55 protein-coding genes and 7 pseudogenes (1 of these 62 only partly in view) are annotated in these 56443 nt (G+C 68.1%); 33 read left to right on the top strand and 29 right to left on the bottom strand.

Going from position 1 to position 56443, the window contains the following annotated elements; genetic code table 11:
• The 3 genes from BLW14_RS31315 to BLW14_RS31325 all read right to left on the bottom strand — a co-directional run.
• Positions 1-131, bottom strand: partial view of an MFS transporter gene (locus tag BLW14_RS31315; protein ID WP_371128100.1) — the 5' end (the start) only. The gene continues 1192 nt to the left of window position 1, outside the view; 131 of the gene's 1323 nt are visible here — the first part of the coding sequence; the start codon lies at positions 129-131; its stop codon lies beyond the left edge, outside the window.
• Positions 132-202: 71 nt separating this feature from the next.
• The gene (locus tag BLW14_RS31320) at positions 203-664 is read right to left on the bottom strand and encodes a nuclear transport factor 2 family protein (protein WP_093710916.1); all 462 of its coding nucleotides are present in this window, start codon (positions 662-664) and stop codon (positions 203-205) included.
• 41 nt (positions 665-705) lie between these two features.
• Entirely contained in the window at positions 706-1596 is an 891-nt protein-coding gene (locus tag BLW14_RS31325; protein ID WP_093710449.1) for an alpha/beta hydrolase, read from the bottom strand.
• Positions 1597-2280: 684 nt separating this feature from the next.
• Between BLW14_RS31325 and BLW14_RS31330 the strand changes: the two genes are divergently transcribed.
• From BLW14_RS31330 to BLW14_RS31350, 5 genes and pseudogenes are all read left to right on the top strand, one after another.
• Positions 2281-3192: a LysR family transcriptional regulator gene (locus BLW14_RS31330; RefSeq protein ID WP_093710450.1), complete on the top strand. Its 912-nt coding sequence runs from the start codon at positions 2281-2283 to the stop codon at positions 3190-3192.
• Between the two features lie 334 nt (positions 3193-3526).
• On the top strand, positions 3527-4132 hold the full coding sequence (locus BLW14_RS31335) for an ArsR/SmtB family transcription factor (RefSeq protein WP_093710451.1): 606 nt from the start codon (positions 3527-3529) through the stop codon (positions 4130-4132).
• Positions 4129-5442: an MFS transporter gene (locus BLW14_RS31340; protein ID WP_093710452.1), complete on the top strand. Its 1314-nt coding sequence runs from the start codon at positions 4129-4131 to the stop codon at positions 5440-5442. Before BLW14_RS31335 ends, BLW14_RS31340 begins: the two co-directional genes overlap by 4 nt.
• A 28-nt stretch (positions 5443-5470) precedes the next feature.
• On the top strand, positions 5471-6028 hold the full coding sequence (locus tag BLW14_RS31345) for a GNAT family N-acetyltransferase (protein WP_093710453.1): 558 nt from the start codon (positions 5471-5473) through the stop codon (positions 6026-6028).
• Between the two features lie 494 nt (positions 6029-6522).
• Positions 6523-7366 (top strand): annotated as a pseudogene (locus BLW14_RS31350) (IS5 family transposase).
• A 31-nt stretch (positions 7367-7397) separates the two neighbouring features.
• On the opposite strand, the gene BLW14_RS31355 reads toward BLW14_RS31350, so the two are convergent.
• Both BLW14_RS31355 and BLW14_RS31360 read right to left on the bottom strand, forming a co-directional pair.
• On the bottom strand, positions 7398-8057 hold the full coding sequence (locus BLW14_RS31355) for a DUF6924 domain-containing protein (protein ID WP_093710454.1): 660 nt from the start codon (positions 8055-8057) through the stop codon (positions 7398-7400).
• Positions 8058-8117: 60 nt separating this feature from the next.
• On the bottom strand, positions 8118-8627 hold the full coding sequence (locus BLW14_RS31360; RefSeq protein ID WP_093710455.1) for a hypothetical protein: 510 nt from the start codon (positions 8625-8627) through the stop codon (positions 8118-8120).
• A 494-nt stretch (positions 8628-9121) separates the two neighbouring features.
• Here BLW14_RS31360 and BLW14_RS31365 point away from each other — a divergent pair, with 494 nt between their 5' ends.
• From BLW14_RS31365 to BLW14_RS31375, 3 genes and pseudogenes are all read left to right on the top strand, one after another.
• A complete protein-coding gene (locus BLW14_RS31365) occupies positions 9122-9385 on the top strand; it encodes a hypothetical protein (RefSeq protein WP_093710456.1) in 264 nt (87 codons plus the stop codon).
• Between the two features lie 38 nt (positions 9386-9423).
• The gene (locus BLW14_RS31370) at positions 9424-9963 is read left to right on the top strand and encodes a winged helix-turn-helix domain-containing protein (protein ID WP_093710917.1); all 540 of its coding nucleotides are present in this window, start codon (positions 9424-9426) and stop codon (positions 9961-9963) included.
• Positions 9960-10492: pseudogene (locus tag BLW14_RS31375) on the top strand (transposase). Before BLW14_RS31370 ends, BLW14_RS31375 begins: the two are co-directional and overlap by 4 nt.
• A gap of 100 nt (positions 10493-10592) precedes the next feature.
• Here BLW14_RS31375 and BLW14_RS31380 read toward each other — a convergent pair.
• Positions 10593-11414, bottom strand: coding sequence for an alpha/beta fold hydrolase (locus tag BLW14_RS31380; RefSeq protein WP_093710457.1), 822 nt, complete (start codon positions 11412-11414; stop codon positions 10593-10595).
• A gap of 122 nt (positions 11415-11536) precedes the next feature.
• Here BLW14_RS31380 and BLW14_RS31385 point away from each other — a divergent pair, with 122 nt between their 5' ends.
• Both BLW14_RS31385 and BLW14_RS31390 read left to right on the top strand, forming a co-directional pair.
• Positions 11537-11761 carry a hypothetical protein gene (locus tag BLW14_RS31385; protein WP_093710458.1) on the top strand — a complete coding sequence of 75 codons (225 nt, stop codon included), beginning with the start codon at positions 11537-11539 and terminating at the stop codon, positions 11759-11761.
• Positions 11755-12349: pseudogene (locus tag BLW14_RS31390) on the top strand (tyrosine-type recombinase/integrase); the annotation flags it as partial. The gene BLW14_RS31385 and the pseudogene BLW14_RS31390, both read left to right, overlap by 7 nt.
• Positions 12350-12483: 134 nt before the next feature.
• Here BLW14_RS31390 and BLW14_RS31395 read toward each other — a convergent pair.
• The gene (locus tag BLW14_RS31395) at positions 12484-13245 is read right to left on the bottom strand and encodes an SDR family oxidoreductase (RefSeq protein WP_093710459.1); all 762 of its coding nucleotides are present in this window, start codon (positions 13243-13245) and stop codon (positions 12484-12486) included.
• Between the two features lie 189 nt (positions 13246-13434).
• Here BLW14_RS31395 and BLW14_RS31400 point away from each other — a divergent pair, with 189 nt between their 5' ends.
• From BLW14_RS31400 to BLW14_RS31420, 6 genes are all read left to right on the top strand, one after another.
• The gene (locus BLW14_RS31400; RefSeq protein ID WP_093710460.1) at positions 13435-14307 is read left to right on the top strand and encodes a helix-turn-helix transcriptional regulator; all 873 of its coding nucleotides are present in this window, start codon (positions 13435-13437) and stop codon (positions 14305-14307) included.
• Positions 14308-14387: 80 nt separating this feature from the next.
• The gene (locus BLW14_RS31405) at positions 14388-14627 is read left to right on the top strand and encodes a hypothetical protein (protein WP_093710461.1); all 240 of its coding nucleotides are present in this window, start codon (positions 14388-14390) and stop codon (positions 14625-14627) included.
• Between the two features lie 31 nt (positions 14628-14658).
• Complete coding sequence (locus BLW14_RS34300) at positions 14659-14922, top strand: hypothetical protein (protein ID WP_143052028.1); 264 nt, start codon at positions 14659-14661, stop codon at positions 14920-14922.
• 315 nt (positions 14923-15237) lie between these two features.
• Positions 15238-17052: a hypothetical protein gene (locus BLW14_RS31410; RefSeq protein WP_093710462.1), complete on the top strand. Its 1815-nt coding sequence runs from the start codon at positions 15238-15240 to the stop codon at positions 17050-17052.
• Between the two features lie 9 nt (positions 17053-17061).
• On the top strand, positions 17062-17967 hold the full coding sequence (locus BLW14_RS31415; RefSeq protein ID WP_093710463.1) for a hypothetical protein: 906 nt from the start codon (positions 17062-17064) through the stop codon (positions 17965-17967).
• A 43-nt stretch (positions 17968-18010) separates the two neighbouring features.
• Positions 18011-18508, top strand: a complete 498-nt coding sequence (locus BLW14_RS31420; protein ID WP_093710464.1) for a tetratricopeptide repeat protein — start codon at positions 18011-18013, stop codon at positions 18506-18508.
• 163 nt (positions 18509-18671) lie between these two features.
• On the opposite strand, the pseudogene BLW14_RS31430 reads toward BLW14_RS31420, so the two are convergent.
• Positions 18672-19425 (bottom strand): annotated as a pseudogene (locus tag BLW14_RS31430) (IS701 family transposase); the annotation flags it as partial.
• Between the two features lie 291 nt (positions 19426-19716).
• The gene (locus BLW14_RS31435; protein WP_256332940.1) at positions 19717-20682 is read right to left on the bottom strand and encodes a DMT family transporter; all 966 of its coding nucleotides are present in this window, start codon (positions 20680-20682) and stop codon (positions 19717-19719) included.
• A 49-nt stretch (positions 20683-20731) separates the two neighbouring features.
• Here BLW14_RS31435 and BLW14_RS31440 point away from each other — a divergent pair, with 49 nt between their 5' ends.
• Positions 20732-21646, top strand: coding sequence for a LysR family transcriptional regulator (locus tag BLW14_RS31440; protein WP_093710466.1), 915 nt, complete (start codon positions 20732-20734; stop codon positions 21644-21646).
• Positions 21647-21869: 223 nt separating this feature from the next.
• Here BLW14_RS31440 and BLW14_RS31445 read toward each other — a convergent pair whose 3' ends face one another.
• The 3 genes from BLW14_RS31445 to BLW14_RS31455 form a co-directional block, all read right to left on the bottom strand.
• Complete coding sequence (locus BLW14_RS31445; protein ID WP_093710467.1) at positions 21870-22415, bottom strand: ATP/GTP-binding protein; 546 nt, start codon at positions 22413-22415, stop codon at positions 21870-21872.
• A 527-nt stretch (positions 22416-22942) separates the two neighbouring features.
• Positions 22943-23302, bottom strand: coding sequence for a hypothetical protein (locus tag BLW14_RS31450; RefSeq protein ID WP_256332941.1), 360 nt, complete (start codon positions 23300-23302; stop codon positions 22943-22945).
• A 173-nt stretch (positions 23303-23475) separates the two neighbouring features.
• Positions 23476-24293 (bottom strand): IS5 family transposase gene (locus BLW14_RS31455; protein ID WP_093710919.1). Its coding sequence is split into 2 segments (ribosomal slippage): positions 23476-23951 and positions 23951-24293, totalling 819 coding nucleotides; the frame shifts between segments, so codons are not numbered across the junction.
• Between the two features lie 79 nt (positions 24294-24372).
• Between BLW14_RS31455 and BLW14_RS31460 the strand changes: the two genes are divergently transcribed.
• Entirely contained in the window at positions 24373-24783 is a 411-nt protein-coding gene (locus BLW14_RS31460; protein WP_093710468.1) for a Rid family hydrolase, read from the top strand.
• 119 nt (positions 24784-24902) lie between these two features.
• On the opposite strand, the gene BLW14_RS31465 is transcribed toward BLW14_RS31460, so the two are convergent.
• Positions 24903-25364 carry a MarR family winged helix-turn-helix transcriptional regulator gene (locus BLW14_RS31465; protein WP_093710469.1) on the bottom strand — a complete coding sequence of 154 codons (462 nt, stop codon included), beginning with the start codon at positions 25362-25364 and terminating at the stop codon, positions 24903-24905.
• A 153-nt stretch (positions 25365-25517) separates the two neighbouring features.
• Between BLW14_RS31465 and BLW14_RS31470 the strand changes: the two genes are divergently transcribed.
• The 3 genes from BLW14_RS31470 to BLW14_RS31480 all read left to right on the top strand — a co-directional run bounded on the left by BLW14_RS31470 (position 25518) and on the right by BLW14_RS31480 (position 27480).
• Positions 25518-26327 (top strand): alpha/beta fold hydrolase, encoded by an 810-nt coding sequence (locus tag BLW14_RS31470; RefSeq protein ID WP_093710470.1) that lies wholly within the window; start codon positions 25518-25520, stop codon positions 26325-26327.
• 579 nt (positions 26328-26906) lie between these two features.
• On the top strand, positions 26907-27086 hold the full coding sequence (locus tag BLW14_RS31475) for a hypothetical protein (protein ID WP_093710471.1): 180 nt from the start codon (positions 26907-26909) through the stop codon (positions 27084-27086).
• Between the two features lie 85 nt (positions 27087-27171).
• Positions 27172-27480: a hypothetical protein gene (locus tag BLW14_RS31480; protein WP_093710472.1), complete on the top strand. Its 309-nt coding sequence runs from the start codon at positions 27172-27174 to the stop codon at positions 27478-27480.
• 205 nt (positions 27481-27685) lie between these two features.
• Here the strand turns inward: BLW14_RS31480 and BLW14_RS31485 are convergent, their stop codons facing one another.
• Positions 27686-29254 (bottom strand): hypothetical protein, encoded by a 1569-nt coding sequence (locus BLW14_RS31485; protein WP_093710473.1) that lies wholly within the window; start codon positions 29252-29254, stop codon positions 27686-27688.
• Positions 29255-29770: 516 nt separating this feature from the next.
• On the opposite strand from BLW14_RS31485, the gene BLW14_RS31490 reads away from it, so the two are divergent.
• A complete protein-coding gene (locus BLW14_RS31490; protein WP_093710474.1) occupies positions 29771-30097 on the top strand; it encodes an STAS domain-containing protein in 327 nt (108 codons plus the stop codon).
• Between the two features lie 314 nt (positions 30098-30411).
• Here BLW14_RS31490 and BLW14_RS31500 read toward each other — a convergent pair whose 3' ends face one another.
• The 3 genes from BLW14_RS31500 to BLW14_RS31510 all read right to left on the bottom strand — a co-directional run bounded on the left by BLW14_RS31500 (position 30412) and on the right by BLW14_RS31510 (position 36067).
• On the bottom strand, positions 30412-31011 hold the full coding sequence (locus BLW14_RS31500) for a YdcF family protein (RefSeq protein WP_093710475.1): 600 nt from the start codon (positions 31009-31011) through the stop codon (positions 30412-30414).
• 353 nt (positions 31012-31364) lie between these two features.
• Positions 31365-33560, bottom strand: a complete 2196-nt coding sequence (locus BLW14_RS31505) for an OmpL47-type beta-barrel domain-containing protein (protein WP_093710476.1) — start codon at positions 33558-33560, stop codon at positions 31365-31367.
• 14 nt (positions 33561-33574) lie between these two features.
• A complete protein-coding gene (locus BLW14_RS31510; protein WP_256332944.1) occupies positions 33575-36067 on the bottom strand; it encodes a ThuA domain-containing protein in 2493 nt (830 codons plus the stop codon).
• 198 nt (positions 36068-36265) lie between these two features.
• Between BLW14_RS31510 and BLW14_RS31515 the strand changes: the two genes are divergently transcribed.
• Together BLW14_RS31515 and BLW14_RS31520 are read left to right on the top strand one after the other, a co-directional pair.
• A complete protein-coding gene (locus tag BLW14_RS31515) occupies positions 36266-37261 on the top strand; it encodes a multicopper oxidase domain-containing protein (RefSeq protein WP_093710477.1) in 996 nt (331 codons plus the stop codon).
• Between the two features lie 591 nt (positions 37262-37852).
• Entirely contained in the window at positions 37853-38137 is a 285-nt protein-coding gene (locus tag BLW14_RS31520) for a DUF7336 domain-containing protein (RefSeq protein ID WP_093710478.1), read from the top strand.
• Between the two features lie 324 nt (positions 38138-38461).
• Here BLW14_RS31520 and BLW14_RS31525 read toward each other — a convergent pair whose 3' ends face one another.
• Positions 38462-38707: a hypothetical protein gene (locus BLW14_RS31525; protein ID WP_093710479.1), complete on the bottom strand. Its 246-nt coding sequence runs from the start codon at positions 38705-38707 to the stop codon at positions 38462-38464.
• A gap of 287 nt (positions 38708-38994) precedes the next feature.
• Positions 38995-40341: a cytochrome P450 gene (locus tag BLW14_RS31530; RefSeq protein ID WP_093710921.1), complete on the bottom strand. Its 1347-nt coding sequence runs from the start codon at positions 40339-40341 to the stop codon at positions 38995-38997.
• 316 nt (positions 40342-40657) lie between these two features.
• Between BLW14_RS31530 and BLW14_RS34690 the strand changes: the two genes are divergently transcribed.
• On the top strand, positions 40658-40801 hold the full coding sequence (locus BLW14_RS34690) for a hypothetical protein (RefSeq protein WP_177154165.1): 144 nt from the start codon (positions 40658-40660) through the stop codon (positions 40799-40801).
• 804 nt (positions 40802-41605) lie between these two features.
• Positions 41606-43159 (top strand): alpha-L-arabinofuranosidase B, encoded by a 1554-nt coding sequence (locus BLW14_RS31545; RefSeq protein WP_093710481.1) that lies wholly within the window; start codon positions 41606-41608, stop codon positions 43157-43159.
• A gap of 355 nt (positions 43160-43514) precedes the next feature.
• On the opposite strand, the pseudogene BLW14_RS35435 reads toward BLW14_RS31545, so the two are convergent.
• A pseudogene (locus BLW14_RS35435) lies at positions 43515-43717 on the bottom strand (IS5/IS1182 family transposase); the annotation flags it as partial.
• 337 nt (positions 43718-44054) lie between these two features.
• Positions 44055-44519 (bottom strand): suppressor of fused domain protein, encoded by a 465-nt coding sequence (locus BLW14_RS31555; protein WP_218137692.1) that lies wholly within the window; start codon positions 44517-44519, stop codon positions 44055-44057.
• 663 nt (positions 44520-45182) lie between these two features.
• Here BLW14_RS31555 and BLW14_RS31560 point away from each other — a divergent pair.
• From BLW14_RS31560 to BLW14_RS31570, 3 genes are all read left to right on the top strand, one after another.
• Positions 45183-45452: a GlsB/YeaQ/YmgE family stress response membrane protein gene (locus BLW14_RS31560; protein ID WP_093710482.1), complete on the top strand. Its 270-nt coding sequence runs from the start codon at positions 45183-45185 to the stop codon at positions 45450-45452.
• A 245-nt stretch (positions 45453-45697) separates the two neighbouring features.
• Positions 45698-46216 carry a hypothetical protein gene (locus BLW14_RS31565; RefSeq protein WP_093710483.1) on the top strand — a complete coding sequence of 173 codons (519 nt, stop codon included), beginning with the start codon at positions 45698-45700 and terminating at the stop codon, positions 46214-46216.
• Positions 46217-46575: 359 nt separating this feature from the next.
• Positions 46576-47151, top strand: a complete 576-nt coding sequence (locus tag BLW14_RS31570) for a hypothetical protein (RefSeq protein ID WP_093710484.1) — start codon at positions 46576-46578, stop codon at positions 47149-47151.
• Positions 47152-48374: 1223 nt separating this feature from the next.
• Here the strand turns inward: BLW14_RS31570 and BLW14_RS31580 are convergent.
• Both BLW14_RS31580 and BLW14_RS31585 read right to left on the bottom strand, forming a co-directional pair.
• Positions 48375-49343 (bottom strand): aminoglycoside phosphotransferase family protein, encoded by a 969-nt coding sequence (locus BLW14_RS31580; RefSeq protein ID WP_093710486.1) that lies wholly within the window; start codon positions 49341-49343, stop codon positions 48375-48377.
• A 244-nt stretch (positions 49344-49587) separates the two neighbouring features.
• Positions 49588-50133: pseudogene (locus BLW14_RS31585) on the bottom strand (IS5 family transposase); the annotation flags it as partial.
• On the opposite strand from BLW14_RS31585, the gene BLW14_RS34820 reads away from it, so the two are divergent.
• A complete protein-coding gene (locus tag BLW14_RS34820) occupies positions 50122-50271 on the top strand; it encodes a hypothetical protein (RefSeq protein WP_218137711.1) in 150 nt (49 codons plus the stop codon). The pseudogene BLW14_RS31585 and the gene BLW14_RS34820 overlap by 12 nt on opposite strands.
• Before the next feature lie 17 nt (positions 50272-50288).
• Here the strand turns inward: BLW14_RS34820 and BLW14_RS31590 are convergent, their stop codons facing one another.
• Positions 50289-50771, bottom strand: a complete 483-nt coding sequence (locus tag BLW14_RS31590; protein ID WP_093710922.1) for a DUF5959 family protein — start codon at positions 50769-50771, stop codon at positions 50289-50291.
• 207 nt (positions 50772-50978) lie between these two features.
• Positions 50979-51743 (bottom strand): hypothetical protein, encoded by a 765-nt coding sequence (locus tag BLW14_RS31595; RefSeq protein ID WP_177154166.1) that lies wholly within the window; start codon positions 51741-51743, stop codon positions 50979-50981.
• A 291-nt stretch (positions 51744-52034) separates the two neighbouring features.
• Here BLW14_RS31595 and BLW14_RS31600 point away from each other — a divergent pair, with 291 nt between their 5' ends.
• On the top strand, positions 52035-52208 hold the full coding sequence (locus BLW14_RS31600) for a M15 family metallopeptidase domain-containing protein (RefSeq protein ID WP_256332945.1): 174 nt from the start codon (positions 52035-52037) through the stop codon (positions 52206-52208).
• A 199-nt stretch (positions 52209-52407) separates the two neighbouring features.
• On the opposite strand, the pseudogene BLW14_RS31605 reads toward BLW14_RS31600, so the two are convergent.
• The 3 genes and pseudogenes from BLW14_RS31605 to BLW14_RS31610 all read right to left on the bottom strand — a co-directional run.
• A pseudogene (locus tag BLW14_RS31605) lies at positions 52408-52773 on the bottom strand (transposase family protein); the annotation flags it as partial.
• A gap of 28 nt (positions 52774-52801) precedes the next feature.
• Complete coding sequence (locus tag BLW14_RS34695; protein ID WP_177154167.1) at positions 52802-53146, bottom strand: hypothetical protein; 345 nt, start codon at positions 53144-53146, stop codon at positions 52802-52804.
• On the bottom strand, positions 53128-54528 hold the full coding sequence (locus tag BLW14_RS31610) for an IS256 family transposase (RefSeq protein WP_177154168.1): 1401 nt from the start codon (positions 54526-54528) through the stop codon (positions 53128-53130). The genes BLW14_RS34695 and BLW14_RS31610 overlap by 19 nt, the downstream gene beginning before the upstream one ends.
• 169 nt (positions 54529-54697) lie before the next feature.
• On the opposite strand from BLW14_RS31610, the gene BLW14_RS31615 reads away from it, so the two are divergent.
• Complete coding sequence (locus tag BLW14_RS31615) at positions 54698-55486, top strand: maleylpyruvate isomerase family mycothiol-dependent enzyme (protein ID WP_093710489.1); 789 nt, start codon at positions 54698-54700, stop codon at positions 55484-55486.
• 43 nt (positions 55487-55529) lie between these two features.
• On the opposite strand, the gene BLW14_RS31620 is transcribed toward BLW14_RS31615, so the two are convergent.
• Positions 55530-55745: a hypothetical protein gene (locus tag BLW14_RS31620; RefSeq protein ID WP_371128101.1), complete on the bottom strand. Its 216-nt coding sequence runs from the start codon at positions 55743-55745 to the stop codon at positions 55530-55532.
• Between the two features lie 161 nt (positions 55746-55906).
• On the opposite strand from BLW14_RS31620, the gene BLW14_RS31625 reads away from it, so the two are divergent.
• Positions 55907-56440 (top strand): DinB family protein, encoded by a 534-nt coding sequence (locus tag BLW14_RS31625; RefSeq protein WP_093710490.1) that lies wholly within the window; start codon positions 55907-55909, stop codon positions 56438-56440.
• Positions 56441-56443 lie beyond the last annotated feature (3 nt).

Raw genomic sequence — 56443 nt, forward strand, 5'->3', positions numbered from 1 at the left:
GCGGCGAACATCAGCGTGTAGCCGTCCACCACCCACTGCAGCCCGGACATCCCGACATCGAGGTTGTCCCCGATGTCGGGCAGGGCCACCGTGACGATCAACGCGTCCAGGGAGATCAGGAAGAAGCCCATCAGGGCGGCACCCAGTACGGCGGGTGAACCGCCCCTGGTGCTTGCGGGCGCGGACTGCGTACAGGTGGTCATCAGCCGGCCACCCGCACGGGCAATGCCTGGTTGCCGTCGCCCCAGGTCGCGGCCATGACCACGGCGTCGATCAGCCAGTGGTCGCCGCTGCGGGTCAGCTGCCAGCGGTAGTCGCCGCCGAGCGTCCACAGCGACGCGCCGTGGGCCGCTGCGAGACGGTGGGTGGCCTGGAAGGAAGCAGTGCACACAGCCCGGTCACCGGCGAGATCGACGAGCTGGTTGGCGAGCAGATGCTGGGTGGAGTCGTAGGCCGACAGCGTGGCCGCCCACGCACCGGTGATCTCCTTGGGCGTGAGGCGGACCGGCTTACCACCGTTCAGACTTGTGTAGTCGAGCACGACCGTGTCCGCGAAGAGCGCGTCCAACTTTTCCCATTCCCGGCGGTCGGCATACACGGCCATCCGAGTGCAGGTCTCGGCTACGGCGTACTTGTCAACGAGGGACTCAGCGGTTTCGGGCACGGTGGTCATCCTGTCCTTGCGTGTCGAGCGGGCGGCGTTGTTCACAGCGTGCGGGCGAAGTGTTCGGCAGCGGCATCGGCGGCCAGGCGGACCTGGGGTGACTGGTCGTAGAAGTCGAACTGGATGCCGTCCGTCCACAGGAATTCCGCCGGCCCAGTGAGCGCGGCATGGAAGCGGCGGGCGCCGTCGGGGATGGCGGCGTCCTCGCTGTGTACGAGCAGCGTGGGTGCGGTCACGCGTGGGGCGAGGGCGATGGCGTCGTGGTCGAGCCACTCGGTCCAGGCCATCACGGCGTACCGGTTGGGCCACTGCGGAATCCCGCCCCGCTCCGGGTTGAGGTAGAAGTCGATGTCGAAGGGCATGGCCGCATCCGGGGTGCTGCCGCTGACCACCGGCACGTAGGTGACCTCACCGGTCTCTTCGTACCGCCGCCGTGCCTCGGCCGCCGCTTCCTTCTTCGTCGCGATGCCCTCCGGGCCGCCGTAGTTCTCCTCGCAGATACGGCGGTCATGCAGCCACGGAGCGATGAGCGCCAGCGACCGCACCCGGGCGTCCTGCGCGGCGAAGGCGCTGGCGTACATCGCACCGGCGCAGACACCGAGTACCCCAAGAGGACCGTCGGCGATGGCCGGGTGGTCGGCGAGGAAGTCGGCCGCGGCGCACAGATCACCGGCCTTCAACGCCGGCGACTCGTAGTCACGCGGCGCGCCCTCGGACTCGCCGTAACCGGTGAAATCGAACGACAGCGCCGCATAACCACGAGCGGCCAACTCCTGTGCGTAGCGGTCGGCCATCTGCTCCTTGACCGAGGTCCAGGTACCGGCGACCAGCACGCCTGCGGCCGCAGCGGCCGCATCGACGTCGGGCAAATAGAGATTGCCTGCGAGCTTGCCCTGGGCACCGACGAAGCTCACCTGTTCACGTACAGACACGTATCACTCCTGTTGAGCGGGGAGAGGGAATGCCGCCACGCTGGCACCCGGGAGCCCTTGGGAACAACACCGCATATGTAAAAGGAGGTTGAGCTGGACTAAACCTCCCGGCAAATCCGCCTGCGCGGAAGCGCGGTGAAGCACATTGCGCCACGGTCCGCACGTTCAGCCCTGGCCGATCAGGTGCTGGGGCAGACCTGCCCAGGGGTCAGGTGGTCAGTGTCCACTCGTACATCGCCGCCTCCAGCAGCGCTCAGTCCCGGGGCCCGGGGGAGGGCGACGCGCGTCGGCTGAAGCCGCACGTCCGGGGTAACCGCTTCAACGTGCTTGCTCTGACCGCCTACCGCTCGGCGCAACGACCGTTTGGGCATTCGTGGTTGCCATTCTCGTCGTGCTGGTGGCCGGTTGGTACATTCAGCGCCGACGGTAGTCGCAACGCCTCCAGACCTATCTCCCCGGCGTAGTAGGCCGGCCTCCATGGACGGCAAGGGTGGGAGCCTGAGCGGATCACTGCCCTCACGGACCGGTGACAAAGCGACTTACCCAGCGCCCCGGCGTATGGCGGCGGCCCGATGCATTGACCGGACGCGTCGCGGTCGAGGGTGCCGGTAGCCTCCGTCAAGAAGTGGTGCGGCAGCGAGTCGGCAGGGCGACGGTGCAGGCCGCGGCGACGAGGGGGGCTGTGTGGAGCGGTACGAGATCGAGACTTTCCTCGCTCTGGCCGATGAGCTGCACTTTGCACGGACCGCCGAGCGGCTGGGCGTCACTCCCGGTCGGGTCAGCCAGACGATCAAGGCGCTGGAGCGGCGGATTGGTGGCGCGCTGTTCGAGCGCAGCAGTCGTCATGTCCGGCTGACGCCGGTTGGCGAACAGTTCCGCGATGATCTGGCACCTGCCCATCAGCGGATGCTGTGCGCCTTGGCCGACGCGAGGGCGGCCTACGGGAGCCTCGGTGAGGTGCTGCGTATCGGCTTCACGGCCCCGTGGTCCGGGGAACTCGTCCTGCGGTCCGCCGAGACGTTCCTCGCCCGGTATCCGCGCTGCACCGTCGAGCCCCACGAGGTCGCCTACCACCTGGTCGTGACGGCCTTGTGGGAGCGGCAGATCGACGTGGCGGTCGCGGTGCCGCCCGTCGACTTGACCGGCATCACCGTGGGGCCGGTTCTCTCCCGTGAACGTCTGGCGCTCGTCGTGCCCGCTTCGCATCCCCTGGCACGGCGGGAAACCGTGTCCCTTGAGGACCTGGCCCTCCTGCCGCTGGTCACCGCCTGTGGGATGCCCCGGTTGTGGGGCGACCGGCTGTTTCCGTCTCGTACACCTCTGGGACTGCCTGTTGAGCACGGCCTGACCGCGGGCGGCTGGCAGGGTGTGCTCCTGCTCGTCGCGGCGGGCAGAGGCGCCACCGTCGCCCCTCTCCGATCGGAGCCCTACCAGGCACGTGCCGGCCTCGCCTACGTGCCGTTCGAGGACGCAGATCCGGTCGAGTACGCGCTGATGTGGCGGACAGACAACCGCTCAGCCGGGCTGCGCGCCCTCGCCCGGACCGTCGCCGACACAAGTGATGGTCAGCTGATGCGCCGGCTCGACTCGATCTGAACCAAGGTCTTTGCCCGGGCGCCGACCGCGACACTTCGCAGGACAGCCACCGCGCGCCATAGCTGAGGACTGAGCGGATGTCAGGTCGTTGGCGGACGGGTCGGCGTCCCCTGCCCCTGGCCTTGGTCGCCGGGCGAGTGGGGACGTCGTCAGCCGCCGCGTCTCAGCTTCCGTGAGGGTCCTGTACGAGAGGACGACCGCCGGAAGCGTGCCCGTGATCTTCCGTCCGCTCCTCCGAGTCCCGCCCACCAGGCGACACTGATGCCCAGCACAGGCAGAGTCTTCTCTGCAGAGAGCCATATGCAGAGAAGACTCTGCAATCTATGCTGTTGGCATGTCCGACGAACCGGAACGCGCCTCACACCCCGCCAAGCCCACCCGGCGCATCGACGCGCGCAGCCTGCGGGGACTGGCCCATCCGCTGCGGATGAACATCTTTGAGCTGCTCAGCCTGGACGGTCCGGCTACCGCCACCAGGCTCGCTGAACGCCTCGGGGAGAACACCGGCACCGTCAGTTGGCACTTGCGCCACCTCGCCGAGCACGGCTTCATCGAGGAGGAGACCGGACGGGGCTCGAAACGCGAGCGCTGGTGGAGAAGGGCCGACGTCTCCAATGAGCTGAACACCGCCGATTTCCGCGACGATCCCGACACCCGGGGCGCGCTGTCGGTCTACCTGCACGAGCTGCTGCAGCAGCACTTCAACCGGGTCGTGAACTACATCGGCGAGGACTGGGACGACACATGGCGGAGCGCCGGCACCGTATCGGACTGGAGTGACCTGCGGATGACCCCGAAACAGCTGGAGGCACTCAACGCGGAGCTGATGGCCGTTATCGCCCGCCATACCCCTGCTCCGGACGCCGAGCCCGCCCCGGACGCGCTCCCCGTCGTCGTCCAGCTCCAGTCCTTCCCGCGCAAGCAGCGTGGCTCCGCATGAGCCACGGCATACGCGGCGGCCTCCTGCGTCGCCACCACGATTTCCGACTGCTGTGGTGCGGCGAGACCGCCGGCAAGTTCGGCGCGTCCGTCACCGGGGTGGCGATGCCGCTTGTCGCCGTCTCCACCCTGCACGCCAATACGTTCGAGGTCGGCCTGTTGGGCGCCGCAGCCTGGGCCCCCTGGCTGATCATCGGGCTCCCGGTCGGTGTCTGGGTGGACCGGCTGCGCCGCCGACCGATCATGCTGGCCACCGCCGCAGTCTCCCTCGTACTCTTCGCAGGCATCCCGGTCGCCGCATGGTCCGGCCGGCTGAGTACCGGGTTGTTGCTGGCCGTCGCCCTCCTGGCAGGCACGGCAGCGGTGTTCTTCCAGACCGCCTACACCGCCTATCTCCCCACCCTTCTGGAACCCGACGACCAGCCCGAGGGCAACGCCAAACTGCACGGCAGCGCATCCGCCGCGCAGATTGCCGGGCTCGGCTCCGGCGGTCTGATCGCAGAGCTGGCAGGTGCGGCGAACGGGATGTTCGCCAACGCCGCGACCTTCCTCGTCTCCCTCCTGTGCCTGGCAGGCATCCGACATCGCGAGCCGCGCACCACCAGGACCGGACAGCGCCGGACCTCACTGGTCGGTGAGGTCCGCGAGGGCCTGCGGTTGATCGCCTACGACGCCTGGTTCCGTACGTTCACCCTCTTCGGAGCCGCCTCCAACATGGCCCTCATGGGATACCAGTCGATCCAAGTGGTCTTCCTGGTCCGCAGCGTGGGCCTGACCCCGGGGGCGGTCGGCGTACTCGTCGCGGCGACCAGCGCAGGAGGCGTAGCCGGGGCCTTCGCCGCGCGCCGGATCGCTCACCGGATCGGCACCGCCCGCGCGACCTTGCTGTTCGAGCTGGGACTTCCCTCACTCGGTCTGCTCATCCCGTTGACCACCGGCGGAGCCGGGATCGTGTTTTTTGTGACAGGTGGCTTCGGCGTCAGCGCGGGCGTCGTCGCCGGCAACATCATCAAGGTGAGCTTCCAGCAACGCTACTGCCCGCCGGATCTCCTCGGCCGTCTCACCGCGAGCACAGCATTTCTCAGCTACGGAGCGATTCCCATCGGAGCACTGCTCGGCGGCGTGCTCGGAACCGCGCTCGGCCTCCGTACCGCCATGGCCATCACCACAGCGGGGATCCCGCTCGCCGCACTGATCCTGCTCTTCTCCCCGATCCGGCACTCCCGAGACCTGCCCATCTCCCACCAGCCAAAGAGCAATTTCAAACAGTTGCTGACCTCCGAGGGCGAACCGGTTCGACCTCTTCGCTAGCTCTTCGTCGCGGGGATAGGGTCCGGGCATGTATCCGATCTGTCGCACCAGCGCCCGCCTCGGTCTGCGTGAACTCTCCCACGAGGACGTCGATGCGGTGCTGGCCATCTACGGCAGCGTCGCAGCCACCGAGCACATGTCCTTCGCCCCGCGCACGCGCGATCAGGTCGAACAGATCGTGTCGGAATTCGTCGCTTCGGCACAGCAGACGCCTCGTAACCTGTACGCGCTGGGGGTGGTCCAGCAAGACTCGGGTGAGGTGATCGGGTTCGGCCGCCTCGCCATTGATCCTCATCAGCCGCGTGGGGCCACGATGGGCTTCGCACTCCGCCCCGACACCTGGGGGTCTGGTTTCGGACTCGAGACGGTCCGACTGCTCCTCGGCTTGGGGTTCGAGGAACTCGACTTCCATCGTATCTGGGGGGCACGGTCCCCGCGCAACGCAGCGTCAGCAAAGACCCTGACCGCTGCGGGGATGGTCGAGGAAGGAATCATTCGCGAGCACATTTTGAAGGCCGGCCAATGGCGTGACTCCATCGTCCACGCCATCCTCGACCGCGAGTGGAGAGAACGGGCCGCTCAGTAGCACACGGCCCCCACGAGGGGGCCCTGATCCGCCGCGGTGCTGACGGCCGTGTGAACGGTTAGCGGTGGGATGTCGAGCGTCGCTCGTCGTCGGGCGCGTGGCGCGGGTAATGCGACGAAAGGCTATGCGTCCGGCTGTAGCGGTCTCCGATCCGGAAGTAACGGCTCGACTCGCGCCCACTGCGCATCCGTCAATGGCATGCCTGGACCAACGACCAGGCGAACTGGAGGCAGCGGCTACCCGTCGCTGAAGCCGGCCGGGTCGACAGCTGTCCACTAAAAGAGCGTTTTATACTGAGATAGGTGTTTCGTTGCGGTTCAGATGGCGAGTGGGATCGGATCGGCTGGGGTGCGAATGCCTGTTGTGGCGGGCGGGGCGGGTGACGGCTTGCGAAGGCCTGTTTCGGGTCTTCGCTCCTGTCTGATCCCAACACGCCCCCGGTCGCACCTGTTTGCGCCCTGCCACGGGATGGCGGGCATCGGTATTACAGAAACATGCCTCACAGACCGCGGCCGTATCCGAGCGACCTGTCCGATGCCCGCTGGGCACTACTGGAACCAACTCTGACAGCCTGGCGGGCAGAACGAAGAGGGAAGGGCCTGGACATCGGCCTGCCGCCCGAACACTACCTGCGGCGGATCATGGACGCCATCCTCTACGTCGACCGCACCGGCATTCCGTGGAGGTACCTGCCGCACGACTTCGCCCCATGGGAAACCGTCTACGGATACTTCGCCGCCTGGCAGAAGCACGGCGTCTTCGACCAGCTAAACGGCCTCCTGCGCCGACTGGTCCGAAAGGCCGAAGGCCGCGACCCCGAACCCACCGCCTGCATACTCGACGCTCAGAGCGTCAAGACCTCAGCCAACGTGCCCGCTGCTGGTCAGGGCATCGACGCGGGCAAGAAGATCGCAGGCCGTAAACGCCACATCGGCGTCGATACCGCCGGGCTGCTCCTGGCCGTACTGGTCACTGCCGCCAGCGTCTCCGACAACATCGGCGGTATCCACCTGCTCTCGAACATCGCCGATAGCCACCCTCGCGTCGCGAAAGCGTGGGCCGACAGCGGCTACCGCACCAAGGTAATCGATCACGGTGCCACCCTCGGCATCGACGTTGAAGTCACCCGCCGTGACCCCACCCAGAAGGGCTTCAAGGTGATTCCGCGACGCTGGATCGTCGAGCGGACCTTCGGCTGGCTCATGCATCACCGCCGTCTCGCCCGCGACTACGAAACCCACCCGCACCGCTCCGAAGCCATGATCCGCATCGCGATGATCGACCTGATGAGCCGCAGACTCACGCGTGAAGCCCACGCTGAACTGGCGCGACACATAGCTCCCCCCGGACGTGCCTCAGCAGTGAGGCGTCAGCCCCCGTCAAAGCCGCGGAAGGTTCCTGATACATCAGCGGCATCGGCGAAGTCCGCAAAGTCCATATTGGCGATGCTGAGGTTGGCTGACACGTCAGGAAACCACTGAGCCGGAACCCTGAACGTTCGCCCAGGTTCGTCCCACAGGTCCACGGCCAAAAGAGGGTGATCCGGATCCTCCATCGTGGTCGCGTCCGCAAGGAACAAGTCGACGATCCGGTCGTCTTCTTCCGCAGCAGCTTCTTCGTCCAGCAGTGCCTGGACGTCCACGGCAGCGAAGCGAACGTCGCTGACATACGTGGCATGGGGATACTCGCCAGCAGCGTCGAGTGCGATACGCACCGCATCCCAGGCCCCGTCGTCACCGAAGTCGGTACGCAGGATCAGCGACGTTAGATCATCGGGCTGAGGCAGAGGCATGAACGCGATCTTCTCACCCGGCGCTGACATCGACCCCGGCAGGCTCAGGGCACCCGCACTGCGTCGACGTGACCTCCCAGACCTTGACCGGCTGATCGGCATTACCAAACACCCCTGCCGGGACAAAACGCTCTTTAAGCGGTCGAGTTGGCCAGTTGAGCGCTGGGCATCGACGGCGGTGGCGAGTTGGTCGGCGTGGACGTCGAGGAGCGGCTTCAGCTGCTGGTAGAAGGGCACCCTGTTCCGTCGGCCTCACGCGGTGCAGGGACGCGGACCAGCTTCCCGGGGTGCACCGCTTCAGCCGGAATCTGCCTCCTTGCGCTCGTCCGCGATTCCCGCGAAGACGATCTGGCGGTCCGTGGCGCGGGCGGCGCCGTATGCGGCAGCGGAGAGAAAGCTGTTGGCCCGTGCGAGATAGCGGAAGTCCTGGCCGCGGGCCGCCCAGAGAAGCATCTGAGCCGCGTTGACGCTCCGGTACGCAGCGTCAACGAGCGCGCCGGAACTGCACCCGCTTTGTGGGGGCATGGGGCTTTCCAGATAGGAGACCCGCACATCGTGGTCTGCCGGCCCCATCAGGGCTGCGACTTCGAGTAGATGGCGAACCTGCTTGAGGCTCGCTTCGATGTCGCCGTATACGTCACGGCCCGTCGCGATCGCATCCCTGGCCTCGCAATCCCGGCATGTCTCTTCGGAGCAACGATGCTCCTTCACCGCGCACGACGGGGCAGGAGAAGGTTCGTACGGCTCGCCCTGATGTGGCATCCGCGCCATGAAGTGCCCGACGTGGTCGATCAGTTCCTCGTTCACGAGGCCACGATGGACCACATATCCACGACCGTCCGACCAGAATCACCCAATTGGCCCACAGTCCACCTGTCCCAACAGATCAACTGGCTGCTGACGCTCAGCTGGCCAACTGAAGCGCTCAGTCACAGGCCCGGACCGATCGGTCCGGGCCGACGGGCTGTTCGGAGACGACGGCGAACAGGTCGACTTCGAGAATTGCGTCCGTCTACTTCGGTTACAGCAAAACAATGATTCTTTTTAGTAATTTTCCAAACCTTTTCGCTGGAATGAGAGCATTTTCCAGGCGTGGCCGGGCTTTCCGTTTGGCGGCGTCGGGTGAGATGCCGATGGCGGGAAAGGTGTTCGCCACCGGCATCTCACCCGACGCCGCCAAACGGAAAGCAACCGCGCACCCCATCTGACCTGCTGATTTAACTTTCGCACCCCCGTGGTCTCCCCTGATCGTGGTTCTACCGGGAAACACCGGCCCACCATCAAGGCGAGAGGAAAGTCCCATGGGGGAAAATGCGAAGAAGACCGCTGACAGCAAGCAGCGTCTGGTGAGCACGAGCAAGGCCGAACCCAGGTGGCGTGAGGCCCGGTGGGAGTGGCGCCGTCCGGGGCTCTTCGAAGTGACGAGCATTGCGAGCGTCGTTCCGGTCGGCACGATGATGGGTGGCTATCTCGATGAGGGCCCCGCAATGAAGATCACGGCGGGAGTGCTCGTACTGAATGCGGTCATTGGGCTTGCTACTGAGGTTGAACTCGTGGAGTCGTAGGGGCTGACGGCTCGTCGCTCATGCGGTATCACCGGTGCATGCGGTATCCACAAGGGGGCGGGTTGACCGCCGAACGGCAGCAGTTCCGCGAGGAGTTACGCCTCCAGGCGGCCGAAAGGTTCGCCAAGGGCGAGGCGAGCTCGGCGATCGCCAAGGATCTGCGGGTCAGTGTCCGCTCGGTGCAGCGATGGCGGCAAGCGTGGGAGGAGGACGGGCCGCGCGCTCTGCGGTCGCAGGGACCTGCGTCGCTGCCGAGACTGAGCGAGAAGCAGTTCGCGCAACTGGAGGCGGAGCTGGCCAAGGGGCCGGCCGCGCACGGCTGGCAGGACCAGCGCTGGACCCTGAGCCGGATCAAGACCGTGATCGGCCGGCGCTTCCACCTGACCTACACCATTCAGGGTGTGCGCAAGCTGCTGGTGCGCAACGGCTGGTCCCGCCAGGTCCCCGCCCGCCGGGCCATGGAACGCGACGACGAGGCCGTGGCCGGCTGGGTGAAGGAGACCTGGCCCTGTGCGGAAGACTCGCGGCGGCCCGTGGAGCCTGGCTCGTCTTCGAGGCCGAAGCCGGCTTCTCCATGACGCCGCCGCAGGCGATGACCTGGTCACAGCGCGGTCGAACCCCGGTGGTACGGGTCCGCGGCCGCTCCCGCAGACGCATCTCCATCGCAGCGTTGACCTGCTACAAACCCGGTCACCGCTCGAGGCTGATCTATCGACCCCGCCGCGACGACGGCAACCGCGACGGACGCAAGAGTTTCTCCTGGCGCGACGCGACTACCGCGACCTGCTCATCGCCGCACACCAGCAACTCGGCGGACCGATCGTGCTGGTCTGGGACAATCTCAACGTCCACAAGGCCGCCGACCTGCGGAAATGGGCGGCAGCCCAGGACTGGCTGACCATCTACCACCTGCCGCCCTACGCACCTGACCTCAACCCCGTCGAAGGCATCTGGTCGCTGCTGCGGCGCGGCTGGCTCTCCAACGTCGCCTTCAGCACCCCTGAACACCTCGTCCAGACCGTCCGACGCGGCCTCCGCCACATCCAGTACCGCAGCCACCTCATAGACGGCTGCCTCACCGAGACAGGACTGACCATCAGGCCCTGATCACCGAAGACGACACCACGAGTTCAACCTCAGTAGGCGTCCGGTTCGTAAGCAGTGGCTCGACCCGCCCTGTGGGCCACCCGATCATCGGTCACACAGCTCAAGCCGGGGCGAACTCAGCTGTCAGGCAGGCCAACAGCCGGGCGGGGGCATCCTCCTGCAGGAGATGGCCGGCGCCCTCGATCCAGTGCAGCTCCGCCGTTGGAACACGCTCGTGCAGCCACTCGGCGTACTGCGGGGGGAGGATGCGGTCCTCGCGGCCCCAGACGATCCGCACCGGAATCGAGATGCTGTTCAGCAACTGCTCGTACGCGGCCGTGTCCGCCTGCCTGATCTGGCTGTACTGACGGTAGAACGCCGCCTGCCCGTCCTCCCCCCGCCACGGGGCGAGAAAGGCGTCGAGGATCCCCGGCCGGAACCCGATGTGCGTGGCATGACACAGGTGGGCGGCGACCAACGCTTCGTGCGCGTAGCCCGGAAGCTGATTGAAGACCTCCTCGTGCTCCAGGAAGAGTCGGAAGAGCCCTCGCTCCCAGGGGCCCCCGCTCACCGCGTCGAAGAGGGTCAGGTCCCGGTAGCTCCTCCTTCCCAGCAGCAGGGTACGTAGCGCCACCGCCCCGCCGATGTCGTGAGCCACCACGCTGGGGCGTGACAGCCCCCAGTGGTCCAGGAGCCGGGCGAAGTTCTCCGAATGAGCCGCCAGGCTCAAGTCCTGGCCCTCGCGCTGCTCGGACTGGCCGAAGCCGAGATGGTCGAAGAAGAAGACCTTGCGGGTACGGGCGAGCGCAGGAGCGATGTCTCGCCACAGAAGGGAGGAGTACGGCGTACCGTGCACCAGTACGAGTGGCTCGCCGCTGCCCAAGGCCCCCCACCGGACGACTCCTCCGGGCGTCTCGAATCCCTCGTCCAGTGACCAGTCCATCGCTGCTCTCCTCTCGTGCCTCATGGGCACCACCTTCCACCCGAAGCATGCCTTGATGCCTCAGTAGCCGGGGTCCTCGGCCGGGTGGGTGGGCGGCCCTCCCCATTTCCACCGCGAGGAAGGTGGCCACGGGCTCCGAGGACCAGGTCGGCCGTCGCGCCACTCTCGCTGCCGGCGCCGCCCTCCTAGCCAGCGGCGTCCTGGCTACCACGGCCGCCACTCCGGCATGCCGCCCCGAGCGTCCGGCGCCCCGGCAGGCCCATACGGTGACCAGCGCGCCGATACTCGCCATGAAGGAGCAGCACCGGGCCACGGTGGGCCTGTGGGCCCGCAAGCTGGCCGACTGATCGCGCGGCGCGGGGTGCATCTGCGGGAGAAGACGCTGTGGCGCATGCTCTATGAGACCGCCGGACGGGCGGAGGAGATCCTCGGCGTGAACATCGAGGATTTGGACCTCGCCGGGCGCCGCTGCTTGGTCAAGGCGAAGGGAGCCCGGACCAAGGCCCACCGCCGGGGCCAGGCGCGCGAGGACTACGTGCGGGAGACCGTGTACTGGGACGCTGGCACCGCCCGGCTGCTGCCCCGGCTCCGCAGGGGCCGCACCCGTGGATCGGTGTTCGTCACCCACCGCCGTCCAGGTCCGGGCAAGGTCGTAAGCCCCGCCCGGACACCGGCCTGGCGCGCCTGTCGTACGGGTAGGCCCGCGCGCTGCTGGACGAGCACACCACCCTGCGCGGCTTGGGGGCGGGCTGAGACCTGCACGAGTACCGCCACTCTGCCTTGACCCACCTCGGCGAGCAGGGCGCCTCGCTGCTGTGCTGATGGCGAAGTCCCGGCGAAAGAAGCCGGAAATCGTCCGCCGCTACTTCAAGCCCTCCCCGGAGGTGATCGCCGAACTCACCAGCCTGCTCGCCCCCGGAGATGCCCGCCGCTGAACCGTCGCGGCGCGCCAGGGTGGGCCGCGCGCGGGCGGGGCCGTTCGGGGCGGGGTTCGTATCCAGGACGCCTGGTTGCGCGTTGGGCCCGGGGGCGATGAGCGAGGAGGCCGTCGATCGATAGGGGAGGGGTGTCAGCCTTGGTGGCTTGGGAGCATGGCCAGGGCCTGGGATCGCTGTGCGACGAGCTCGTCGTAGGTGCCGTCGCGCTCGGCCCAGCGGTGCACGAGGACGCCCTTCACGAGGATTTCGTGGGGGGTGGGGTCCTGCGAGAGCAGGTGCATGACCTCGGTGGCGAAGTCGTTGAGCGGCAGCGCGTGCGGGTTCACCTTTTCCTGTTCTGCCGTGGCGACGGCCGGGGGGACGAGCTCGACGACGCCAACGCCGGTGCCGTCCAGTTGCGCGCGCAGCGCCTCGGAGTAGGCGTGCACCGCGGCCTTCGAGGCGGCGTAGCTGGGCATGGGCGGGAACGGCAGGAAGGCGATGCCGGAGGTGACGGTGACGAAGGTGCCGGTACCCCGCCGGACCAGGTGGGGGGTGAAGGCGTCGACGACTCGGATCGTGCCGAGCAGGTTGGTGTCGATCGTCGTTGCTGCCGCCTCGAAGTGCGCGGGGTCGCGCAGATCCTCCAGAAGCATGACTCCCGACATGGTCACCACGGTGTCCAGCTCGGGGTACCGGGTGAGCGCAAAGTCACGGGCAGTTGCGACGGAAGCACCGTCGGTGACGTCGATGCTGATCGTGCCGAAGGCTTCTTCGGCGAGTTCCGAGAGTGCCTTCGGGCTGCGGCCGCCAACGGCCACGGTGCTGCCTGCCGCAGCGAACCGCCGGGCCAGCTCTCGCCCGATACCCGATGTTCCGCCGACGATGAGAACGGTGCGGTTGGACAGATCCACGAGGTCTTCCCTTCAGTCCAGGGCGCCGCCGGCGTTCAGGCCCGCGGCGCAGGCAGTGATGCTCTCTGTCTCGTTCAGAACAGTGCTATCGCAGTCTTGACGGCATCCGCCGGGTGTGGCAGGGCCCCTGTCTTCCCTGGTCCCGCCAGGGCCCCCTCTGGGACACGCGCACCGCGTTACGGTGTCGGTATGAAGGATGAGGAATCCGGCAACCGGCTCGGCAGCTACCTTCGTGCCAGGCGTGAGCTGGTCTCCCCGGCGCAGGCAGGACTCCCGCCCGGAGGCAACCGCCGCGTGCCCGGCCTGCGCCGTGAGGAAGTCGCCCTGCTCGCCGGAATCAGTCCCGACTACTACCTTCGCCTGGAACGGGGCCGGGACAAGAACCCCTCACCACAGGTCCTTGAATCACTCGCGCGGGTCCTGCAGCTCGACGGCATCGAGCGGACGTATCTGCTCGGCCTCGCGGCGGCACGCCCCAGGGCGCCGCGGCGCAAGCGGCCCGAGCCCGTACCGGCGCGCGTACACGAGCTGCTCGCCCACCTCGATATCCCCGCGTTCGTCGAAGGGCGCGCGTTCGATGTCCTGGCCTCCAACCCCATGGCGGTCGCGCTCTCCCCCCGCCTGCAGCCCGGCCAGAATCGGCTTCGTTCTCTCCTCCTTGATCCTGAGGAACAAGCCTTCCACCAGGACTGGACGAAAGCCACCGCCGATTCCATCGCCGCCCTTCGCATCACTATCGGGGACGACACCGACAACCCCCGGTTCATCGAACTCGTCGGAGAACTCGCACTGTCCAGTCAGCGGTTCCGTGCCCTGTGGGGCCGCCATGACGTGCGTAGTCTCGACGGAGGCACGACCACCGTCCACCACCCCGTAGTCGGTGAACTACGCCTCCACCGCGACAAACTCGCCATCGGCGACGTCATCCTCGTCGTCTACTACCCCGACAAGGACAGCGACAGCGACGAGAAACTGCGGCTCCTTGCCGCACTCTCACACACCGAGTACGTCGGTACAGCACACGACAGACCGGCGGACGCCCCGCGCCCAAAGACCCCCTGACGAGCACGCGCCGCACCGGCGTCGCAACCGGGAAGTCCGCACCGTTCCCGCGCTGGCCCGCACCGCCGGAGGTCGCCGCCGTGATCCTGGAGGCCCTCGTCGCACCGGTCGCGCTCGTCGGACGAGGAGTGGGCCTCTGGCGCCGAGGAAGCCGCTGGGCCGCCGGCCTTCTGATCTCCGCAGCGTGCTCGATCGTCGTCTACGCGGCCGGACTCCTCTTCGTCGGCTCCGTCGACTTCGCCAAGGGCTGCGGCCATGAAGTCGTTCGCCCGCCTCGGAACGCCGACTGGTCCGAGGCGGGCGAACCGCTCCGGGTCTGATGGAGGCTCGATTCCCTGAGAGGACCGAGTCATGACACGTCCGTCCGCCACCTTGGCCGACCTGTGCACCCACCGCTCGCCACGGCCGGCGGTGCCACGAGCACGGGCGAGGCGGCAGTTCCGCCAGCCCGTACGCCACCACCGCGAAGGCCGCCGCGACCGCCAGGGTCGTCAGACGTTCACGCCGCGAGCGGTCCAGGCAGGGGAGTACGGCGAGGAGCGAGGGTTCTCCGGCCCGGCCCCATCGGATCTGACCGACTCCGCCGCCCACGTCGCGAAGGACGAGGCCCCGTGACCCGCAACTGAGTACCGAAGCATACGAACCTCCCTGGCCAGTAAGCCAGTTGACCGCCGTGTCCGGTGCGTACCGCACCCGCGTCGGCCGGCCGGCCGACGGCCCATGACGGAGTTGCCGGGTGCACGGAACGGCGCGATGCTGGTGGCACAGGCCATTTCGAGAATTCCGCAACGCGCGATCGAAGGCCCGGTCGGCAGCAGGTATTACGCACCGCGCCGACGGCGGACCGCGCCCGTCGCGGATCTCGTCCGGTGGGCACCGACACCCAAGAACCGGTGGGTCATCACCGACACCCAAAAAGGGGTGTGCGTCATGATCGACGCCCGAACCCATGTCGTCGCCCTGTCGCAGCAGCTCGACACCCTCGCGGCAGCCCCCGTCGACCCGGCACTCGACGCGGCCCGCAACCGGCTCGTCGACGACTGCGCCGATCACCCCGCACACGCGCGGCTCGGCGCCCTGCTCGACCACGTCCTCGCCCACGCCGCATCCGACGGCACCGAGGCCGAGCTGCTCGAGGAAGCGGCGAAGATGTGGACGGACGGCCTCGCCCTCTACGCCGAGATCGGCAGAATCCGCAGCGAGATCGAGACGGCTCTGTCCGACCCGTCGAGCCCCGAAGCCGCGTCGAGGTTCTGCGAGGCCACCCTGAGCCTGCGCCACGCCACCAGCGACGCGAGGGGCACGTTCCTCCGGATGGACAGCCTCGGCAAACGCCTGCGGACCATGGCCCACATCCCGCGCCACCCGCGCCAGCAGGACGAACCCGTGTCCCAGTGGGGATGGGGAGACGTCTTCCTCGCCCGCAGGACCGACGCGCTCGTACGTAGCGCGTTCGCCGAAGCCCGTACGGGAGAGACCCGCGCCCTGGCCTTCGGTATCCTGTCCGGCTACGCGGCGAACGCCACCGGCTCCGTCTACCTCACCCAGGTCGTCGGCGGACCCCGCCGCTCCCACCGGCTCCGGGACCGCATAGCCCGCAACGCCGTCGGATCGTGGTGCGGCGAACGGTATCCGGAGGTACGGAGCTGCCGCGGGATTGCGGACTCCCTGCGCTTCGACAACGCACCGGCGACTCTGCCGGGCGAGACGGCGGACTTTCTCACGAGGACGCTAGGGGAGACGTACGACCTGTCACAGCTGAGCCCGGTGCCCGATCCGGCCCTGGGCTACGGGCGCCTGATCAGGCAGCTCGAACTCCTCGACACCTTCGTCCAGCCGCCCCCGCCGGCCCTGCCGCCCGCCTCGTTCGTCACGAAGTTCTTCGCCGACCCCGCGCACCCGCCGCAGCCGGCCGTCACCCCGGAGACGGCCACACCCCCGTACGCCCACGGGCCCGGGGTGAAACCGACCACCTACCACGGGTACGGCGGCGGGCAGGTGGGGCCGCCGACCGCGACGGACAGCACCGCCGACAGCGAGAGCGCCTGCGGCAGCTTCTGCCTGGCCGTGCTGGCGTTCCTCTGCTTCGCCGTACTGCTCGGAGGCCCGTGCTGGGACGAGTGGGGCAAGGAGAAGAGCTGCACGTTCTGGGACAAGCACGTGGCGGAGAACTGGCGGAACGCGTTCACCACCGACCTCAGCCAGGCCGAAAAGGACGCGCTGGCCTCGCAGAGCCGGCCCCTCACCGGAAGCGGCTTCGCGGCGGCCGCCAGGGTGCCCCAACTCGACGAGCTGGTCTCCCAGTTGTTCGACCTGCACGTTCGCCTCTGGGAGGCACTCGGCAAGGCGGGCGCCTACCTGTCCGGCTGCGGCCTCATCTACCCGGAGGGGCGGCTGGGCTTCCCGCTCTACCACCAGTTCCTCGCCGTACCGGGCGACACCCTGCAGCCGCACCGCCCCGAGACTGACGACGTCCGCACGTTCTACCGGTATCCGCGGACCGAGATGGAGCACCCGGTCGACTACACGAAGACCGTTCCAGTGGGCGCCGACCCGGGCATCGTCCTCACGGCCACCGGCCCCGAGTGCGTACGCAGGTGGGAGGACGTCGCCCGGGGCACACCCGGCGACACGAACCTCGACCTCGACGCGGACCGGGGCACGGTCCACCCGTGCTGGTCCACCCGCGGTTCGATCGACGACGACCCGGTGGGCGTCGACATCCTCGCCTACCAGGACCTGTGAGGACCAGCCATGGAGACCGATCGAGGCCGGAAGCAGCAGCCGCACGAGGGGGGCAACGACCGGCCCTACCTCTACATCCACAGCTACCCGCCGCCCGACCTCCCCGACGTGGGCGAGGACCACGGCGAGCGCCCGGTCCCCAACGGCGTCTGCTGGTACCTCTGTTCGGGTATCCAGCCGCTGACCGCGTTCCAGCCGGGACAAGACCTGACCGCCCAGGTGGCCATCGGCAACTGGCAGGGCGGGAACAGCCCCTCGATGGCGTATGTCGGCGTGTGGTGGTCCAAGCCGGTGAGCGGGCCCGTCATCCCCGACGCGTCGAAGTTCATGGGGTTCTCCCCGGTCCCGGTGCCCCCGCACGGCGGCCGGGCCGAGAGCGCCCCCCTCACCGCGCGGATCCCGGCGAGCTCGGGCAACCACATCTGCCTCCTGGCCAAGGTCTGGCACCCGCTGGACAACGTCGCCGCCGGAGGCCTCGCGGACCCCGTCAACGACCGCCACTGGGCCCAGCACAACCTGGCCCTCCTTCCGGCCGCCCCCGCCGCGCCGGAGCCTTTCGCGTTCCTCGCGACCAACCCGACGGACGACGACGTCGCGTATCAGGTCGGCGTCCGCCCGATGCCCCCGGAGCTGTGGGGCAACATCCCCAACGACGAGCGCCTGCGCCCGGTCGAGGCCTCGGCCTGGCTGTCCCTGAAGGACACCACCACCGGGGAAGAGGCCCAGGCCCAGAACGAACTGACCCGCACACTCACGCTGGGCCCGATGGAGCAGCGCGCCATGGAACTGCTGCTCGTCGTCACCGACGAGGTGGGCAGCGAGGCCTTCGCACCCTTCCAGATCGCCCAGTACCGCGACGAGCGGCCGGTCGGCGGCATCGCCGTGATCGTACGAGGCCAGGCGGGGCTCCCCTAGGATCGGCCCCCCTGACTCGTACGTGAGAGGGAATGCGGCAGTGATGACCGACGTGACGCCCGAACTGGCCGAGGCGATCCAACTCGGCTACGACCGGCGCGACCGGGCGGACATGGCCCCGACGATCGCCTACTTCGAGGGGCTGCTCGCCGAACACCCGGACCACCCCGTCCTCGTGTACGAGGTGGGCGGCGCCTACGACACCGCCGGCCAGGAGGAGACCGCCCGCGGCTACTACGAACGCGCGCTCAACCTCGGCCTCGACGGCGACATCCTGTGCCAGTACGCCAGCACCCTCAGAAGGCTGGGCGAGCCGGACGCGTCGCTGGTGGTGCTGGACCGCGCCCGCAAGGAGTACCCCGACTCCGATTCCGTACGCGTCTTCCGCGCCCTGACCCTCAACGACGCCCACCGGCCCGACGAGGCCGTGGCCGAGTTGCTCACCGTCGTCACCACCCACACCGAGGCCACCGACCTCGGCCGCTGGGCGGTCGGGCTGCACGGCCTCGCCCAGTGGCTCGCCGACGGCCGCCCCGACTAGTATTGCAACGGTCTTTTTCATTACGGTTTACCGGTTTCGGGTGGTGTGTGGCCGCGTTGTTTGTAGTGGCTGATGCGGGCTTGGTGTTGGCGTCTGCGTCGCCAGTGGGACCAATGCAGGACGTGGTTGAGGGGTGCGGGGCGGGGGTGGGTGAGGCGGTGGATCAGACGTCTGAGTTCGGGGAGGCTGAGAGGGATGAGGTCGGATGATCCGTTTCTGCTTTCCCGGAGTCGAGCTCTTGGGCTCGCAGGGCGGTGAGGCAAGCGTGGGCGGCCATGGCGAGAGTCATGTGGCGGTGCCAGCCGGGATAGCGGCGGACCTGGTAGTCGTCCAGCCCGCATTCCTGCTTCGCGGTCTGGAAGCACTCCTCGACCGCCCAACGGCTGCCGGCGACGCGGATCAGCTGTTCAAACGTGGTCCCGGCGGGGCAGTAGGCGATGTAGTAGGAGATCTCCCCGGGCCGGCGGACACTGCGGCGGGCGATCACCCAGTGCCGCCGGTCTTCCCGGTGCCAGGGGCGGACCTCGACCCTCGCCCAGTCGAAGACCCGTGGCCCGTGGGAGCCGTTGCCGCACGAGCGGCGCTTCCATTTCTGCCGCGGCAGAATCATGGAACTAGTCATGAACCGGGTGATCCATGGACCAGCGGGTGACCACGGTGTCGTGCCGGGTGGTGGCCAGGACGTGGAAGACATCGGCCCGCTCGAGCTCGGTCCGCCAGCATTTCGAGTAGCCGTAGCCGGCGTCTGCGGCCACCCACACGAACGGAATCTTCTCCTCGGCCGCCCGGCGGGCCATCGCCCTGGCCATCGCGACCTTGGTATAGAAGACGACTTCGTCGTCGATACCGGCCCGCCGGCATCGGTCACGGTCATCGGTCCAGGAGGTGGGTAGGTAGAGGCGCCGGTCGATGATCGTTGACGTCGGTGTGGTGGGGGGCCGGGGTGGCTTTGTCACCTCGCTGAGCCGGAACACGATCGGGTGACGGTGCTCGACACTCGTGACTGCGGTGCGCCGCCCGGTTTTGACCGGCCTCGCCTCCGCTTTTGCCGGTCAGCTCAGTGCCAACCCGGAACCGTCCGTGCTGGCCAAGGACAGTGTTGCCCCATACCGCGCGTCTCGCAGGCTGATCGGGGTCGTGATCCGGTGGTCCGCAGGGTGATCCATTGCTGGGCCGGGAAGTCGTGCAACGCCAGTAGCTCTGCCTTGTCATGGCCGCCCTTCACTACGGCTGTGGGGAACTTCGCGCCGTACTGTGTGGCGAACACGACGAGGGCCTCGGCCGCGTGCTCGCGGCCCTCCGCCGTTGTTGAGGAGGAATAGGCCGGCGATGGTGATGAGTCCGCCGAGAATCGCAATGGGCCGCGGTTGCTCGCCGAGCCAGAGGTAGGAGGCGGCGAGTGTGACCGCGGGGACGAGGTAGAGCGCGGCGGTGGCGGTGGTGACGCTGAGCTGGGCGACTGCGTAGCCCCAGATGACGAACCCGGCGGCCGATGGCAGAAGACCGAGGAAGACGACCGCGGCGGTCGCACCGACCGGGGCATCGAGCACGGCCCGGACGGCCCCGGGGGCGAAGGGGACGAGGAGGGCGGTTCCCGCCCACATCGCGTAAGCGGCGACTTCGAGCCCGGTGTAACGGTGCAGGAGGGGCTTGATCGTCAGGTGGTAGACGGCCTGGCTGCACGCGGCGGCGAGGACGGCCCACGCCGCCGCTGTGTATCCGCTTTCCTTGCCGGACGTGGCGATGAGGGCCGCGCCGGCCAGGGCGACGAGTGATCCGCCGGTCTTGGCCGGGGTGAACCGTTCGCCCAGGAAGCAGGCCGCCAGCACGGCGCTCATCGCGGGGACGGCGGCCACGATCAGGCTGGCGGTGCCCGCGGGCACATGGAGTTCCCCCCAGTTCAGCAGTAGCTGGTAGGCGCTCATCCCGGCAGCTCCTGCCAGGGTGATGCGCCATAGATCTGTGCGCGCTGGGCGGCGCACTCCCATCGACGGGGCGACGGCCGCGAGGGCGAGGGAGGCGCCGGCGAGGCGGAGGAAGGACAGCTGGGACGGCCCGTAGCCGTCCAGTGCCACCCGGATCGCGGGAAAGGCGGTGGCCCACAGCAGCACGGTGGCGGCGAGGGCGAGCAGGGTCTTGTTGAGCTTCACCCCGTCGACTCTGCCGGGTAGCATGAGTTAGGTCTAGTTATCTTTTCCTCGCTAATCAGATAGGGGATCTTTCTTGTTGGATGTCCGCCGACTCCGTGTGCTGGCCGAGTTCGCCTCGCATGGCACGGTTGCCGCCGCAGCCCAAGCCCTGCATCTCACCGGCCCGGCCGTGTCCCAGCAACTGGCTGTGCTGGAAAGGGAAGCAGGGGTGCCACTTCTGGAGAAGCGGGGCCGCACCCTTCACCTCACCGGCGCAGGGCGACGTCTCGTGGATCATGCACATGTTCTCCTCGGCAACCTCGCCGCCGCCGAGTCGGATCTGGCGGCGCTGCGCCACGGCGAACGCGGCACGATCCGCGTCGCGGCGTTCGCCTCCGCCGCCCGCACAATCATCCCCAGTCTCTGGCCCGAGCCCGGAGTGGCACCGGCCCCGGAAGAGCCGGCCGTGTTCCTGGTCGAACACGAACCCCCGGCGGCGGAAACCGCCCTCGGCCGCCGCGAGGTCGACATCGCGGTCACCCACTCCTACAGTCTGCTTCCCCGCCCGGTTCCCGCGGGCTGTGAAGAGACGTCTCTGTTCGACGAGCCTGTTCATCTCGTCCTGCACCCCGCCGACGCCAGCGACTACCGCCTCGCTCCCGGTTCGCAGGCGGACCTGCGCCAGTTCGCCGACGCGCCGTGGCTGCTTCCCGGCCCCGAGACGGCCTGCCACGAAATGACACAACGTGCGTGCGGCGCAGCCGGCTTCGTCCCGCGAGCCGCGGCAGTGGCGGGCGACTTCGCTGTTCTGACAGCCCTGGTCGCCCGCCGCGCAGGAGTCGCTCTCATTCCCCATATGGCCTTGCCGGCCCCCGGACCGAACCTGAGCATCCACACGCTGCGTGTGCCGGTCCACCGGAGCGTCAATGCCCTCCACCGCTCGGGAACCGGCCGGCAACCCGGCATTCGTCACGTCCTCGAGCGCCTCACCGCACCTCTCGACGGCTGAAAGCAGCCCACTGGCTCAGCGGCCGCGACGCGGGTCCCGCGCCGAGCCGGTCACCGCAGGATCCGCAGACGGGTTCTGCGGGCACCGGGGCGCCCACGGCTTTCAGCGACGCGAGGACGTCCGGGCAGTCGGCGTCAGACGCATCCATCTTCGGTGTCTCGGCTCGGGCGGGTCGGGGTCAGACACTGGTTATCGAGCGCACCACGCCCACGACCGGCGTGGCTCATGAGTCGGGTCGCGAGAGTACCGAGCTGACCGCGGTGACACGGTCGGCCAGGTCGCCAGCAGGGATATCAATGAGCTCGAAACCGAACGCGCGGTAGCTCTGTTCGTGGATCTCCTCGAAGACCAGCGATTCCCGGAAGTCGATCCGACGGGCACTGGTGGGCTCACAGAACCCTAGATTGCGGACGAAGAGCACCTGCCGCTCGTAGATCTCCTCGGCAGTGATCCGCTCGATCTCTGCCGTCAGCGCACGGGATACCGGCTGCCCCAGGTAGGTCGCGAGCGCGTGTGTGCAGACCGGTGACCGGTCGAACACCTGGACAGAGTCTCGGGAGGGGGCTCCCAGTTGCAGTTGTTTCTGCAGACCGACGACCTCATCGATGAAGGATGCCCGTGCCCACGGCTCGCCTTCGCCCTGAGCCTGCGCTCGTGCGATGACGGCGGTCGCGGCCTCCTCGACCACTTCGTAACGGCGCTCTGCCAGGCACCGCAGGATCGATGTCTTGCCCGCGCCGGGCGTGCCAGTGAGAATGTACCGCCGCATGCTCAGATGCCTTTCGTGCGAAGTAACCGTGTTCACTTCTCGGCCGCCACTGCCAGCGCTCTTGGTGCAGCATGCGGCCATCGCTCGGCCACAAGGCCGCGTTCGAAACGGGCTCCGGACCCGACGAAACGGGCCGCGTTCATCGCTCGCCAGCGCTGTCCGACGGACTCGGCGAGCGCGAAGACCATCGCCAGAGCGGCGGCCGCAGTGCCGGCCGTTGCCCTTATGTACATCACCAGCGGTCATCCCTGGAGGTCGAGCAGAACCCGGAGCAGACGCCGGACCTGTGGACAAGGCGGGCCCTGAGGCAGTAGCCAAATTAGTTCATTTTTGTGCCCTTGTACGGGATCGCACTCCGGCGCGAGCTCGTGAAGGGGGGGGGGGGGGGGGGGGGGGGGGGGGGGGGGGGGAAGGTTGCGGTGGCCCTGGTCGCCGCCGACTTGATGCCGATGCCTGGCCGGCGGTGCGCTCTACCAAACGGGCCCGCGACGCGTCGCGCGCCCGGGCCCATCCCGTGTTGGTGCAGGTCAGCGGACCTGGACGGATGCGACCAGGGTGTTCAGGTCTGGCCAGAGCTTCTTATTCGTCTCTGGCAGTACGACCCACAGCACCGAGGGGCGGACCCGCCCGGTGTCGACCACGAGGACCGCGTTCAGGTCCATCGTGGAGGGCACCCCGCGTTTATGGAAGTGGATCTCGCTGACGAGCAGCCAGGCGTCATGTCCGTCGACCTTCAGCGGCTGTGAGGCGACGTCGACCAGGATTGCCTGGTCACGGGGGTACTCGTAGCGCCGCCGCTCGTCCATCACCGCGCCTGCCACGCCCCGCAGCTCGCCGGTGCCGCCGGCTGCGGCCATGATGTCCTCGTCGACCTGCGTGGACTTCACGAGTGCGCGCTGGCGCCCCTCCTGCTTGCGGGTGAAGCCGTCGAAGACCGGATCCAGCGTTCTGCTCCGGTCCCACGTGCCGGCCCAGCTCCGCGTACTCCAGGGAGGAGTCCGTGACGGTGCCGATGACCGGCGAGCCCTCACCCGGGTAGTCCGGCACCTTAGACCGTGTCCTATGTGGTGAGTCGAGCGAGTCGTTTGTAGCAACAAAGGGTGGCGGCGAGGCCGAGAAAGGCCAGGTAGTTGCGGGGATGGCGTTCGTAGCGGTGGTTGAGTCTGCGGTAGCCGGTCAGCCAGGACATGGTCCGCTCGATGACCCATCTGCGGCGGCCTAAGCGTTCGCTGGACTCGACTCCCTTGCGGGCGATGCGGACGCCGATGTGCTTGCCCCATAGCCATTTCCGCAGGTGGGGGACGTCGTATGCCTTGTCCGCGTGGAGACGCTGGGGTTTGAAGTAGCGGCCGCGGTGGGGGTCGTGTCTCGTTTGGTGACCTGTGATCATGGGCTTCAGCGCGAGGCTGTCGTGGGTGTTGGCCGCGGTGAGACCGACGAGTAGGGGCAGTCCGTTCGCGTCCGACAGGACGTGCATCTTGGAACCCGGCTTGCCCCGGTCCACGGGGCTCGGACCTGTGAGTTCGCCCCCTTTTTGGCCCTGACATGGGCGGAGTCGAGGACGGCCCGGGACAGGTCGAGCAGGCCGGCGTCGTCCATACGGTGCAGGATCTCCTCGTGCAGCCGGCCCCACACACCTGCCCGCGACCAGATCAGGAACCTGCGGTGAGCCGTCGACTTCGATATCCCGAAGCACGGCGGCAACGCCCGCCAGGCGCATCCGCTGACCAGTACGTAGATGATCGCGGCGAACAGCGTCTCATCAGGCGTGTCCTGCGTCCCGCCGCCCTGCGGCCGCACCTTCGACGGCGGGATCAGCGGCTCCGCGATCTCCCACAGCCCGTCCGGAACAATCCAACTCCACGTACCCCGGCCCATGACGAGTCCAACGAACCAACCCCACATAGGACACGGTCTAAGTAGCTTCACGATACCTAGAACGGACGAGGAGAGACCCATGACAGTTCACCACTTCACTCCGCACGGCATGCTCCAGCCGGTTCCCTACCACCACGTCGCCGTGGGCACCGGGACGAAGCACGTACACGTCAGCGGCCAGATCGCGCGCAGGCCCGACGGAACCCCCGTCGCGCCCGGCGATCTGGCCGGACAGGTCGCTCAGGCGCTGCGCAACACCGCCATCGGACTGGCGGGCGCGGACGCGACCTTCTCGGACGTGCTGCGCCTGACGTTCTACGTGACCGGGTGGGCGCCGGATCAGATCGGCGACTTCATGGCCGGAGTGGAGGCCGTAGCCGGCGAGATCGGGCTCCCGATTCCGCTGCCTCCGGCCTCGCTGATCGGCGTCGACTACCTCTTCGAGCCGGATGTGCTCGTCGAGGTCGAGGCGACCGCCCTCCTGGACTGACCTTGCGGGGGCCGACCCGGCTCGGCGGGCGATCCACGAGCGAGCCGCCAGGGTCATGCGGGCGACCTCGAAAGCCGACGGGCGCACGGCGCGTGGACCCTGAGCTGCCCCGAGCTACGTCACGACCGGAGGTTGCCCGCCGCCTCCGGCGTGAGGTGCCGGGCGAGCACGTCCAGCGCCTCGCCCACCGTACGCAGCGTCTCCGGATCGTCGGTGCCCAGCGCGGTGCTCAGCGCACCGTCGATCCGGGCCGTCCGTACCTCGGCCACCCGCTCCGACGCCTCGGAGGCCGTACGGATCAGCTGTCGCCTGCCGTCCGCCGGATCGGGGGCGGTGACGAAGGATCCGCTCTCCTTCAGTCTGGCCACGGCGCCCGACACCTGGCTCTGGGGCAGACCGGTGCGCGCGGCGATCTCGCTCACGGAGGTGCCCTGGTGCCCCAGGACGTCGCTCAGCACGACCAGGGCCGCCCGGGTGCCCCCGCGCCGTGCGGCATCGGCGGCGGACGCCGGCTCCGGCAGCGCCTCCTCGCCGATCTTCATCAGGGTCCGCCCGAGGAGGAAGAGCTGTACCGGGGTCATCGAAGCGCTCATGGGCCGACCCTACCTCGATGCATCAATGCCGATGCATCTATTTTGATTCATCTGTATTGATGCATCGAAATAGATGCACTACGGTGGGGTCACCCGCCGGCGCCGCCCGCGCCGGCGACCTCACCCCACCAGGAGACCCTGATGTTTCTCGACACCGACGGTGCCACGCTCTACTACGAGGTCCAGGGCGCCGGCCCCCTCCTGCTCGTCGCCCAGAGCGGCGAGGGTGACGCCGACCGGAGCGCCGACATGGTCAGCCGTCTCACCGACCGGTACACCGTGGTCACGTACGACCGCCGGGGCCTGTCCCGCAGCACGCTCGCCGACCCGGAGCGCGGCGTGACCATGGAGCAGCACGCCGACGACGTGCACCGGCTGCTGGACCGGCTCACCGACGAGCCCGCCTCGATGCTCGGCTGCAGCATGGGTGCCGCGATCGGGCTCCACCTCGCGGTGGCGCACCCCGGTCAACTGCACACCCTCGTGGCGCACGACCCGGTCTCTCCCTCCCTGCTGCCTGCCGGGCCTCGCGCCGGTCACGCGGCGGAGCTGGTCCACCTGCAGGGGGTGTACCGAGAGGGCGGGTTGCAGGCCGCGCTCCCTGAGATCGCCCGCGTCCTCGGCATCGACCCGTCCCGCCAGGAGACCGAGCCGGACCTGACGCCCATGCCGCTCACGCCGGGCCGGGCCGCGAACTTCGGGTTCTTTATCGCACGCGACTTCACTGCTGTGATCGAGGCCGAACTCGACCGGGAGGCGCTGCGGACGTCCCCGGTGCGCATCGTGCCCGCGGGCGGTACCACCACGGCTCCGGACGTCTTCGTCGGCCGGTGCGCGCGCCGGCTGGCCGACCTGGTGGGGCGGGAGGTCGTCCCGTTCCCCGGTGGGCACAACGGCAACACCACCCACCCCCGGGCGTACGCCGCACGGCTGCGCGCGGTTCTGGCGTAGGCGTCCGGCGTTCAGCCCGAGCTCAGAGCATCCCAGCGCCCACCGCTTTCGTCGCGGTCGCGGTCAGTGTGAACACGCCCAGGCCTGCGCCACCAGCTACCGCGCCGACGGCGAACACCTGACCGGCACCGGGGAAGAAGCATGCACCGAGACCTCCGCCTCCCCGTCCCACCTCACCGGCATAGAGGTACGCGGCCGCCACGGCGCGTCGCGTCGGGCGGGCGACCACAAGGCGGTCGTTGTCTCGCTCAGCCGGGAGAGCTTCTCCCGGGGCCTCGGATCTGTGGGACAGGCCGGCCGTGAGGCGGAGAAACCGCTTCCCGAGCCGGGTGACCACGGCTCGGACACTGAAGGACGCGGTGCGGAGGTGGCCCGGGGACCTGCACTTTCGGTACACGAACCCGCGAAATGAACGCGTCGGCCCGGCTTCCCAATGCGACAGCAGCGTCCCCTGAATCGACATCTTGTCCCGCCTACTCGGTCAAGCAGTCGAAGTTCGGGAAAGAGGAGAATCAGCGTCCCATGAGTGGGTACCCGTCCTCTGCGGCCACTCACATACTGCCTGAGGATGGAAGAGTCATGACAGGGGAGACGGAACGCCGGCAAGTCAAACGCTTCTGCAAGGCGTGCGGCACGCCCGCCAGTGAAGGGAAGCTGTGCGAGAACTGCGGCGCCGTCCTGGGACTGCCCGAGACGGTAGGGCTGGTGGATGACGAGGCAGCCGTGGCGCGGCGTGTCTTCGAGGAAAGAGACCAGTAGAGCAGGAATGGATGGTCGGTCCTTTCGCGCTCGCGCTGACTCCGGCCCCGCAAATACGGCAGATATAGATCATGCAGGAGCCGCTATGACCCGCTTCGTTATCACCGTTCCTGGCACATTCGGCATCGATATCGCTGACTCCACGCGCTCCGCTCTGGAGAGCGCGCTGGCTTCACGGCACACGGACGTGAGTGAGAGCGAGGGCCTTGACCTGCTCACCCTCAACGAGGACGGCACCTTCTCCGTCCGTCTGGAAGTCGAAGCACCGGATCGATATGAGGCCGAGCGAAACGCCAGCCGGATTCTCGCCGCAGCCTTGAAAAGGGCAGGAATTGAAGAATCCGATGCCCCTCTTGGTCCGCCCGCAGTAACAGGAATCGACAGCGACCTCTGAGTTGCAGCCTCCCTACGGTGACAACCTCTCCGCTCGGGGGCCGTAGTCCGGAGCGCGCCGAAGGCGCAACTGCGCCCCGCCGCAGCCTCGCCAGTCGGATCAGGTGCGACCGGTCGGGCAGCCGCGGCCGCCCCGCCACCAGCTTCGGCCCTGGCTCGGGCAACAACGGATCGACGAGCGACCATCAGGCCCGGCCACGCGCGGGTCAGGCCGAGGACAACTGCTCGGCGATCTCCTTGACCCACGCAGCGCTCCTGGCGGGGTCGTCGAGGGACTCCGCCCACTCGTCCGGGGTCAGACCGTGGCTGGCGGGGCCCGCTTTGAGAGCGATGAGAAGAGCTCTGGCCGAGTCCCGCACGGCGGACGACGTTTGACCGCTCCCCTCGATGCCCGCTCCCGCCGCGAGCCTGTAGATCTTGCGCGCCATGGCCTGGCGTTCGCCGTTCTCGACCTTCTTCCAGAACTTCAAGGCTTCCCTCAGCGCATCAGGCCGAGAGGCGGGCGGGGCCGGGGTTTCGTCTGCCGACGCCCAGCGTTCCGGGTGGCGGACCCCGTCGTAACGCTTCATGCCCGCGCGGCCCGCCTTGTACGCGGTGAGGCCGAGGATGAGGCCGGCTGCCCCGGCGGCCAGGCCCCAGCCGACGGGATTGCTCGCCAGTCCGGCTCCGCCCGCCGTGGCGGCGACCGCCGTCACGATGCCACCCGCGGCCTTGGTGGACTCACCCACGGCGGTGAACGCCTGCTTGCCCATCTTGTTGCGCTGCTTGCCCAGCGCGTACGCGTGCACGGTGTTCATGGTGTTCGCGTCTTCGGCGCGCCGGATATCGGCGGCCGCATCACGGGCGGCGCCCGTCGCCGCCCACGCCGCATCGATGGCCTGGGAGACGCGAGCCATGCGGTCTTCGCCCTCGCGGTCCCAGTGGCCGTCCAGCGCGATGTAGGCGTCATCTGCGGCCTGCTCGGCCTCCCGCCGGGCCAGGTCCAGCCGTGCCATGGCCCCCTCGTCGGTGCGGCCGTGCCTTTCGAGGCCTTTCAGGGCGTGGTACTTGCGAGCGGTCAGTCCGACACGTGTCGCCGCGCGGGCGCCCTTCGCCGCTCCGACCACGCTGGAGCCGATGCCGCTGACCTCGGAGGCTGTCGCGGCGTGCGCCGCCATCTGTGCCTTCGTCAGTTCCTTGGCGATGCCGAGGGCGTAGTTCCCCGCTCCGGCGGCACCGATGACCGCATCGGCCTTCTTGGAGTTCGCCTTCTTGGCCGCCGTGTGGAAGGCAGCCCCGGCCTTGTGCTTCGTAGCATCCTTCCTCGCTTTGACCGCCTCCATTCCACTGAGCACAGCGCCGGCGGTCTCCGTGACAAGGTTCTCCGAAGCCGCGGCGGTCCCCGATGCGCCGGTGGAGTGCTTGAGACCCTCGCTCGCGGTCGCGGAAGCCTGCTGGGCGAAGCCCGCGTTGGCGGGAACGTGGACGCCCTTGACGAAGGTGTCGATGAGTTCGAGGTTCTTCTTGACCTTATCGAGGACTGCGGCGATCCGTGCGTGGTAACTGTTGGGAGCCGGGAGTGGGGCGGGGTTCCCCGGTTCTGTCGTCCTGGCGGCTTCGTCGGCGCGCTGCACCGCCGCGACCGCGGCTCGATTGCCGAGACTGGCCTGGATCGCGAGGAGCGGGTGGTCCGGCGAGATGAGGGACGGATCTCCCGTCCGGCCACGCTCCCGGTTCTGCCGGGCTGGGGGCAGGACCGACTGCCGAGTCGGGTTGCGGTGGACCGGGGGGCTCATGACGTACCTCTCCTGTGCCGGACCGGGCGACTGGAGAGTAGTGAGGCCGGACCAACAGAAGAAGTACGGTGGGAAGACTTTTCATCGCTCACCACGGGTGCGGCCCTCACCTGGCGGAGGCACCACGTTCCGACTCGGAACCCACGCGCGCCGGGCCAGTCGTCCACGCCGTTGGCACGATCACCGCCCCTGGCCGACAGTCCCTGCCCCAAGCTGCCCATAGCGGGAGTTCCGCGGTCGGAAGGTGTGCGGGGTGCACGTCCTGGGCGGATCACCGTGGCTTCCTCGCAGTTGGGCTTCCGCGGGGACCTTTGGAGTGGCCCAACTGCCGCGATGGCGAGCCTGAAGGTGGGGCCGGGCGGCCGGTGCGGACCATGGAGAGGGCGCCTTTCGACGTGACACCCGACGGGTTCTCGGTATCCCGCTGGGCCCGGCGGAGACGGACGGGACCACCCGCTGGACTCTCGTCATCCCCGCCACCAATCCGCACACCCAACCGGCAACGAATCAACCTGTATGAGCCCGCTGAAAGTCACACCCCACGAAACTCCCGCCGGCCCTGTGCTGCATGTGGTTGGCGAACTCGACTACGCGAGTTCCGACGCCCTGCGCTTCCGGGCGGAGACTCTTCGTCTCTCACCTGGGCAGCGTCTGGTCATCAACCTGTCCGGTGTGGAGTTCTGCGACTCCACTGGCATCACGGCCCTCCTGGCTGCTCGCCAGCACACTCAGGCAGCGGGCGCCGCTATGGTTCTGGAGGCTGTGCCGACCCACCTGATGCGCATCTTCACTCTGGCAGGTCTGGATCAGGTCTTCACGATTCGTCTCGGAGACTCGGCCTGACCGGTTCGGGGCGTTCGGGTTCCGGTTCCGGCCGGGCGGCGATCGACGACGAGCTGTCGGTAGTGATCGAGCCGCTGTTGCCGAAGGTGGAGCGTCGGGCCCGGCATCCTGGGGGGCACCGAGTACGGCTCCGGCTTGGGGTCGCAACGCTGGTCAGTGGAGCGTGCGTTCGCCCACCCGCACTGGTTCCGTCGCCTGCGGACCCGCTGGGAGATCCGCGACGACGCCCACGAAGCCTTCCTCACTCCAGGGCGCGGCATCATCTGCCGGCGTCCGCTCAAGAACCATGTGTGAGGCCAAGCGACAGCGGTTGTCTACAACGAGACCTTTCGCTCCTCGGCCTTGAGATCGCGGAGTGTCCAGAGTCCGTACAGAGCTGACAACGGTTTGACGACCAGCCACTCGCCGGGGCGATAGTCATCCGCGCGCACCAGCCTCGCTGCGAGATCCGGTCGCTGTCGACGCAAGTACGCACGGGCCTTGAGCGCATGAGCGGGCTGGGATGCGATCTTGATGCAGTCCACGCCTTCAAGCAGTGGAATCACGTTAGTGACGTTCTCCCACGTCGTCGTGCTTTGGTCTTCGAGAAGTACCGTCCCGTCGAACTCCAGCACCGACTTCGCGTAGTCGGCCATCAGCTGTGCCTCTGCGGCGCCGCCGCTGGTCGCACCGCCGCTGAAGATCGCACATGGCACGTGTGCACCGTCAGCGGCGATGGAGCGGATTCCAGCGCGGACTCGCCATCGGTTGATCAAGTTCGCCGTCGCTCGAGGATTCCGGTACCCCAACACCACTAAGGCCGTGGAGGCGCCCCTGCTACTCCCCACGAGCGCTCGGGACCAGCGCCAGTTCAACCACTCACCCCAGGCCAGGGCCGCAAGCCCAGCTATCGCCAGTCCCGTCCTTCGACGCATGTGGCGACTCTAGGACGCCTTGGTATCTGACCGTGATGGATCCAGCCACGCTACAGACGACGCATTCTGTGTGGAGTTCTCAGCGGCCGTCACAGTCCTCCAGCAGCACGACTGCGAGAACGGTCACGGCCTGCCCGGCTACCTCATCGACCTCGGGCGGATCGACGAAGCCCTGGCCGTTCTCCAGCTGCGAGAGGTGTGGGCGGCAGGGATTCGTAGGCTCGTCCGTCGCGGAGTGCCGGGCAGTTGGGCACGGAGCAGCTTGACGGTGCGAGTGCGGTCGGCGACCAGGTGCACAGCCGAGCCGGGTCAGGAAGCAGTCCTGACCCGGCTCGGAGCCCCTCGGTACGGCCCTACAGGTCCTTGACCCGGACGTCCCGGTAAGAGATGACGTCCGCCGTGCTGTGCACCTGCAGCCCGATGTAGCCGGCCGCCCAGCGCCGCCCGTCGGTGCCGGGGTCGTCCCCGCGCGCCGGGTAGAAGTCCTGGCCGCCGGTGTTGTCGAACTCGTTGATCAGCACGCCGTTGCGGAAGACCGAGAAGTGCTGGTCCACCACCCGGATCTCGTAGTCGTTCCAGGTGCCCTTCTGGGTCACCTGGGCGCCGGCGAGGCCCACCCGGTCGAAGCCGTAGACCGACCCGGACTTGTACATGTCGCCGCTCGGGCTGTCGAACGCCTGGATCTCGTGCCCGAACTTGATCGCAGCCCACTCCGGGCGCGGCTCCTCGGGGTGGTCGTGGATCTGCGGGAAGCGCACGAAGACGCCGCCGTTGGCGTTGGCCGTGCCCGGGGCGTCGTCCCTCCACTGGAGCTTGAGCGAGAAGTCGCCGTAGGTGCGCTCCGGGAACCAGAGCATGCCCAAGCCGTCCTTGACCGTCCCGCTGGTGATCGAGCCGTCCGCGTTACGTGTGAACGAACCGCCGCCCACCTGCTCCCACTTGGCGAAGGTCGCCGGGTCCTCTCCGAGGATCGTGCGGTAGCCGTCCGTCTGGCCCGGCGTGCCGATGCCGGACTCGCGGGCTGCCTGCTTGATCGCCTTCACCTCACGCCGGTCGACGACGCCCTCGGCCTTGAGGGCGGCCGTGACCTCGCCCACGTGCTTGATGAACAGCGCCTGGGAGGTCCACTCCTTCTCGTCCTCGATCAACTCGTTGATCCGGCAACGGTTGTTGGTCACTCGGTTCGGCACGCCGGTGTCGACCGTGCCGACGATCACGGTGAGCCGCTCGTCGTACTCCGGGCAGCCCGGCGCCGGCACCCCGCCGCCGGAGATCACCGAGAAGCTGACGCTCAGCGGCGCAGAGGTGTTGCCCGCCTTGTCCGTCGCCCGGTAGGCGACGGTGTGCCGCCCGGCCCGGTCGACCACCACGGGCGCGGTGTAGGCCAGGTAAGGCCCCGCGTCCAGGGAGTACTCCACCCCGGCCACACCGGAACCGCCCTCGTCGGTGGCGCTCACGCCGACCTCCGCGCGGCCGACGTAGGCCCCGGCGGAGTTCTTCGTGCCCTTGACGGTGGCGCCGGTCACCGGCGGAGTGGTGTCCTGTGGCGGGGCGGCCACGACGGTGAACCGTACGTTCTTCTCGGTGGCGGCGTTGCCCGCCTTGTCGGTCGCCCGGTAGCGCACGGTCTGCTCGCCGACCTGGTGCACCATCACCGGCCCGTTGTACGGCTGCCAGGCGCCGTCCGAACCGACCGCGTACTCGATGGTGTTGACGCCGGAACCGGTGTCGGAGGCGGTGACGGTCACCGTCGCCATGTCGATGTAGTCGCCGTTCGCGTCCTTCTCTCCGCTGACCGTCGCGGAGGTCTCCGGCGCGGTCGTGTCGTCGGTCGGCGGGGCGGCCACCGTGAAGGTCTCGCCCTTCTCGGCGGCGGCGTTGCCCGCCTTGTCGAACGCCCGGTAGCGCAGGGTCTGTTCGCCGACCTGGTCGACCACGACCGGAGCGGTGTACGGCTGCCAGGCGCCGTCGGCGCCCACCGCGTACTCGATCCGGTCCACGCCGGAACCTTCGTCCGTGGCGGTGACCGTGACGGTCGCCGAACCGACGTACTGGCCCTCGGCGTTCTGGGTGCCGGTCACCTTCGCTGAGGTCTCCGGCGCGGTCGTGTCGTCACCGCCGCCGCCCTCCATCACCGTCAGCACGCCCGTCATGGAGCTGTGGCCCGGGATCGTGCAGTGGTAGAAGTAGCGGCCGGGGGAGAGGGTGACCTCGGCGGTGTGCTTGCCGCCCTGGTCGTCACCGGGGTTGGCCAGGATGTTCAGCTGGACGTCGGTGTTGTACTCCGGGTCGCTGGTGCTGAAGGTCAGCGTGTGCGGCATGCCGGTGGTGTTGCCGGTGGCCGCGCTGTTCTCGAAGACGATCGTCGCGGGTCCGGCGACCGCCGTCTCCGGGAAGCTGGCGTACTTGGTGATGTCGTCGCCGGCCGTCCAGGTGAGCACCTGTGCGGCAGCGGCCTGTGCGGGCCCGTCCTCACGTGCCCCGGCCGCCGACGTGGTCGTCTGCAGTCCGAGTACCAGCAACAGGCCCGCCAGCAGGGCCGCCCACACTCTTCGCTTGCCTGTCACAGCGTCCCCCTCGCCATCTGGTCGGCGGCCGGGGTCGGCCCGCCGCCCTTGTACGTGACCTTCCACAGCGCCGACTTGGCGTCCGAGGTGAAGAAGCCGCGCCCGTAGTCGAGGACGTACAGCGCGCCGTCCGGACCGAACTTCCAGTCCATCAGGTTCTTGATGCCGTCGTTTCCGACCGGCACGATCTTCTTCAGAGACTCCGAGTGCACCGGGATCCCGCCGTCGCCCTGCGTCTTCGGGTCCATCAGCACCGCGTTGCGCGGCTGGTCGGCGTCGTAGAAGTCGCCGACGAACCACTTGCCGTCCCAGTACTCGGGCCACTTCGCCGCGCTGCCGTTCGCGGCGTCGTAGCGGTAGACCGGGCCGTCCATCGCGGCCTGGCCGCCGCCCTTGAGCCACGGCAGCCGGTAGGTCGCCTCCGACTCCTTGTACGACGGAACGCCGTTCGCGTCGCGCGGGTAGTCGGGGCCGCCGCCCTGCGGGGAGTACCAGATGTTGTTGCCGGTGACCGGCGGCAGGTTGACCAGGCCGTCGTTGTTCGGCGACTCGTTCTTCGGGTGGTCGCAGTCGTACCAGCCCAGTGGCTTGGTCGGGTCGGGCAGGTTGCGGTCACGGTAGGGCTGCTTGTTGCCCATGCAGTACGGCCAGCCGCGGTTGCTCGCCTTGTCGATCACGGCGAAGGTGTCGTACTTGGCCGGGCCCCAGGTCGTCGACGGGGCGCCGGCGTCCGGGCCGACCCAGCCGGCGTAGAGGGTGTCGGTGGCCTTGTCGACCGAGATGCGGGCCGGGTTGCGCACGCCCATCACGTAGATCTCGCCGCGCGTCTTGCCGCCGCCCTCGGCGGTCTCCTCGCCGGTGAACAGGTTGCCCTCGGGGAGGGTGTAGGTGCCGTCCTGTTCGGGGTGGATGCGCAGGATCTTGCCGTTGAGGTTGTTGGTGTTGCCGGCGGTGCGGCGCGCGTCGGCGAAGGAGACGCCCTTGAAGTTGGGCTGCGGGTTGTTGCCCGAGTAACCGTCGCTGAAACCACTGGAGTTGTTGTCACCTGTGGCGATGTACAGATTGCCCTTGGAGTCCCAGGCCAGCCCGCCGCCCGCGTGGCAGCAGCTGTGGATCTGCACCGGCCACTTCAGCAGCACCTTCTCGCTGGCCATGTCCAGCTTGCCGGTGGTGTTGTTGTAGGTGAACCGGGAGACCCGCCGCTCGGCCATGTGTGTGTCGCGGTTGATCTGCGAGTGCGGCGTGTAGTGCAGGTACACCCAGCCGTTCTCGCTGAAGCGCGGGTCCAGCTCGATGCCGAGCAGGCCCTCCTCGACCTTCGTCAGCTCCTCGCCGCCGCCCTTGTTGCCGAAGACGGTCAGCTCGCCGGCGAGGGTGACCTTCCTGGTCTTCGGGTCGTAGACGTGGATCTGGCCCTTGCCCTTGCCGACGTCCGGGTCGTTCCAGTCGGTGATCACCGGCTGGGAGGCGTCGGCGCCACCGCGGCCGATGTAGAAGACCCGGCCGTCGGGCGCGGTGACCAGGCCGTGCGGCTCGCCGATCTGGTCGTTCTGCCCGGGCTGGTTGGGCTGGGTGAGCCGCTCCGCCTGGTAGTTGGCGGTAATGGTGGCCTTGCAGTCGGCCTGCGCGAGGCGTGTGGTCCACATCAGGGCGCCGCGCAGATGGGTGCGGAAGTCGGTCTCGTCGTAGGAGGAGGCCGTGCCGCCCATGGCGGTGTAGAAGGACCGGCCGCCGTCGTAGTCACGGCACCAGCTGACCGGGTGGTCGGTACCGTTGGCGCCGGTGCCCGGCTTGTACGTCGACTCGCGGACCCGGGCGACGGTGTGCACCTCGCCGGAGGGGTTATTCGCCCAGTTGAGCCACTGGTCGGGGCGCCTCCACTCCAGCGGCAGGTCCTTGGTGGCCGGGTTGCGCCGGTCGCCGACCTCCACGGTGGCCCGCTGCACCGCGGGCGCGGCGCCGGCGGCGGGACGGGCACCGATCAGGCCGGTGAACCAATCGGAGTACGGCTCGGCGCGGGCCGCGTCGTGGACGCCGACGAAGCCGCCCCCGGCCTCCATGTAGGTTTCCAGTCCGGCCTCCTGATCGGCGTTCAGAATGTCGCCACCGCCGGTCAGGAACACGATGGCGTTGTACTTGCCCAGCTTGCGCGCGTTGGTGAAGACCGAGGCGTTGCCGGTGGCCTCGGTGGTGAACCGCTCCGCGGCCGGGCCGGTCTGCCCGATGCGCTCGATGGCCGCGATGCCCGCGTTCACGACGGGCGACTCGTCGCCGGCCGCGGCGGACCCGTAGAAGACCAGGACACGCACGTCGGAGCCGCCGGGCGGCGACTTGACGGACATCGTTGTCAAAGGCGGTTCCGGTGCCGGGCGCGCGCTGGCGGACGTACCCGACAGCAGGCCGGCGATGACCAGGCCCGCGGTCAGGGACGCCGCCCAGATCCGTCTGTGCCCGGCCTTGGCGCTCGATCCTCTTTGGTGCAGGGGCATGTGATGCGATGTCAATCGCATGTGTTGACCCACCCTCCTCGGTCGCAGCGACAGCGCTGAGGAAGCTAGACCTCTTTGCACGGTTCGCCAAGAGGTATCACCAGGATCAAGCGAACTTTGTCCTGGGTGTGGATAAACGCAGAGGTGGCAGGTACCGTCCCACAGGCCCTGAGCCCATACCTCTGTGGGGAGTTCGGCATGGACAGACGCTCTTTCAACCGACGGGTGCTGCTGGGCGGCGCCGTGGCCGCGACATCGTTGTCGATCGGTCCCGAGCTGGCCGACGCCGCTCCGGCCGCCGCCGCCGTCGCGGCAGGCACGGCGCCGGCCGGCGGGCAGGTGCGCCACCTCAAGATGTACGCCGAGAAGCTGCCCGACGGGCAGATGGGCTACGGCCTGGAGAAGGGCAAGGCGAGCATCCCCGGCCCGCTGATCGAGCTGATCGAGGGCGACACGCTGCACATCGAGTTCGAGAACACCATGGACGTCACCGCGAGCCTCCATGTCCACGGCCTGGACTACGAGATCTCCAGCGACGGCACCAGGATGAACCACAGCGAGGTCGAGCCCGGCGCCACCCGCACATACACCTGGCGCACCCACACTCCCGGCCGCCGCGCGGACGGCACCTGGCGGGCGGGCAGCGCCGGTTACTGGCACTACCACGACCACGTCGTCGGCACGGAACACGGCACCGGGGGCATCCGCAAGGGCCTGTACGGACCGGTGGTCGTGCGCCGCAAGGGCGACGTCCTGCCGGACGCCACGCACACGATCGTCTTCAACGACATGCTCATCAACAACCTGCCGCAGGGCCCGAACTTCGAGGCAACCGTGGGCGACCGCGTCGAGATCGTCATGATCACGCACGGCGAGTACTACCACACCTTCCACATGCACGGACACCGCTGGGCGGACAACCGCACCGGCATGCTCACCGGACCCGACGACCCCAGCCAGGTCATCGACAACAAGATCTGCGGCCCCGCCGACTCCTTCGGCTTCCAGATCATCGCAGGCGAGGGCGTCGGCGCCGGCGCGTGGATGTACCACTGCCACGTCCAGAGCCACTCCGACATGGGCATGGTCGGCCTGTTCCTGGTGAAGAAGCCGGACGGCACGATCCCGGGCTACGAGGAGCACGACCATGGCGCGCATGGCGCGATGTCCGCCCCGCCGCACGGTGGTCACTGACATCGGCAACTCCTGTGCGGTGTGCGGGCCATAGGGGAGCGAGCTCGGCGGCTCGCGGAGAGGATCAGGGCAACGGGGGAGTGGTGGGACCGTGCGATCGGGGTCACTGTGCGACTGTTGGTCGGCCGACCCTGGAGGGCGCCCGCTTGGCGGACCTCGTGCTCACCATCTGCCCGCCCGAGCACATCGAGGGCCTTCAGCGGCGGGCCCGGGCGGCGCTCGGCTCGGTTCCGATGGCCGCCGAGGTGGAGCCAACCGGGGGCTGGAGTCAACGCACAGAGCCTCCACCGATCCCGGAATGGTTCACTCGCCCTGGCTCTTCCCCGGCGGCCGGTCCGGCCGTCCGATAAGTGCCTGGGCCATGGGCGAACGACTTCGCAAACCCGGCATGCGGCTCGCGGGAGCCCGCTTGACCGCGCTGTTCCAGCTCGCCACCGAGCTACCCGCCGCCGTCCTCGCCCGCACCCGGCGCCGAGGGCAGCCGCCGCCACTCGGTGAAGTCGCTGACGTCCGGTTTGTGATCTTGGGGATCCGGGAGGTGCGTCCAACGGCCAGGGCCCCATGAACCCAAGTGCTGATAGTTTCGCGCCCGTGATCGTGTATCCGCTGTGGCATGTCGGCCACCAGAACGAAGCCGGCGACGACGGCTCGACCGTGCACGTCGATGAGAACGGCGTGTTCTGCGACGAGTCGGACGGCGACGACGTGAAGCTGCTTGGCATCTACTCAAGCCTCGAACGGGTAGAGGCGCGTGTGCGGCAGGCTCGTCTGCTACCGGGCTTCCGTGATGAACCGGAGTGCTTCTACTTCGACCCCTGCGAGCTTGACGAGGACGATTGGACCGAGGGCTTCGTTCGAGTTCCGCCGGGCGAGTAGGTCTGTGAGCAGAGCTTAGGTGGGATGCCGGGCTCGATCACGTAAGCCCGAGGGGACCGGGCATGTCGGGTGCGTGCCAAGGTGGTCAGGGGCTGTGCGGTGCAGCTTCGCCCAGGCTCGGGCACCGTGTTCTTCATGCCGCCCGGCACCCTTCCGACCGACAGAATCACTGAGTTCTGCCACGGTTTCGCGGTTGTGCTCGTCTCACGGGCGGGACTGGAGGCGCATAGTGGCCGTGCAGGGAGATCTCGTGTGGGTGTTCCTGACGCCGCGGCGATGAGTCCTGAGGTTCTCAAGGCCCGGACCGACTTCCTCCGCTTTGGTTCAGCCCTGGAGGTGAAGCGGCGCACCGGTGCGAAGGGCCCTTGGCAGTGTCAGCTTTGCGTCGGCGGTGGCGAGTAGCCCGGATGCCGCGAGCAGCATGCTCCAGTGCATCCCCGCGAGGAACGGATCCGCGCCGGCCAGCATGGTGCCGAAGACAGCTACGGCGATCGCACCGCCTACTTGGCAGGCGGTGTTGAGTACGGCGCCGGCGGTGCCCGCTCGGTCGGCGGCACGGCGACGACCCACACAGGAGTGTGTGTGCCCACGGTCAGCAGGGGGAGCAGCTCTGTCGGTCATCGGGTGTTCGGTCAGCGACGGAAAGCACCGCATCACACCTTGAACCTCGGAGGGCTCCGGCAGCGGCAGCGCCTTCGCCTACGGCATGCGCCTACGTCGATACACGTCGAACCTGGCGGGCTGTGGGTCGGCGCCCCGTATCCGCAGGAAGGTGGCGGGCAATGCGGGCGTCATTTCGACCGGCTCCGATGAAGCAGCAGAGGTGGCCTCGTGATGGTGCAGGTTCCTGTTGCCGCTCACGCCCCCTGGGGGCCGGTGGGTCGCGGTTCGCGTGGTGTGGCGTACATGGTCAGGCCCTTGGGTGTCGGCGTGAGTTCCAGGCTCACCCCGATCCTGCGGCCCGGTCGTGCGGGGCGCAGCGTGCGCGTGCTTGCGAGGGTTGCCAGGGCGACGGGCAGCATGACGTCGGCCGCGGCCGCGCCGGGGCAGTACCGGGGACCAAGGCCGTAGGCGAGAAGCGCGGCGGGGGCCGCCTTCGGCTCGGCGTCGGGGTGCCAGCGCTGCGGATCGAACACGTCCGGGTCGGGGTAGCGGTTCCTGTCCCGTCGCAAGGCTCCCAGCGGCAGGGTGACTACGGCTCCGGCCGGGATCCGTACACCGCCCTGGCAGGTCTGGTGGCGGGTGCGGCGGACCAGGAACGGGATGCCGTGAAGGCGGGTGACTTCTTGGACGAAGGCGGTCGCGAGCGGAAGCTGATGTGCGTGGAGGCGGCCGGGATCGGGTGCGGCGTCGGCTTCGTCCCGGAGCGCTTGCTGATAGTGCGGGTGGCGGCCCAGTTCGTAGCAGGCCCAGGCGAGGGTGGACGCGCTGGTCTCCATGCCGGCGATCAGCAGGGCACGGATGTCGCGGTGCACCAGGTGGGGATTCCCGCGGGCGGCGGCTTCGAGCAGGGAGACCAGGTCCTGGCCGTCCGGGGCGGGCCGGTGTCGGGCTCGCACCTGGCGGACGGCCTCGTCCAGTTCTGCCAGCGCGCGGCGGCAGGCGCGGCGCCGGGGCACGGGCACCCAGGGCCAGGGTGAGAGCGCGTAGCGCCAGAAGGTGCCACTCGACAGGGTGGAACGGGCGGCCGCGATCCCGGACAAAGTGTCGGGAGGGAGCGCGCTGTTGAGGATACAACTGACGAGGAGGCCGCAGGCGAGCCGACTCATCTCCACCCGGATGCCGAGCGGCCGGTCCGCGGGCAGGTCGGCGAGAAGGCGCCGGGTACAGGTTTGGACACTGGGCCCGAGACCGGTGAGCCGGGACGCGGCGAACGCGGGCCTCATCACGGCGCGCCGCTCCCGGTGGGCGGCGCCCTCAAGGCCGACCACGCCGTTCTCATTGAAGTCGCGCAGGCTCGGGTCCGGCCCCCAGAACCGAAAGGTGTCCTCGTCACTGCCTACCTTGCGCAGCAGTGACGGGTCGTTGACCTGGAAGGCGGTCGCCGGACCGGTCCTGGTCCTGACGACCGGGCCGGACCGGTCGAGGCGGGCCGCTAGGTTGGCCGGGTTGAGCCAGAACCGCAGGGCGCGGGAGTGGGTGAATACCTCCGGGCCGGGCGGTGCAGACGGTTGACCGGGGCTGGCTGTCCTGTCGACACGCATGAGCTTGGCCGTCCTGTCCATGTTCGTCGGCCTCTGCGGGTCCGGCCGCCAGTACGGTTGGGAAACGACCAACCGCCGAGTCGGTCACGGGAAGGCCAGGCCCTTTCATCGCGGAGAAGCTGGCCGGCCGTCACCGCGCTGCCGAACGGCCGGCACGGTCAGTCAGTCGTTCGCGGACGGTACGGCCCAGAACAGGGCCAAGGCCGGTGTGCCGACTGCGCGGTGACCACCCCTGCGATGAGCAGATGTCCCACACTACGAAATGGGGCCCAAGGCCGCTCGCAAGAGGTTCTCCTGGGAGGACCATCGCGACCGCTTGGTGCGGACACACATCCAGATCGACGGATCGATTGTCGTCTGGGGCAGCCTCGACACCCATTTGCCCGCAGAGCTGAAGGAGTACGAGGCCAAATACGACTGGCTCACCCCGTCCGGCCGCCGCCGTATGAACCCGACCTGAACCCCGTCTGGTCACTCGTGCGCAAAGCAATGGCCAACACCGCTTTCAGCACACCCGACGACATCGACCGGAAGCCCGCAGTGAGTTGCGCAGGATCCAACTCCGGCCCCGCCCATTCGACGGCTGCCTCACCGCCACAGGGCTGGCCATCAACGTCGCGTGCCGGGAGCGTCGGCGGACGCCGTCCGGCAGTTGACGGGAGGAGGCGGCCGGGATGAACTGCAGCCTGATCATGCCGGTCCTGAGGCTCGCGGCGGCGTTTGCAGCGGACTGTCAGTGTGACGGTGAGCCGGGTCATCATGTTCGTTCGGAGCGCACCGCCGACGGCATCGTGTTCCTCCGCCCGGGCTGCGCCCAGAGAGAATGGCTGATGATCATCGGCAGCCACTGTGGCACGATCTGGTCCGGCTGCCGGGTGGACGACACAGACCTGGCCCCGGCTCGACGACGATTCGCCGGTGACGTTCGCCCACTGGGACACCGACTGGGTGGAGAAAGCCGAACGCCTAACCCTGTGAGCGATAACACCATGAGTCATCGGGTTGCCTCATCGTCGAGCCGGCGACCGGTCTAACCTCAGGGATCCAACACGAGGGTCTTGACTGGGTCACGTCAAGTCCCCATAGTAATGCCTGGCTCTGCGCGAGCTGCTCACCTCGTCGATTCGCCCGGGCCGACTCGTGACTTGAATTGTTAGCGCTAACAATCAGCCGGACCAGCCCTTGGCCGACGACACCTCCGTCGGCAGCCTTCGCCAACCGGCGCGCCCAGCGCTTCCGGCCCCTACCCGTAAGGAGCCCGTCCTTGACTGTCCAGACCTGGCTGCGTCGCGCACGACGCGGTCTTCTCGCCACCGGCACCACCGCCGTACTGACCGTCGCGCTTCTGGCCGGCACGGAGGTCACCTCGCAGGCTGCCTCCCAGGCGCCCTGCGACCTCTACGCCTCCGGCGGTACCCCGTGCGTGGCTGCCCACTCCACCACCCGTGCTCTCTACGGCGCGTACAACGGCGCCCTGTACCAGGTCCGGCGGACCTCTGACAGTGTGACCAAGGACATCGGCCTGCTGAGTGCCGGCGGCTATGCCGATGCCGCCGCCCAAGACGCCTTCTGCGACGGAACCACCTGCGTGATCACCGTCATCTATGACCAGTCCGGCCGGGGCAACAAGCTCACCCAGGCCCCAGCCGGCGGCGCTGCCCCCGGTCCAGACAACCTCGCTCCTGCGACCGCCGCGCCGATTACCGTGGCCGGCCATCGGGCCTATGGCGTGTACGTCGCCGCCGGAACCGGCTACCGAAACAACAAGACCAACGGCATAGCGACCGGCGACCAGCCCGAGGGGATGTACGCCGTCCTCGACGGCACCCACTTCGGCGGAGGTTGCTGCTTCGACTACGGCAACGCCGAGACGAACAACCTCGACACCGGCAACGGCCACATGGAGGCCATCTACTTCGGAGACAGCACGATCTGGGGCTCAGGCACCGGCAAGGGCCCGTGGGTCATGGCGGACCTCGAGAACGGCCTGTTCTCCGGCCCCGACGCCGGCTACAACGCCAATGACCCGAGCGTCAGCCACCGCTTCCTGACCGCAATCGTCAAGGGCGCACCCAACCTCTGGGCCATCAAAGCCGCCAACGCCCAGTCCGGGGGCCTGTCCACGTACTACAACGGAGCCCGGCCCAACGTCTCGGGATACAACCCGATGCACAAGGAGGGTGCGATCATCCTCGGCATCGGAGGGGACAACAGCAAGTCCTCCAGCGGCACCTTCTACGAGGGGGTGATGACCTCCGGATATCCGGCGGATGCCACCGAGAACGCGGTCCAGTCCAACATCACCGCTGCCAACTACCAGGCTCCCGCCATAACGTCCAGCGCCCTCACCGCTGGGGCGCGCGTCTCCCTGAAGGCCACCACCTCCTGCTGCGACAGCCACTACTTGCGCCACCAGACCGACGGCACCGTGGCCATCGCGCCGATCACTTCCACAAGTTCCAGCGGCGACAAGAAGGACGCCACCTGGATCGTTCGATCAGGGCTGGCCAGCAGCGCTTGCCTGTCCTTCGAATCCGCCGCGGCCCCCGGGCAGTATCTGCGCCACGCGGAATTCCAACTCCACACCGCGGCCCCGAACGCCACCACCCTGTTCAACCAGGACGCCACCTTCTGTCTCCAGGCGGGCCACAGCGGGCAGGGCTACTCCTTCCAGGCGGTGAACTACCCCAACCGGTTCCTCCGCCACTACGCCTACACCGGCTACCTCGCAGGGGACGGAGTCGGCGGTAACACATGGGACAGTGACGCCCTCTGGAGCGATGACACCTCCTGGCTGCCGGCCCAGCCCTGGTCCTGACGGACCGTGTCCTCCGTCGGTGGCGCACTCTCCACAGGTGTGCCGCCGGCGGAGAACGAGCGTGTGGCCGGTCTGCGCAGTGACGGCGACGTCCGGCCGTAAACCACGGGACGCGGCGCTCGGCTTCGGCCCGACGTGGTCGTCGGTGGCTGGCTGCTCACGTTCCTGTACCACCTTCAGCAGCCGTTCGAACCGCCGCATCCGCAGCTCCGCGAACGTCTCCACCCGCAACGGATCAGCCCCCAGCGCTCCGCCCACGCAGGGTAGGTGCCCGATCGCCAGCCTTCTGCAACACGCCTACAAGGGTGTTGCAGAAGGCTGGCCGCGGCGGGCCGAAGTGGCGTCTGGCCTGCCATTACGGTGACATGGCGAGGTTGCGAACGGTGACGACGGCTTGGACGGCGTGGTGGAGGCCGTCGTCTTTCTGGCGGCAGTCGCGGAAGACCTTCCAGTTCTTCATGCGGCGAAGATGTGCTCGGCGCGGACGCATCGGTGTTCGGCGTTGTCACCCCTCCTGGCGCGCAGGAGTGGGTGTCCGGCTCTCTCGCGGTGAGGGACTCCCGGCCTGACGTATGAACAGGGGACATCAGGTCCCCTCCGCACAGTCGAGCACTTTGCGACCATGCTCACTGAGCGCCAGGTCGACCTGCCGGGCTGGCTCGACGCCGTCCGGCAGGACGACCTTCCCAGCCTCCACACCCTCGCCTCAGGACTGGAACGCGACCGTGACGACGTCATCGCCGGCGTGACCCTGCCCTGGAATCCGGGCGTCGTCGAAGAACACGTCAACTGGATCAAGATGCTCAACCGCCAGACGTTTGGCCGAGCCGGCTTGGCGCTCCTACGCAAGCGAGTCATGCTGGCCCGATGCCGTCCACCGGCTGTCCTCCCCGGATCAGATCGCGGGGCGCCGGAGCACGTTGGCGGGCTCCCAGTCGCTCTTCCAGAAGGCTGCGAGCCCGTACTCGTTGATGAACTGCCGCTCGACCTCATGGATGGGGTACATCCCTTGAATGTTGATCACGTCGTGGCTCTCGTGTCCCGCAGGGCCGACGTCGATGCCCAGGCAGTCGCCTCTGTCGAGGACCAGCGGCGCCGACACGCAGAATGCCGTCATCTCTGACTCGGGCACGATGCGCTCACCGAAGTTGATCGTGCTGCCGTAACCGAATGGGCAGGTTCCACGGAGCTGCTCGGCGAGGAAGCCCACCGCGTGGGCCCAGATCACATTGGCCGAGTTCACGCTGAGGCAAAGTTCCGGCGAGCCGAGCTGCCAATCGGGATGCTCCGCCAGCGACAAGCCATAGGTGAGCACCGTGAGAAGCCCGTCCGGCAGGTTGTCGTAAACGATCTCCGTCACCCTTGCAGCCCCTGCTCGGTCGACTCGACAGGGAAGAAGCGGGGCTCCCTTCCTCCGGAAAGTCGATCAAGATGTGCGAGGTACTTCTCAACGCGGCCGGCCATGTGTCCAGCCTGCACGATCGTCCACCGTCGCACGCCACAGGGGGAACGCCTGGGCGGCTTGCTCGTGCCTTCCCGGAGTTTGTCTCCCGCCTTCTCTGCGGGTGCGAACAGGAGGCGGAGCCGGCACGCGCCGTGCTGTGGGTGGGCCGCCCGCCGACCCGGGGTCCGGCCGGTCCCGCCACCCCCGCGCCGGCGCGCCCTGTGGGGTGACGCCCAGAGCGTTCGCGGCGTGCTGGCGCGCGTCGGTCATGCGTCATGCTTCGGTGTCAGTCCCTGGTGGCGAGTACCTCGGGGACCGGCCGGAGCGTGGTGCGGGGGGTCTCAGGGCGGGTCGCGGCGAGGGCATCGCTCCGGGGTGCCGGGGTGCCGGGGTGCCGGGGTGGGCGCGGAGGCGTGGAAACCGCCCAGGCGGTGGACAGACCGCAGGGCCGGGCCCGTCGTCCACGGAGCCCGAAGGCGGAGTTCTCCGCGTAAGTGGGCGCCGGCGATGTTTGGAAACGCCGACTCGGTAAAGACGGCCCTTACAGCTTCTTTATACGACCAGGTTGGTGAGGTAATCATGGGTATCATTGCGTGGATCTTCATCGGGCTGCTCGCGGGTCTCATCGCCAAGGCGCTCATGCCGGGCAAGGACCCGGGCGGCGTCATCATCACGATGCTCATCGGCATCGCGGGCGGCCTTCTCGGCGGCTGGCTCGGCAAGGTCATCTTCGGCGTCGACTCCATCGACGGCTTCTTCGATCTCTCTACGTGGATCGCGGCCATCGTCGGCTCGATCATCCTGCTCGTGCTCTACCGGGTCATCACCGGCAACCGCCGCCACGCCTGAACCCAAACGTTCCCCCGCACAGTGACGCAAGGGCTTCCCCGATCCCGGGGAAGCCCTTGCGCACAGCGGCATCCGGACTCAATCGTGTCGCTACATCGCCGTGAGCTCACCCGGTTCCAGTGGAGCGGATCCGGCAGCCTGGTGACACGTCCCGGCCGACCGGGTGGAGAAGCGTCCTGGTCTCCTCCGCGCCGGCGGATCAACTCGATGGACGTCCCACCAGGTCACGTGGCACGCTCCACTGCGTGACCGCGATTCGAAGCCTGGCGGAGTTCGGTTCCTCCGCAGCCATCGGCCCGCTGCACTGCGGCGCGTCTCTCAGCGACATCGCGGCGATCCTGGGCCCGCCATGGGACATCGGTCGGGTGAGCAAGCGTCGGCGTTGGCCGCATCTGTTCTCGTACGGGGATGTTGAGCTCTGCGTCTGTCGATGCCGCCGTGTCACGATGATCAGCGTCCAGACCTGGCGAGAGACCGTCGAGCTTCCCGTTCTCGGAACGGAGAAACGTGCGACGTTCACCGGACCATTCACACACTCACAAATCACGGCCGAGCTCAGCGCGATGGGCTGGCGCTGCACCCCGGTGAAACTTCACCAGCCGCCCGGACAAACGGCTCTGCAGGTCGAGGCGACGGGTGTGACCTTCACCTTCCGGACCGAGGCCGGCTCCGAGCCCCTCTTGACCAATGCCGGCCACTGGAGCACCACCCACACGTGCCCACCCCACCCAACCCACGCTCCAGATGACGGATTCGGCGCGTGATGAACCCGGGTGATCCGGCCCATCCTCGCGGAACTCCCCGGGACCCCGCGGTGGAGACGCAGTATGGCCACTGCGGTCGTGCAGAAGGGCCGAAGCGGCCAAAGGAACCACTTGTGTGCACGCAGTTCGAGGGCTCGAAGCAGAAGGTATTCTTCCGCCTCGGCTGATGTCTTCCTACGAAGCTGCGGTACCAGTCCGGCCTTCATTCGAACCCGCGCTCTCATCGAGCCTCTTCCAGACTGCTGCAAGTGGCACCGTGGTTGCGTTATGCCGCTGGAAGCGACGGAAGGTGACTTGAGTCGTGTGAGTACTATCGCTGCTACCTGCTCAACCCCCCCACTTCGAGAGCCGAGGATCACATGTCCACAAACCCTTCAGTCCCGAGTGTCACGGCGGACTATGCCCAGCGGGTTGCTGACGACCTGTCTGCTAACCGGGGTGAGCAGGAGCGTGTGCGTTCCGAACTGGATCGGCTGCGGGACGAGCTAGTCCGTCTGGAGGAGAGTGAGCAGGTCCTGACGAAGATGCAGGATGTGCTCGGCGGGGCACCCAAGCCGACGGCGAAGCAGGCCAAGAGCCGCAGGGCGGCTGCGGTTCCGGCAGCCCGCCACTCCAACGCCAAAACCGCAGCAGGGAAGTCGGGTGCCGTCGGCGGACGCCAAGCTGTCAAGAAGCCTGCCGCGGCGAAAAGGCCGGGCGAGGCGACCTGGCTGGAGCTGACCACCGCCTACCTGGGCGGACAGGGCGAGCCCAAGTCTGCGGCCGAGATCTCGGATGCGCTGACCGAAGCACACCCCGAGCGGACAGTTCAGGTGCCGGTAGTGCGCAACGCTCTGGAACAGGGAGTCGCACAGGGCCTACTGGAGCGAACCAAGCAAGGACGCTCCGTCTTCTACAGCCCGGTCCCCGCTGCTCCGACCCCATCCGACTCCTGACGCACTGCGCCCGGCGTCCCGGGGGACGGCTCGCCCCCGGCTGGCCTCACCCAGTTCCGCGGCGTCATCGCCTCATACGTACCCGGACGGCTCACACTGGGGTTTTCCCTCGGGCCGAACGCCGGGCGTTTCAGGTCATCCCCTGACCGTGCTCGGCGCCCGGGGCGAGCGGCGCATGCACCCCTATGACGCGGCCCTCGGCCTGGACCACGACGCGGCTGGCGGGGACCGGCTGTCCGCCTGGTGCACGGAGGCGACGCCGATGTGCTTGCGGACCTCGCGGCCGGGGAGTGCGGGGCGACCGTGCGCCGTCTCGCCGTCCCGGGTACGGCACCGCTCGCGGTGACCGGCGAGGCACTGGTGATCAGCCGCTACGGGTCGGGGGAGGGCGCCGGCCTGCGGCTGACGCTGGCCTGGCCCGTCGGCCTGCGCGGCGCCGCCGCACCCCCCACCGGGGGTGGACGCGTCCGGCACGCTGTACCCGCCGCCGCGCCGGGGGACTACTGCCGGTGCGAACAGCACGACTTCGGTGGTCCGACCCCCTCGCCAGGGTGCACCGAGCACCCCATGCCGCACAGGCCGCGAGGCCCGCGTGCAGCGGTGCCCGAAAGCACGTCCCTCGGTTATCCCGAGTGTCTTCGATCGGGGATGCCGAGATTCCCTGGGGGTAAGAGACGTGGCATGACTTTATCGAAGCCATCGAAGTACGCGTTAATCATTCTCGGCGTTTATGCGGCCGGAACGCTGTACCTGCGGTTCGGGAACCATGAGAGCTGGGGCAAGGCGTTACTGCTCTCGTTGTTCTGCACACCGGTGGTCCTGTTGTGGTGGTGGGTACGAGACCGGTTGATGGATCGTGCCCGCCGGGCCGGTGAGCGGCACAGGAGGCGAGCCGCAGCACCCCGCACCAGGCACTGAGCGGGGCACAATGGAGTCGCGCACCTATCAGTAGGCTGAGTGGCTCGCGCCATCGTTCCGAATCATGCATATGGCAGCCTGGCGCATATCGGCGGGGGAACCAACTGAAGTTGCCCTCGAGAACCCGCTCCGACGCAGCGCCATTGGAATGCTCACGGTTGCCGCCGTGAACTGCCTTTGACCCGCGACGCTCAGTCGGCACCACGACCGTTCTGACCAGATCTGATCGCATGGACTGCACCGTCTGCCGACCCTACGGGACGACGTCGCCCGGTGGGTGACGCTGAGGCGAAGCACGATAGTTGTCACATAGGCGGGCCTGTTGTCACCGGCCCTCCGTCGGCCGGAGCTCTCCGGTTTAGCAGCGAGTCCGCGATCGCGACGGAGGATGGAGCGAGCCGGGTGCCACCGTCGTCGATGTCCCAGAGCGAGTTCTGCAGCAACCGCCCCAGGGTCCAGCCGGTCGCGCGTGCGCGGTCCAGGCCGAGGACATCGGTGAGTAGGTCGAAGCGGCGCCGTACGATGCGCAGGGTGTCGCCCTTCGCGACGACATCGTCCCACCTGCTGTCCAGGGCGGGCCACAGATCGAATCCCGGGTCGCCGGCGAGTGGCTCGGGATCGATGGCGATCCACGGCTCGCGCTGCGCGGCGAGAACGTTGTCGTAGTGCAAATCCCAGTGCAGCATCCGGTCCCCGGGCTCACCGGCCAATTCGGCCACCGCCGATGCCCAGCTGCGCAGGAGCTTACGGTCGGCCGGGTCGAACAGCCGCACAATCGCCCGAGGGACCTTATCCAGCATCTCGGAGGCGATGTCGCCAAGACCGCGAAGTCCCTGCGGTGCGGGGACCGCGACCAGTCGCGCGTGGAGCTCGGCAAGGGTGCCCATCGCCACGTCGTCATCGTTGATCGAGGCCAGCGTGCGAGTTCCGTTCAGGCGCTCCAAGAGCATGCTGCTGCTCATGGGGTCGTGATCGAGCAGTCGCACCACCCCCTTGCCGTTCCAGGTACGAAGGCCAATCAGTGCGGCAGCGGTCTCCTGTCGGGGCATCTGGAGTCTCAAAACCCCGGGCGTGCCGTCGGAACGCAACACCGGCAGCACCAGTGAGGCTTCTCCGGCTTTTGCAGCGCCATCCCGTTCCAAATCCCAGCGTTCCAGCATATTCGCTGCGAGAGTCGGCAGTCCTGCGATCCAGGCTCTCCCCTCCTCACCGAAGCCCGCGGCATACGACGCCGCCAGGTGATGTGGGACCTCGTCGCCTTCTAACGTGCTCACGTCGGACTCCGTCGCAGGGGACCAGGTGCGCGCCGCAACCTACCGGAGGTCAACGGACAGCCTGCCGTCGCGGCACACCAGCCAACTTGAAGCCATTTCGGATACCGGCCTCAAGTAGCAGGACCCGATCTTGCCACCGGTGGCAGAAGGATGGCTGCACGCGCGGGTGCGACCGCGTGCCTCACTGGTGACAAGCAGACTGCCTCGCCTAGGCACTGTTCTCGGATCACGTTCTGAGCCAGATGGCGAGGGCCCGGAAGCCTTTGAGGCGGTTGCTGGTGCGTTCGACGGTGTTGCGCTTCTTGTATCGCTCGCCGTCGAAGCCGGTGGGCCGGCCGCCTCGGGAGCCTCGGTTCTTGCGATGTCTTTGCTGGTCGAGGCGTTCGGGGATCGTGTGCGGGATGCCGCGTCGCCGCAGGTAGCGGCGGTTTCTGCGCGATGTGCACGCCTTGTCCGCCAGGACACGGTCAGGTCGGGTGCGAGGCCGGCCGACTCCGGTGCGGGGCACCGATACCTGCTCCAGGACCCGTTCGAGTTGGGGTCCGTCCCCATAGTGTCCGGGTGTCAGGACGAACGCGAGGGGCCGGCATCGCCCGTCGGCGGCGAGATGGATCTTGGTGGTGAATCCGCTGCGGGAACGTCCCAGACACTCGCCGATCTGACCACCTCCTCCAGCCGGACGGCCAGATTCCGCAGCACCGGATCGACCTGATTCGTCCCACGCTCGGCCCCCTTTTTGAGGAACGGCGGCCGGGGATACCTTCCTCGCGTCGGCGGCGTGCTGCACGGCCACGCGGTCACAGGCATCTGCCTCCTGCGGCTGGGAAGCGTCCGGCCGGTCCGGGCCCCCAAGGCACTCGGGCTGCGCAGCGAGAACGCGGCGCATCGGATTGCCGTCGAATGGGACGGGCCGGACGGCGTCGACTGAGGGAGGCAGGTTCGTGCTCAGGGACATGCGCCCCGGTGGTCCTCTACACCACCGCCCAGGGCGGCTCGGGCTGCCGCGAGACGCTCCCTGGATTCGGATATCCACTCTTCGCCCATGTCGAGCGGCACGGAGACGACGATCTGGGTGCCGGTGCCGTCATGGACTTCGACCACGTAGGGGTCGTCGGATATGAATCGGAGGTAAGCGGCGCGGCCTGATTGTGGCCACTCCGCCGTGAACGGCTCGTCAAGGTCGGCCTCCTGTTCGGCTTCCTCGATAGCGTCCAGAAGCCGACCCCAGTCTGAGAGGTCATCGGAGTCGAACCCGAGGTGGACAGTTCCGTTCACGAAGCCACTGGTGACGACGGCCTCCGCGTCGTAGTGCCGGACTGCCGGAGTTTTGAGGGTGGGCTGGGACGAACGCAGACGAACGATGATGCTCTGGGTGAGGTCGGTCAGCCGGATCAGCTCGATCGCATCTGGCTGCATGTTCATGTCCATGACCGGAAACCTACGGCGGGTGCTTAGGAACTGCGGATCATGACCGGACCGTGGCGTTTGGCGCGGCACCTCGCCGCGTTGCCGAAGCGTCTCGGAAGCGACGTTCTCGCGGATGCCGCGGGCGGTCCTCGGCTTCATCTTGAGTGCAATGGCCAGTGGCTGGAAACCCGTCTCGGAACCCATGAAGCGGGTTCCGAGACGGGTCCTTCACCGCACCACGACGTTGTCCGCAGCCGAAGTTGACGGTCCGGTGGTGGTGTTGCCGTAGTACACCCAGCGCCACGCGCCGGTCTTGGACGCCTTGACGGTCGTCCTGAGGCCACCCGAGCCGCTGGCGTGAACCTTCTTCACCGTGGTGTAAGAGGTGGCTCCACTGGGCTTGAACTGCAGGCTCACCAGGCGGCCCCCGTAGGAGGCGTACTTCTTCGTCTCCCAGTTGGCCCGCGTCACCTTGCCGGTCACGGTGATGGTCTTGCCCTTGGAGACCGGCTCGGGCGCAGCGTTCACAGTCAGGCGGGAGTTGCGCTTGACGTAGACGGTCAGGCCCTTGTCGTCCGTGTCGCCACCGCCACCCTTGAAGTACACCTCGGCTGCGACCTTCCAGGCTCCGGCCTCGCTGTTGCGCATGTCCCACACATCCGGGTCGAAGTACATCGTCTCGGCGATGTCGCAGACACCCGACCTCACCTGGTTGCAGTCGCTCGTTTCGATGGCGTGCCACAGTCGGTCACCCGTATCGCCGCGGTACAGGAACACCGCCGGCCACTTCCACTTGCGGGTGGTCTCCATCCGGAAGGAAGTGGGTGCCCCTACCTCCTTGGCCACTCCGATCACGATCGGCTTGCCGCCGTTCACCTGGACGCGGGTGAAGGAGACGCCGCCCTCGGCCGCCCCGGCCGGCACCGCGGCCACGCCCGTGAACACCGCCGCCGCGCCACCGGCCACGAGCACTCTCCAGACCTTCTTGCCCACCTGATCCCCGATCTTTCCATCTCTGTGTCTTGCACTGAAAGGCGCCGGAGAGCCCTCCTCCGGCGCCTTTCAGACAGTCAGGAGCCATACGTGGTTGTGCACCCGTGGATCACGATCGGACATCATTTCCAAGCTTCAAGCCCGAGGCCTGCACTCCAAGTTCGAGACACTCAGGTCAGGCGCCTCCACGACCTCGCGTTGCACGACGGCCGCCCACCCGGTGAGCACGCTCATACTCCCGCCCCACCGCCGTCAGCCGGCCACCCCGTGCCCGCAGCGCCCTCGCACGCCTTGAACGTCAGCGACCAGGCACGCCACCACCGCATGCTGCTGCTCAACGCCACGGAGAACGCGGGCTCTACGAATTATGGGTCCGAGTTCTGGCACTTCTCGGCAGCGGACCGGTACGACGCGATGATGCGCCACGAGCCGCACGCGCGCTACGGACCGATCAAACTCCCATAGCACGTGGCCGGACTCGTCCACTTCCCCGCCCTGTCCGAGCCGCAGACACAGGAGTGTGGGGGCATCCGTGTCACGACCGGCCCGCACGACTGCGACAGACGAACAGTACCGAGCGGAGGCACGTATATCCGACGACACCCAGCAGACGATCCGGGCCATCCCCGAGCCCGTCGATCGGCTACGTAAGGAGCCGTCAGCATTTGAGGATGGCCTTGGCGCGTTTGCCGAGGCTGCGGATCTTGGCGTGATCGCGGTTGTGACGCCGACGCCATCCGCGCAGACCTTTGCCCCGGAACGGGACGCGGACAGCAGGACCTGGGCCCTGATACGCCTCGCCCGCCCAGCACTTGATGCCATCGGCGGCGAGAGCGGCAGGAATGCCGCGGGTCCGGGCCGCGGTCAGATCGTGCACGGCCCCGGGTAGTGCCTCCGAAGCCCAGATCAGACGGCCCGCTGGATCCGCGAGTACCTGCACGTTCATCCCGTGGTGCTTCTTCTTCCCCGAGTTGTACGGCTGGTCGGCAGCGATGCGGTCGATCGGCAGCAGGGTGTCATCGAGGATCACGAGCAATAGTCAGGACTTGTGGACCAGGTCAGCCTGATTCCTTGAGGTGATGGAGTCGGTGGTGTGCCGCATTGCGGACTCGGCGGGTCCGCCCGCGTTCTGCGAGTAGTTGCAAGACGTCGGGTGCGGTGACGATCTGTGTGGTCACGGCTGTGCACTGGAGCCAGTCGGAGGCGTCGGTGAGCTCCTCGGCGGCCCACGGTTCGCCCAGGGCGAGGGTCCTGAGCAGGCACCATTCGCGGAGTCGGGTGGTGAGGAAGTCGTGTTGGTCGATCACCCCCGACATGGCCTGGGCCCATGCCGTGAATGCCGGGGCGGTGAGAAGTTCGGTCGCCCGGCGGTCCATGTGTCGACTCACCGCGCTGACGGCCATGGTGGTGTCCTCATCGCGCAGAACAGCAGCCAGCAGGTCGGCTTCGTCCGCCGCGGCGACGGTTTGCAGGGCCTGGATGTAGTGGGCGAATCGCCGATGCTCGGCGGGCTCGTCGCTTTGGTGTCGGCTGTCCATGCTGCCTTGCCTTCCGGCCGTTCCATGAGGTGACCGTTCTCGAATCGGGCGCCGTCCCGGCCGAGGGCGACGAGGTGGGGTGCGGTGACCGCTCGCCAACGGGCCTGGGCGGATTCCACGAGCTTGAAGACCATCGCGAGGGCGGCGGACGGGCTGCCGGCACCGCGGGTGACCTTGGTCCGAAGTTTCACCGTGCTGAACGTCGACTCGATCGGATTCGTCGTGCGCGGATGCACCCAATGTTCGGCGGGGAAGTCGTAGAACGCCAGCAGCTCGTCGACCTCACCCATGATCTCCTTAGTGGCCTTGGGCCACTTCGCGCCGTACGCCTTCTCGAACGCGGTGACCGCGTTCTCCGTGTGCGCGCGGTCCTCGGCGTTGTGGATCTCCTGCAGGTCCGCTCGTGCTCCGGGCTGAGTGGACTTCGGTAGGGCGTTCATGACATTCCGCATCTTGCGGACCCAGCATCTCTGGTGCCTGGCCTGCGGAAATACCTCCGCCAGGGCAAGCCGCAATCCCATCGCGCCGTCACCCACGACGAGCATCGGATCCGTCCCGCGGTGACTGCAGTCCCGCAGCAGGTCCGCCCAAGACTCGGTGGACTCACGCAGGCCCTCGGCCATCGCGATCAACTCCGCGGTGCCGTCCACCCGCACGCCCATCAGGACCAAGAGCCACGAATGCGTCGGCGAGAGCCGGGCCTTGGGATGGACACCGTCGGCCCATACGTAGACGTAGTCGGTTTCAGCCAGGTCACGACGCTGGAACTCCGCATGGTCGGCGGTCCACTGCTTCGTCAGCCGAGTCACCGTGCTCGACGACAGCCCAGCCGAGGAGCCCAGGAACTGCTCCATCGCGGGCACGAAGTCACCCGAGGGACAGGCCGTGCAGATATCGCATCGGCAGCACCTTGCTGACCTTCGGAGACTTCCGGCACCACGGCGCGAGAAGCTTCGAGGAGAACGCTTGCGCTCGCCGGTCTCCGCGTCGACCCGCTTGTCGTTCACGCGCGGGACGGCAACCTTGACCGGCCCGGCGGCCGTCGTCACCATCCGCGGCCGGTGGCGGCCGTTGCGGACCACCAGTCGACGGCCGGCCTCGTCACGCTGCCCGGCGAGCTCGGCCATGTACTGATCCACCTCCGCCTCCAGGGCGGCGGCCGGCATCCGCCGGGCTCCCTCCCGGACGATCTCGTCGATCAGGGAACCGGCCCCGGTGGTGCCGTCCTCGTCGACTACGCTGAGCATGGGCGTGCCTTCCCAACCGACGGTGCAACGTCGTCTACTCGGGGCCCTATCGATCACTCGGGTAGGTACGCCCTCGCACGTTCCAACCCGAGGCCGATCCACAGGCCTAGCATTGCTCGACTGCGAAAATCGCTGTCCGGTTGCCGAAGCATGGTGATAGACATCCGGCGTGGAAAAGACTCTTGAGTTCACCGACCTGTTGCGACTCATCGATGAACGGTCAACCGCCTTCCGCGCTGCGGTCGCCGCCGCACCCGGTCTTGACGCACAGGTGCCCACCTGCCCCGGGTGGACGCTGCTCGATCTGGTGAGGCACCTGGGTGGGGGAGACCGTTTCTGGGCCGCCATCGTCAGCGCGGGGCCCGCCGACGCACCTCCGGCAGAGGCCGTCGCCGCGCGTGCCGCTCTGGAAGTGCCGCAGGAGCGTGAGGCCCTTCTGGCCTGGCTGGACGCGTCGACGCAGCTTCTGCTGGGCGCCCTGCGCGCGGCGGGACCGGAGAGCGGTTGCTGGACGTGGTGGCCCGCGTCGCAGTCACCGCAGACAGCCGGCGGCACTGCCCGCCACCGGGTCCAGGAGACCGCGGTGCATACGTACGACGCCCAGCTTTCCGGGGGCGCCCCGCAGCCGCTGCCGGTCGAGCTGGCACTTGACGGAGTGGAGGAGTTCCTGTTCACCGTCTGCGCAACGCCGAGTGCCTGGCCGCACAAGCCCACGGCCTTCGACTTCCACGCCGACGAGGACCGCTCCTGGCGCCTCACCGTCGACGGCGACGGCGCACGCACCACCCGCCTCCCCGCGACCGGCGAGGCCTCGGACACAGCCGGCGCCTCCGTTCGCGGCACGGCCGGTGAGCTGGTTCTCTACCTCTACGACCGGATCAAGGCCGACTCCTTGCACGTTGATGGCGACGCCGGGCTCCTCGACCTGCTCCGCGCCTGGGAGCCGGAGGAGAATTAGGACGTAGCGGGGGCGGTTGTGCCGCGCCTCTCCGCCGGCCTTCCTAGTCCCGCACCAGTTCGCGCAGCGCGGCGTAATGTTGCCGGTGCTCGGAGGGCCAGTTGCAGTCCTTGTCGACGACCTCGAGGGCGGCCTTCCACACGGGATGCCCCTCCAGAGCGCCGGGGCGACGGAGCTTGGACAGCCACTGTCCGACCGGCGTGTCGAGCGCGGCCGCCGACCGGCAGGCGGACAGCGTCCAGTGCTCCTGGCAGTACACGCTGCCGCCTACCCAACGAACCCCTCATTGCGCCTCTTCGCACTGAGGCACGCGGCTGACGCGTCCACGGGGGCCCCGCGGCCGACTTGCCGAAGCCACGCGGGCGCCAAGATCATGTCAGGGGCGTGCGGCCGGCCCCGCGCCCGCGCTATGTTCGCGGGGTGCAGCAGCCTCCGGAACAGGTCCCCGCGCTCCTCGATGGCCCGGCCGTCGACATCTCCGACGCCCATGAATTGCTCCTCGGCTATCTGAAGTGGTACCGCGAGGCCCTGATGCGAAAGCTTGATGGGCTCTCCGATGACCTGCTCCGCATGCCCGTCTCACCGCTCGGCTGGTCGCCGCTCGGCTTGGTCCAGCATCTTGGGTGGGTCGAACGCCGCTGGCTGCGCTGGGGGTTCGGCGCAGAGGACGTCGTCGCCTATCCGCCCGGCGGAGACGCCGAGGAGTGGACGGTCTCCGGCGACACCTCCATCGCCCAGGTGATCGCTGCCTATCAAGCGGAGGTGACCGTCGCGACCTCACTCACGGCGACGTCCGCGCTGAGCGACAAGGCACGTCTCGGGGGCCGTTTCAAGACGCCCGACCAAGCACCCTCGCTCGGGCGGATCCTCTTCCACCTGCTCCAGGAGTACGCCCGGCACGTCGGGCACCTCGATATCGCGCGCGAACTCATCGACGGCCGGACCGGCGAGTAAGCC

It is taken from the genome of Streptomyces sp. 2131.1, from assembly GCF_900105515.1.
GTDB lineage: Bacteria > Actinomycetota > Actinomycetes > Streptomycetales > Streptomycetaceae > Streptomyces > Streptomyces drozdowiczii.

Bases quoted from the DNA above. Each gene is read 5' to 3' on its own strand.
- BLW14_RS31380 (WP_093710457.1), bottom strand. From the start codon at position 11,414: ATGGACTGGTCACTGGACGAGGGATTCGAGACGCCCGGAGGAGTCGTC.
- BLW14_RS31445 (WP_093710467.1), bottom strand. From the start codon at position 22,415: ATGCGGCGGTACATTCTCACTGGCACGCCCGGCGCGGGCAAGACATCG.
- BLW14_RS31480 (WP_093710472.1), top strand. From the start codon at position 27,172: ATGACCCGCTTCGTTATCACCGTTCCTGGCACATTCGGCATCGATATC.
- BLW14_RS34695 (WP_177154167.1), bottom strand. From the start codon at position 53,146: ATGGCCGTCAGCGCGGTGAGTCGACACATGGACCGCCGGGCGACCGAA.
- BLW14_RS31345 (WP_093710453.1), top strand. From the start codon at position 5,471: ATGTATCCGATCTGTCGCACCAGCGCCCGCCTCGGTCTGCGTGAACTC.
- BLW14_RS31570 (WP_093710484.1), top strand. From the start codon at position 46,576: ATGTCCACAAACCCTTCAGTCCCGAGTGTCACGGCGGACTATGCCCAG.
- BLW14_RS31475 (WP_093710471.1), top strand. From the start codon at position 26,907: ATGACAGGGGAGACGGAACGCCGGCAAGTCAAACGCTTCTGCAAGGCG.
- BLW14_RS31485 (WP_093710473.1), bottom strand. From the start codon at position 29,254: ATGAGCCCCCCGGTCCACCGCAACCCGACTCGGCAGTCGGTCCTGCCC.
- BLW14_RS31340 (WP_093710452.1), top strand. From the start codon at position 4,129: ATGAGCCACGGCATACGCGGCGGCCTCCTGCGTCGCCACCACGATTTC.
- BLW14_RS31365 (WP_093710456.1), top strand. From the start codon at position 9,122: ATGGGGGAAAATGCGAAGAAGACCGCTGACAGCAAGCAGCGTCTGGTG.
- BLW14_RS31465 (WP_093710469.1), bottom strand. From the start codon at position 25,364: ATGACCCCGGTACAGCTCTTCCTCCTCGGGCGGACCCTGATGAAGATC.
- BLW14_RS31590 (WP_093710922.1), bottom strand. From the start codon at position 50,771: ATGGACATGAACATGCAGCCAGATGCGATCGAGCTGATCCGGCTGACC.
- BLW14_RS31610 (WP_177154168.1), bottom strand. From the start codon at position 54,528: ATGCTCAGCGTAGTCGACGAGGACGGCACCACCGGGGCCGGTTCCCTG.
- BLW14_RS31460 (WP_093710468.1), top strand. From the start codon at position 24,373: ATGACAGTTCACCACTTCACTCCGCACGGCATGCTCCAGCCGGTTCCC.
- BLW14_RS31415 (WP_093710463.1), top strand. From the start codon at position 17,062: ATGGAGACCGATCGAGGCCGGAAGCAGCAGCCGCACGAGGGGGGCAAC.
- BLW14_RS31400 (WP_093710460.1), top strand. From the start codon at position 13,435: ATGAAGGATGAGGAATCCGGCAACCGGCTCGGCAGCTACCTTCGTGCC.
- BLW14_RS31370 (WP_093710917.1), top strand. From the start codon at position 9,424: ATGCGGTATCCACAAGGGGGCGGGTTGACCGCCGAACGGCAGCAGTTC.
- BLW14_RS31490 (WP_093710474.1), top strand. From the start codon at position 29,771: ATGAGCCCGCTGAAAGTCACACCCCACGAAACTCCCGCCGGCCCTGTG.
- BLW14_RS31515 (WP_093710477.1), top strand. From the start codon at position 36,266: ATGGACAGACGCTCTTTCAACCGACGGGTGCTGCTGGGCGGCGCCGTG.
- BLW14_RS31410 (WP_093710462.1), top strand. From the start codon at position 15,238: ATGATCGACGCCCGAACCCATGTCGTCGCCCTGTCGCAGCAGCTCGAC.
- BLW14_RS34300 (WP_143052028.1), top strand. From the start codon at position 14,659: ATGACACGTCCGTCCGCCACCTTGGCCGACCTGTGCACCCACCGCTCG.
- BLW14_RS31470 (WP_093710470.1), top strand. From the start codon at position 25,518: ATGTTTCTCGACACCGACGGTGCCACGCTCTACTACGAGGTCCAGGGC.
- BLW14_RS31335 (WP_093710451.1), top strand. From the start codon at position 3,527: ATGTCCGACGAACCGGAACGCGCCTCACACCCCGCCAAGCCCACCCGG.
- BLW14_RS31510 (WP_256332944.1), bottom strand. From the start codon at position 36,067: ATGCCCCTGCACCAAAGAGGATCGAGCGCCAAGGCCGGGCACAGACGG.
- BLW14_RS31420 (WP_093710464.1), top strand. From the start codon at position 18,011: ATGACCGACGTGACGCCCGAACTGGCCGAGGCGATCCAACTCGGCTAC.
- BLW14_RS31560 (WP_093710482.1), top strand. From the start codon at position 45,183: ATGGGTATCATTGCGTGGATCTTCATCGGGCTGCTCGCGGGTCTCATC.
- BLW14_RS31530 (WP_093710921.1), bottom strand. From the start codon at position 40,341: ATGCGTGTCGACAGGACAGCCAGCCCCGGTCAACCGTCTGCACCGCCC.
- BLW14_RS31500 (WP_093710475.1), bottom strand. From the start codon at position 31,011: ATGCGTCGAAGGACGGGACTGGCGATAGCTGGGCTTGCGGCCCTGGCC.
- BLW14_RS31435 (WP_256332940.1), bottom strand. From the start codon at position 20,682: ATGCTACCCGGCAGAGTCGACGGGGTGAAGCTCAACAAGACCCTGCTC.